Source organism: Xanthomonas sp. F1 (assembly GCF_014199855.1).
Genome location: NZ_JACHOK010000006.1, coordinates 170,636 through 228,306, shown reverse-complemented (window position 1 = coordinate 228,306; position 57,671 = coordinate 170,636). Strand labels below are relative to the sequence as shown.

The 57,671-nt window shown below is 69.5% G+C and carries 40 protein-coding genes and 2 pseudogenes (2 of these 42 running past the window's edge); 19 read left to right on the top strand and 23 right to left on the bottom strand.

What is annotated here, in order from left to right; all coding sequences use genetic code 11:
• A protein-coding gene (locus GGR71_RS14750; RefSeq protein ID WP_160957600.1) for an MATE family efflux transporter crosses the window boundary here: on the bottom strand, positions 1-436 show its start. Its footprint begins 935 nt before the window's first position; only the first 436 of its 1,371 coding nucleotides appear in the window; its start codon is at positions 434-436; its stop codon lies off the left edge, out of view.
• 658 nt (positions 437-1,094) lie between these two features.
• A pseudogene (locus tag GGR71_RS21130) lies at positions 1,095-2,051 on the bottom strand (hypothetical protein); the annotation flags it as partial.
• A gap of 483 nt (positions 2,052-2,534) precedes the next feature.
• Between GGR71_RS21130 and GGR71_RS14740 the strand changes: the two are divergent.
• Positions 2,535-4,724: a primosomal protein N' gene (locus tag GGR71_RS14740; RefSeq protein WP_160957601.1), complete on the top strand. Its 2,190-nt coding sequence runs from the start codon at positions 2,535-2,537 to the stop codon at positions 4,722-4,724.
• A 392-nt stretch (positions 4,725-5,116) separates the two neighbouring features.
• Here GGR71_RS14740 and GGR71_RS14735 read toward each other — a convergent pair whose 3' ends face one another.
• Positions 5,117-6,850: a VanW family protein gene (locus GGR71_RS14735; protein ID WP_202404763.1), complete on the bottom strand. Its 1,734-nt coding sequence runs from the start codon at positions 6,848-6,850 to the stop codon at positions 5,117-5,119.
• A gap of 195 nt (positions 6,851-7,045) precedes the next feature.
• On the opposite strand from GGR71_RS14735, the gene GGR71_RS14730 reads away from it, so the two are divergent.
• The gene (locus tag GGR71_RS14730) at positions 7,046-8,350 is read left to right on the top strand and encodes an NAD(P)/FAD-dependent oxidoreductase (RefSeq protein WP_184452074.1); all 1,305 of its coding nucleotides are present in this window, start codon (positions 7,046-7,048) and stop codon (positions 8,348-8,350) included.
• A gap of 57 nt (positions 8,351-8,407) precedes the next feature.
• Positions 8,408-9,025, top strand: a complete 618-nt coding sequence (locus tag GGR71_RS14725; protein WP_160957604.1) for a trimeric intracellular cation channel family protein — start codon at positions 8,408-8,410, stop codon at positions 9,023-9,025.
• A gap of 128 nt (positions 9,026-9,153) precedes the next feature.
• On the opposite strand, the gene rpoH is transcribed toward GGR71_RS14725, so the two are convergent.
• The 6 genes from rpoH to rhlB all read right to left on the bottom strand — a co-directional run bounded on the left by rpoH (position 9,154) and on the right by rhlB (position 15,324).
• Positions 9,154-10,032: an RNA polymerase sigma factor RpoH gene (gene rpoH / locus GGR71_RS14720; RefSeq protein ID WP_048490856.1), complete on the bottom strand. Its 879-nt coding sequence runs from the start codon at positions 10,030-10,032 to the stop codon at positions 9,154-9,156.
• 220 nt (positions 10,033-10,252) lie between these two features.
• Positions 10,253-10,981 carry a uracil-DNA glycosylase gene (gene ung / locus GGR71_RS14715; RefSeq protein ID WP_160957605.1) on the bottom strand — a complete coding sequence of 243 codons (729 nt, stop codon included), beginning with the start codon at positions 10,979-10,981 and terminating at the stop codon, positions 10,253-10,255.
• A gap of 28 nt (positions 10,982-11,009) precedes the next feature.
• Entirely contained in the window at positions 11,010-11,852 is an 843-nt protein-coding gene (locus tag GGR71_RS14710) for a response regulator (RefSeq protein WP_017909425.1), read from the bottom strand.
• Positions 11,853-11,859: 7 nt separating this feature from the next.
• Positions 11,860-12,804 (bottom strand): permease-like cell division protein FtsX, encoded by a 945-nt coding sequence (gene ftsX / locus GGR71_RS14705; RefSeq protein WP_160957606.1) that lies wholly within the window; start codon positions 12,802-12,804, stop codon positions 11,860-11,862.
• A complete protein-coding gene (gene ftsE / locus GGR71_RS14700) occupies positions 12,801-13,487 on the bottom strand; it encodes a cell division ATP-binding protein FtsE (protein WP_017909423.1) in 687 nt (228 codons plus the stop codon). Before ftsE ends, ftsX begins: the two co-directional genes overlap by 4 nt.
• 73 nt (positions 13,488-13,560) lie before the next feature.
• The gene (gene rhlB, locus GGR71_RS14695; protein ID WP_184452072.1) at positions 13,561-15,324 is read right to left on the bottom strand and encodes an ATP-dependent RNA helicase RhlB; all 1,764 of its coding nucleotides are present in this window, start codon (positions 15,322-15,324) and stop codon (positions 13,561-13,563) included.
• 202 nt (positions 15,325-15,526) lie between these two features.
• On the opposite strand from rhlB, the gene trxA reads away from it, so the two are divergent.
• The 3 genes from trxA (at position 15,527) to GGR71_RS14680 (ending at position 18,829) form a co-directional block, all read left to right on the top strand.
• Positions 15,527-15,868, top strand: a complete 342-nt coding sequence (gene trxA, locus GGR71_RS14690) for a thioredoxin TrxA (RefSeq protein ID WP_017908556.1) — start codon at positions 15,527-15,529, stop codon at positions 15,866-15,868.
• Positions 15,869-16,110: 242 nt separating this feature from the next.
• Entirely contained in the window at positions 16,111-17,901 is a 1,791-nt protein-coding gene (gene rho, locus GGR71_RS14685; RefSeq protein ID WP_160957608.1) for a transcription termination factor Rho, read from the top strand.
• Positions 17,902-18,028: 127 nt separating this feature from the next.
• Positions 18,029-18,829, top strand: coding sequence for a COG4705 family protein (locus tag GGR71_RS14680; protein WP_160957609.1), 801 nt, complete (start codon positions 18,029-18,031; stop codon positions 18,827-18,829).
• Positions 18,830-18,893: 64 nt separating this feature from the next.
• Here the strand turns inward: GGR71_RS14680 and GGR71_RS14675 are convergent, their stop codons facing one another.
• From GGR71_RS14675 to GGR71_RS14665, 3 genes are all read right to left on the bottom strand, one after another.
• Positions 18,894-19,787, bottom strand: a complete 894-nt coding sequence (locus GGR71_RS14675) for an energy transducer TonB (protein WP_237474246.1) — start codon at positions 19,785-19,787, stop codon at positions 18,894-18,896.
• A gap of 60 nt (positions 19,788-19,847) precedes the next feature.
• On the bottom strand, positions 19,848-21,587 hold the full coding sequence (gene aceK, locus GGR71_RS14670) for a bifunctional isocitrate dehydrogenase kinase/phosphatase (protein WP_160957610.1): 1,740 nt from the start codon (positions 21,585-21,587) through the stop codon (positions 19,848-19,850).
• 130 nt (positions 21,588-21,717) lie between these two features.
• A complete protein-coding gene (locus GGR71_RS14665; protein WP_160957611.1) occupies positions 21,718-23,949 on the bottom strand; it encodes an NADP-dependent isocitrate dehydrogenase in 2,232 nt (743 codons plus the stop codon).
• 185 nt (positions 23,950-24,134) lie between these two features.
• Between GGR71_RS14665 and GGR71_RS14660 the strand changes: the two genes are divergently transcribed.
• Positions 24,135-25,829 carry an SWIM zinc finger family protein gene (locus GGR71_RS14660; protein WP_160957612.1) on the top strand — a complete coding sequence of 565 codons (1,695 nt, stop codon included), beginning with the start codon at positions 24,135-24,137 and terminating at the stop codon, positions 25,827-25,829.
• 225 nt (positions 25,830-26,054) lie between these two features.
• Here GGR71_RS14660 and GGR71_RS14655 read toward each other — a convergent pair whose 3' ends face one another.
• From GGR71_RS14655 to GGR71_RS14640, 4 genes are all read right to left on the bottom strand, one after another.
• The gene (locus tag GGR71_RS14655) at positions 26,055-26,579 is read right to left on the bottom strand and encodes a hypothetical protein (RefSeq protein ID WP_160957613.1); all 525 of its coding nucleotides are present in this window, start codon (positions 26,577-26,579) and stop codon (positions 26,055-26,057) included.
• A gap of 45 nt (positions 26,580-26,624) precedes the next feature.
• Positions 26,625-26,918 carry a LysM peptidoglycan-binding domain-containing protein gene (locus GGR71_RS14650; protein ID WP_160957614.1) on the bottom strand — a complete coding sequence of 98 codons (294 nt, stop codon included), beginning with the start codon at positions 26,916-26,918 and terminating at the stop codon, positions 26,625-26,627.
• A gap of 420 nt (positions 26,919-27,338) precedes the next feature.
• Positions 27,339-28,157, bottom strand: coding sequence for an NADPH-dependent 7-cyano-7-deazaguanine reductase QueF (queF, locus tag GGR71_RS14645; protein ID WP_184452070.1), 819 nt, complete (start codon positions 28,155-28,157; stop codon positions 27,339-27,341).
• A gap of 537 nt (positions 28,158-28,694) precedes the next feature.
• Positions 28,695-29,999, bottom strand: a complete 1,305-nt coding sequence (locus tag GGR71_RS14640) for a M20 family metallopeptidase (RefSeq protein ID WP_160957616.1) — start codon at positions 29,997-29,999, stop codon at positions 28,695-28,697.
• A 285-nt stretch (positions 30,000-30,284) separates the two neighbouring features.
• On the opposite strand from GGR71_RS14640, the gene GGR71_RS14635 reads away from it, so the two are divergent.
• The 3 genes from GGR71_RS14635 to GGR71_RS14625 all read left to right on the top strand — a co-directional run bounded on the left by GGR71_RS14635 (position 30,285) and on the right by GGR71_RS14625 (position 38,243).
• Positions 30,285-31,529 (top strand): efflux RND transporter periplasmic adaptor subunit, encoded by a 1,245-nt coding sequence (locus tag GGR71_RS14635; protein ID WP_160957617.1) that lies wholly within the window; start codon positions 30,285-30,287, stop codon positions 31,527-31,529.
• Positions 31,530-31,723: 194 nt separating this feature from the next.
• Positions 31,724-34,951 (top strand): efflux RND transporter permease subunit, encoded by a 3,228-nt coding sequence (locus tag GGR71_RS14630; protein ID WP_160957618.1) that lies wholly within the window; start codon positions 31,724-31,726, stop codon positions 34,949-34,951.
• Positions 34,952-35,123: 172 nt separating this feature from the next.
• The gene (locus tag GGR71_RS14625) at positions 35,124-38,243 is read left to right on the top strand and encodes an efflux RND transporter permease subunit (protein WP_160957619.1); all 3,120 of its coding nucleotides are present in this window, start codon (positions 35,124-35,126) and stop codon (positions 38,241-38,243) included.
• 124 nt (positions 38,244-38,367) lie between these two features.
• On the opposite strand, the gene GGR71_RS14620 is transcribed toward GGR71_RS14625, so the two are convergent.
• A complete protein-coding gene (locus GGR71_RS14620) occupies positions 38,368-39,060 on the bottom strand; it encodes a lectin (protein ID WP_237474247.1) in 693 nt (230 codons plus the stop codon).
• Positions 39,061-39,291: 231 nt separating this feature from the next.
• Between GGR71_RS14620 and GGR71_RS14615 the strand changes: the two genes are divergently transcribed.
• Positions 39,292-39,798, top strand: a complete 507-nt coding sequence (locus GGR71_RS14615) for a hypothetical protein (protein WP_160957620.1) — start codon at positions 39,292-39,294, stop codon at positions 39,796-39,798.
• Positions 39,799-39,877: 79 nt separating this feature from the next.
• On the opposite strand, the gene hmgA is transcribed toward GGR71_RS14615, so the two are convergent.
• From hmgA to hppD, 3 genes and pseudogenes are all read right to left on the bottom strand, one after another.
• On the bottom strand, positions 39,878-41,179 hold the full coding sequence (hmgA, locus tag GGR71_RS14610) for a homogentisate 1,2-dioxygenase (RefSeq protein WP_160957895.1): 1,302 nt from the start codon (positions 41,177-41,179) through the stop codon (positions 39,878-39,880).
• Between the two features lie 127 nt (positions 41,180-41,306).
• Positions 41,307-41,521: pseudogene (locus GGR71_RS21125) on the bottom strand (endonuclease domain-containing protein); the annotation flags it as partial.
• A 212-nt stretch (positions 41,522-41,733) separates the two neighbouring features.
• A complete protein-coding gene (gene hppD / locus GGR71_RS14600) occupies positions 41,734-42,846 on the bottom strand; it encodes a 4-hydroxyphenylpyruvate dioxygenase (RefSeq protein WP_456362627.1) in 1,113 nt (370 codons plus the stop codon).
• Positions 42,847-42,982: 136 nt separating this feature from the next.
• Here hppD and GGR71_RS14595 point away from each other — a divergent pair, with 136 nt between their 5' ends.
• Complete coding sequence (locus tag GGR71_RS14595) at positions 42,983-43,465, top strand: MarR family winged helix-turn-helix transcriptional regulator (RefSeq protein ID WP_160957621.1); 483 nt, start codon at positions 42,983-42,985, stop codon at positions 43,463-43,465.
• Positions 43,466-43,590: 125 nt separating this feature from the next.
• Here GGR71_RS14595 and GGR71_RS14590 read toward each other — a convergent pair whose 3' ends face one another.
• From GGR71_RS14590 to GGR71_RS14580, 3 genes are all read right to left on the bottom strand, one after another.
• Entirely contained in the window at positions 43,591-44,193 is a 603-nt protein-coding gene (locus GGR71_RS14590) for a thioredoxin family protein (RefSeq protein WP_160957622.1), read from the bottom strand.
• Between the two features lie 15 nt (positions 44,194-44,208).
• A complete protein-coding gene (locus GGR71_RS14585; RefSeq protein WP_048489683.1) occupies positions 44,209-45,732 on the bottom strand; it encodes a peptide MFS transporter in 1,524 nt (507 codons plus the stop codon).
• Between the two features lie 292 nt (positions 45,733-46,024).
• Positions 46,025-46,936 (bottom strand): tryptophan 2,3-dioxygenase, encoded by a 912-nt coding sequence (locus tag GGR71_RS14580; RefSeq protein ID WP_160957623.1) that lies wholly within the window; start codon positions 46,934-46,936, stop codon positions 46,025-46,027.
• A 163-nt stretch (positions 46,937-47,099) separates the two neighbouring features.
• Between GGR71_RS14580 and GGR71_RS14575 the strand changes: the two genes are divergently transcribed.
• From GGR71_RS14575 to GGR71_RS14545, 7 genes are all read left to right on the top strand, one after another.
• Complete coding sequence (locus GGR71_RS14575; RefSeq protein WP_160957624.1) at positions 47,100-50,681, top strand: lamin tail domain-containing protein; 3,582 nt, start codon at positions 47,100-47,102, stop codon at positions 50,679-50,681.
• Between the two features lie 462 nt (positions 50,682-51,143).
• Entirely contained in the window at positions 51,144-52,232 is a 1,089-nt protein-coding gene (gene pdhA / locus GGR71_RS14570; protein ID WP_160957625.1) for a pyruvate dehydrogenase (acetyl-transferring) E1 component subunit alpha, read from the top strand.
• Positions 52,225-53,304: an alpha-ketoacid dehydrogenase subunit beta gene (locus GGR71_RS14565; protein ID WP_048489679.1), complete on the top strand. Its 1,080-nt coding sequence runs from the start codon at positions 52,225-52,227 to the stop codon at positions 53,302-53,304. Before pdhA ends, GGR71_RS14565 begins: the two co-directional genes overlap by 8 nt.
• A gap of 1 nt (position 53,305) precedes the next feature.
• On the top strand, positions 53,306-53,656 hold the full coding sequence (locus tag GGR71_RS14560) for an SH3 domain-containing protein (protein WP_160957626.1): 351 nt from the start codon (positions 53,306-53,308) through the stop codon (positions 53,654-53,656).
• Entirely contained in the window at positions 53,653-55,092 is a 1,440-nt protein-coding gene (locus tag GGR71_RS14555; RefSeq protein ID WP_160957627.1) for a dihydrolipoamide acetyltransferase family protein, read from the top strand. The genes GGR71_RS14560 and GGR71_RS14555 overlap by 4 nt, the downstream gene beginning before the upstream one ends.
• A 1,297-nt stretch (positions 55,093-56,389) precedes the next feature.
• A complete protein-coding gene (locus GGR71_RS14550; protein ID WP_160957628.1) occupies positions 56,390-56,566 on the top strand; it encodes a hypothetical protein in 177 nt (58 codons plus the stop codon).
• Positions 56,567-56,815: 249 nt separating this feature from the next.
• Positions 56,816-57,671, top strand: partial view of a M4 family metallopeptidase gene (locus tag GGR71_RS14545; protein WP_160957629.1) — the 5' portion only. Its footprint extends 716 nt past the window's final position; only the first 856 of its 1,572 coding nucleotides appear in the window; the start codon lies at positions 56,816-56,818; its stop codon lies off the right edge, out of view.

Below are 57,671 nucleotides of genomic sequence, written 5' to 3'. Positions count from 1 at the left end.
CCGGCACGCCCCAGCGGATCGCAAGCAGGAAGTCACGCGCGCCGGGCACGATCTCCGGGGCGATGCCCAGTTGCGGCAGCGCCATCGGCATCACGCTCAGGAACGCGAACATCAGCAGGCCCAGGCCCAGCGATAGCCACAGCGCCTGGCGGAACAGCGGCCCGATCTGCGCATGACGCTTGGCGCCGTCGAGCTGCGACACCGAGGCGGTCAGTGCGATCAGGGTGCCGATCGGGATCATCATCGGCAGCCACAGCAGCGCGGTGCCGACCGTCACCGAGGCCAGCGTGCGGGTGCCGTGGTGGCCGGCGATCACGTTGTCGACGAAGCTGATCAGGCCGGTGGAGACGTGCCCCAGGACCAGCGGCAGGGCGAGCCGCGCGGTGGTGCGCAGTTCGCGGCCCCGGACCGAGGCCGGGGTGGAAGACGAAAACATTGCAAGACTCTGGCGATCTCGCCGACTGCGGCCGCGCGGACAGCGCCTGACACCGGGTGGCGGAGGCCGCGCATTCTACCCGCTGCGGCGGATCACTGCAGGAGAGCCGGGACCCGGAGCCCGGGATTGGGGACCCGGAAAGTCAAAGTACCCAACGCGCCGCTCAGCGTGCGGCGCGCTGTTTCAACCAGGCGCCGCGGCTGTCGGCGCCCTGCGCCAGCAGGTCGCGGCGCAAGGCGGCACGGTCCTGCGGCGGGGTGCGTTGCGACAGCAACGCCAGATGCTCGCGCTGGTCCGCCGGCAAACTGCGCAGCAGGCCCAGCAGCGCCTGCCGCTGCGCCTCGGGCACGTAGCCCAGCAGCGGCTGCAGCGCCCAGAACTCGGCGCCCAGTTCCGGTCCGAGCAACCAGCCGTGACGCTCCAGCGCGTCCATCTCGGCGAATTGCGCGTGCAGGGTGTGCTGCTGCTCGATCGGCAGGCCGGCGAAGGCCGTGGCGACCTGGCGCAACCGCGCCTGCGCCGCCGCCGGCAACGCCTCCCAGGCCGTCTGGCGCGCGCGCAGCTGTGCCGGGGTCAGCGCCGGTGGCGTGGTCGTCGCCGCGGCAGGGGCGATGGCCGGGGCCACTGCGGCGGCAGGCGTCTCGGCCGCCTCGAGATCGGCGGCGCTGGGGGTACCGCGCTCGATCCGCGGCGGCGGCGCGCCGGCCGCGTACCACGCATAGAAGTCCAGGTCGTAGATCGCCGGCTCCGGCAGCGGCGCCGGCGGGTCGGCCGGCAGCGGCGGCGCGCTGGCGGTGTCCGACTCCGGCGGCAGCACTTCCACCTGCACCGGGCCGGTGTCGCCCAGCGCCAGGCTCGCGTCGCTGCCAACGGCCGCGGTGGCGGCACGGGACCGGTGCCACGGCAGGCGGTCCCAGAACACGGTGCCGATCAGGGCCAGGACCACGACCGCGATCACCGCCCCGGCCAGGCGCGTGCGCAAGGCCGGGCGCGCCCCGCCGCGGCGCGGGCGCGCAGGCGCCTTGTCGGGGGCGGGGAGCGTGGCCGCTGCCGGCGAGGCCGTGCTGCCGGCGATCGCCGCATCGCGCAGTTGCGCCAGGGCCTGCAGCCGCGCCGGCGGCAGGTCGCGCAGGCACTGTTGCGCCGCATCGGCCAGCGCGCGCCAGCCCGCCGCATCCGGCCGCCCGGCGGCGTCGCGCGGACAGGCCCGCGCCAGCGCCTGCTGGTAGTCCTCGGTGGACAGTTGCAGCACTTGCGCGGCCAGCGGCTCGTCCAGCCCGGCGACGATGCGCAGCAGCAGCGCCAGGCGATCGGCGGGCTGCAGGGTGCGCAGATGCGCCAGCGGCGCCGGCCAGGCGCCTTCGGCGGCATCGGCCTGGCGCAGGGTCGGCACCGCGCCGAGCAGCTTCCAGAAGCGCAGCGGCCAGTCGGCCATCGGCAGGGCCGCGGCGTGGCTGCGGAACGCCCGCATCGCCGCCGCCAGGGCCGGCATGCCGCGTTCGGCCCGGCCGCTCTGCAGGTCGGCCAGGACCGCGGCGCGGCGTTCGATCCCGCGCAGGAACGCGGCCAGGGCGGGCGGTGCGGCCACGCCGTCGGTGGGGGACGTGGCGGTCATCGGAACTCCATCATCGGCGCGATGATAGCGAGGCCGCCGCCGCGCCGCGCGCTTGACAGCGGCGCCCCGATCGGCTCATCCGCGGCCACCGTGACGACGGGTTGTGCACAGCGCCGGAAATTGGCCTGCGACTGGTCTTGTCAAGCCCCCGCGAAACCATGTTGCATCTGTGTTTCACGGCTAAGTTATTGTTATTGAAAGAATAAATGCGATTGGCGCTTTTTTGTCCAACTCGTTGCAGAGGCTTGTGAGTCCGTCTTCACGGCGTGGAGCATGCCGGTCATGCACAGCTTTATCCACAGCACGTGTGGATAAATTCGATTCTCCAAGCGGGGCGGCTATTTACGACCGGTTTATCAGTTTGCGGGCAGCAATCGCGCGCAACTCCTGGCGCTCGGGACCCGCTTGCCACGGCTGCTAGGGCGTGTCACCAATCCCCGAGCGGCATACTTGGGAATTGGTGACACGCCCTAGACTAGGCGGATGCCCTCCCCCGTCGCCACGCTGCGTGTCGCCCTGCCCGTGCCGCTGCCGCAGCTGTTCGACTACCTGCCGCCGCCCGGCGGCATGGTTGCCGACGGCGACGTGGGCCGCCGCGTGCAGGTGCCGTTCGGCAACCGCGAACTGAGCGGGGTGGTCGCGGCGATCGGCCAGGTCGAGGACACCGACGGCCTGCGCGCGGCGCAGGCGTGGCTGGACCCGTCACCGCTGCTGCACGGCGAGCTGGCCGAATCGCTGCGCTGGCTGGCGCGCTACAGCCATGCGCCGCTGGGCGAGGTGCTGGTCACCGCGCTGCCGGTGCCGCTACGCCGCGGCGAGCCGCTGCCCGACACCCACGCCTGGGCCTGGCGCCTGACCGAGGCCGGCGCCAGCCACCGCGCCCGGCCCGGCACCCGCCCGCACCGCTTCGCCGCGCTGCTGGCGGACGGGGCCATGGACGAGGACCGGCTGGACCAGGCGATGGACGACTGGCGCAGTGCCGCGCGTGCGCTGGCCAAGCGCGGCCACGCCGAGCGCATCGCGGTGCCGGCCAGCGCCGCGGCGCCGCAACCGCAGCCCGGGCCGGTGCCCAATGCAGAACAGCAGGACGCCATCGACGCGGTGGTCGCCGCCGCCGGGTTCGCGCCGTTCCTGCTCGACGGCGTCACCGGCAGCGGCAAGACCGAGGTCTACCTGCAGGCGATCGCCGCCTGTCTGGCGCGCGGGCGCCAGGCGCTGGTGCTGGTGCCGGAGATCGGCCTGACCCCGCAGACCCTGGCCCGCTTCCGCGCCCGCCTGGGGGTGCCGGTGCATGCACTGCATTCCGGGCTCAACGACAACGAACGCGCGCGGGTCTGGGCCGCCGCGTGGCGCGGCGAGGCGCAGGTGGTGGTCGGCACCCGCTCGGCGGTGTTCGTGCCACTGCCGCGGGCCGGGCTGATCGTGGTCGACGAGGAACACGACGGCAGCTACAAGCAGCAGGACGGCATCCGCTACCACGCCCGCGATTTCGCCTTGGTCCGCGGCAAGGCGCTGGACGTGCCGGTGCTGCTGGGCAGCGCCACGCCCTCGCTGGAGAGCCTGCACAACGCCGCCGGCGGCCGCTACGCGCACCTGCGCCTGACCCGCCGCGCCGGCGACGCCAGGCCGCCGACGGTGCGCGTGCTCGACGTGCGCAAGCGCCCGCTGCAGGACGGGCTGTCGCCCGAGGTGCTGGCGGGGATCGGGACTGCGCTGGCCGAAGGCGGCCAGGTGCTGGTGTTCAAGAACCGCCGCGGCTATGCGCCGGTACTGCTGTGCCACGACTGCGGCTGGACCGCGCCGTGCCAGCGCTGCAGCACCCCGCTGCACGCCACACCGATGACCGTGCACGCCGGCGGCCGGCGCCTGCAATGCCACCACTGTGGTGCGCGCCAACCGGCGCCGTTGGCCTGCCCGGACTGCGGCAGCCTGGCCCTGCAGCCACAGGGCATCGGCACCGAGCGCCTCGAAGAACGCCTGGTGCAGGCATTCCCCGACGTGCCGGTGCTGCGCATCGACCGCAGCACCACCCAGCGCCGCGATGCGCTGGAGACCCAACTGGCCACGCTCGGCACTGCGCCCGGCATCCTGGTCGGCACGCAGATCCTGGCCAAAGGCCACGACCTGCCACAGCTGAGCCGGGTGGTGGTGGTGGGTATCGACGAAGGCCTGTTCTCGGCCGATTTCCGCGCCAGCGAGAAGCTCGCGCAGCAGTTGATCCAGGTCGCCGGGCGCGCCGGCCGCGCCGCGCGTCCGGGCGAGGTCTGGCTGCAGACCCACCACCCCGCGCATCCGCTGCTGCAGACCCTGGTGCACGGCGGCTACCACGCCTTCGCCGCCGCGGAACTGGAGCAACGCGAGGCCGCCGGCTTCCCGCCGTTCGCGCACCTGGCGCTGCTGCGCGCCGAAGCCAAGCAGGTCGAACACGCCAACGCCTTCCTCGCCGCGGTGCGCGCGCTGCTGCCGGCGCAGGACGAAGTGCAGCGCTTCGGCCCGATGCCGGCGCCGATGCCGCGCCGTGCCGGTTTCCAGCGCACCCAGTTGCTGCTGTCGGCGAACACGCGGCGCGCGTTGCATGCCTTGCTGGACGCGGCGGTGCCGGCGATCCACGCGCTGCCGCAGGCGCGGCGCGTGCGCTGGTCGCTGGATGTGGATCCGCAGGATCTGTACTGAGGCGGCGGCGCATTCCTGCAAGACAGCTGCTAGAGCGAGTTGAAGAACAGCCAGCCGCATCCGATGGACAGCGCCAGCAACGGCAGGCTGACGCGCGTCGCCGAGCCGCTGATTCGCCGTCGTACATGGATGAAGCTGCAGATCGCCCCAATCCAATGCGCGATCCGACGCCGCGCGATCCGATTCCGTAGGAGCGGCTTCAGCCGCGACGGGCTTTCCCGGTAACGCCTCGTCGCGGCTGAAGCCGCTCCTACGGGGCAAAGGTGCGCATCGCCAGCCTGCGACAAGGAGATTGCTTCAAGATTGCCTGAAAGCCACTTAGAACGAACAACGCGTCGACGTGGCGAAGCAAACGGTGCCCTGCGGGCGACCGCAACACCCTCGGGTTTCGCTCAACCCGCCAGTCCCAATGCGTCGACCAACTGTTCGCGCAGCGCGGCGCTGTCGCCGGCCTCCACGCAGCGCCACGCGCCAGCGTCCGCGGACAGGCCGCAGGCGGCGGTGGCGATCACCGGCTTGCCCAGCGCCATGGCCAGCAACACGCCACGCGGCTGCTGTTCGATCCACGCCGGCAGCAGCACCAGGGAAGCAGCGCGTACGCCTTCGGCCATCGAAGCGACCCGCTGCACCGCGATGCCGTTCCAGAAGTCCGGCGTTTCCTGCGCGCCGGGCGGCAGCAGCAACACGAGCGGCAAACCACGCACCGCCTCGCGCAATTCGTAGGCACCTTTGCGTGCCAGCGCCGAGGCCGCCAACAGCACCCGCGGCGCGGCGTCCGCGGTGATGACCGCCTGCTCCGCCGCGCCCGCAGGCGGCGCCGGCCGTTGCCATTCCAGCGCAAGGCCACGCTTGCCGGCCAGCGCCAGCAGTTCACGGTGCGGGGTGATCCAGTGCCGCGCCTGCGCCAGCGCCGCGCGCTCGGCGGCGACCAACGCCGGATCGGCACGAAAGTCGCGCAAGGTGGGACTATGCGGATGCCGCTGCGCGGCCACGTCCAGGCGTGCCTGCAGCAGGTGCATCGGCAAGGCCGTCATGCACACGTCCCAGCGCCGTCCCTGCAACTCGCCGGCCAGCCACAGTTCCGGCAACAGGCTCTGCGGCACTACCAGGTCGACATCGTGCGCATCCAGCCGCCGCAACAGCGCTCGCAGGCGGATGCGCTGCGCATGCTGGCGCGCCTGCGGCAGCGGCATGCCGCGCCATAGCCACCAACGCCGCAACAACGCCGCACGCATTGCCGCGGCACTGCTGCGCGGCAATGCCAGCACCCGGTCGCCGGGCTGCTGCCGACGCCGGCGGTCCTCGGCGAACTCCGGCCAATCCTCGTCGACCAGCCAGGTGCGGTGCAGGCCATCGGGCACCATCGCCACGTGGCGATGGCAGGTACTGCGGCCGCAGCGGGTGCAGTCGTTGGCGGCATCGACGCCGGCCGGCGCGGTGCGTCGCTGCAGCGGCGGCAACGGCAACGCTGCCGGCGCCGCGGCACCGCCGCGGATGCGCACGTGCAGCGCCTCGCCATCCAGCCACACCTCCAGCCGCCACGGCGCAGCGGCGCGCAGGCGCAGGTCCACGTAGTTCCAGAACACCACCGCGTCGCGGTCGCGCTCGGCGAGGGATCCAGGGATCACCTGGGTGTGGCGATGCCGCTCGACGATCTCCAGGCCCTGCCGCAGCGCGGCGTCGTAGATCGCGTTGGACAACTGGCACAGGCCGCCACCGATCGAGGGCACCAGGCAGCCCTCGCGCAGTTCGCGGCCGGCGACGAAGCCGCGGCGGCGCGTGGCGCGGCCGAGCTGGCGCCAGAAACTGAAGGTCGCCCCGGCGGGCACCTCCACGCCATGCAGCGCACGCGCGGCCAGCCGCAGGTTGTGGATCTTGCCGGCCACCAACTGCGGCGCGGTTTCCTCGCTGGCGGGCCACAGCGCGGTAACCGATTCGGCGTAGGTGTCATCGGCGATCGTCAGGCCGCCCTCGCGGCGGTGCTTGCGTGGTCCGTCACGCAGATCGCGCAGCGCGCGGCGTCCTTGCAGCGCGCGGGTCTTGGCCCAGAACAACAGGCTGCGCCAGCGCGACGGCAGCGGCGCCTGCGGCGACGCCGACGCGCGCGGCTTCACTGTCGCCGACATGACCGTGCGTCCTCCGTGTCGCTGACCGCGCTTGGCATCGCGCTACTATACGAGCATGCAGGTCCGGCCCTCGACGATCGCGCAGCGCCCCACTGGCCGCGCGCGTTTCCGCGGATCGGTGCGCCGCGCAACTGCGCCGCGACCGTCGCGCCGACACCGGACGCCTCCTTTCCCCTCCCCCTCCTGGAGTCCTGCATGGACGACACGCGCGTGCCGAACCTGATCGTGGTCGGCGGCGGCTTCGCCGGCTTATGGGCCACCCGCGCCCTGGCCAAGACGCCGCTGCGCATCACCCTGATCGACCGCCGCAACCATCACCTGTTCCAGCCGTTGCTGTACCAGGTCGCCACCGCCGGCCTGTCGGCACCGGACATCGCCGCACCGCTGCGGCAGATCCTGCGCCACCAGGACAATGTCGAAGTCCGGCTGGGCGAAGTCGTCTACATCGACAAGCAGGCGCGGCAGGTGCGCCTGGCCGATGGGCAGACGCTGGACTACGACTACCTGCTGGTCGCCACCGGTGCCACCCACGCCTATTTCGGCCACGACGACTGGGCGGCGCACGCGCCGGGCCTGAAGACCCTGGACGACGCATTGCAACTGCGCCGGCACCTGCTGCTGGCGTTCGAGCGTGCCGAGGCGGAGACCGACCCCGCGGCGCGCGCGGCCTGGCTCAGCTTCGCCATCGTCGGCGGCGGCCCGACCGGCGTCGAGCTGGCCGGCACCCTGGCCGAGATCGCCCGGCACACGCTCAAGCACGAGTTCCGCCGCATCGACCCGGCCGAGGCACGGGTGCGGCTGATCGAAGCCGGACCGCGGGTGCTGTCCTCGTTCCCAGAACACCTCTCGGCCAAGGCGCAGAAGCAGTTGGAAAAGCTCGGCGTGGAAGTGCTGACCGGGGTGCCGGTCGCCGAGATCGACGCCCATGGCTACCGCCTCGGCAGCACCTTCGTGCCGGCGCGTACCGTGGTCTGGGCCGCCGGCGTGGCCGCCTCGCCGTTGGCCAAGACACTGCAGACGCCGCTGGACCGCAGCGGCCGCGTGCAGGTGCAGCCGGACCTGAGCGTGCCCGACCATCCGGAGCTGTTCGTGGCCGGCGACCTGGCCGCGGTGCAGCAGGCCGACGGCCGTCCGGTTCCCGGCGTGGCACCGGCGGCCAAGCAGATGGGCCGGCACGTCGCCGATACCCTGCGCCGACGGCTGCGCGGCGACACCGCCAGCGTGCCGTTCCGCTATGCCGACTACGGCAACCTGGCCACCATCGGGCGCATGGCGGCCATCGTGCACCTGGGCCGGCTGCAGCTCTCCGGCGTGCTGGCCTGGTGGTTCTGGCTGGCCGCGCACGTGTTCTTCCTGATCGGCTTCCGCAACCGCGTGGTGGTGCTGCTCAACTGGGCCTGGGCGTACTGGAGCTACCAGCGCGCCGCGCGGATCATCCTCGGCGATCCGCCCGCAGCGGAGGAAACGCAGGCGCAGGCCGCGCCGCCCGCGGACAGGTGACACTACACGGTCGGACTGCGATCCTAGCCGGCCTTTTGCTGCAGCGCAGTGCCCGTCTTGGCGACCTTCCTGTTCCTGCTCGACCTGCTGGGCACCTTCGTGTTCGCGATCAGCGGCGCCACCGTCGGCGTGCGCCATCGCCTGGACCTGTTCGGCGTGCTGGTGCTGTCGTGCGCGGCCGCGGTCTCCGGCGGCATCGCCCGCGACGTGCTGATCGGCGCCACCCCGCCGGCAGCACTGGCCGACGTGCGCTACCTCGGCGTCGCCTGCCTGGCCGGGCTGCTGGCCTTCTACCGTCACCACACGGTCGAGCGCCTGCGCAATCCGGTGCAGATCTTCGACGCGATGGGCCTGGCGCTGTTCGCGGTGTACGGCACCAGCAAGGCACTGGCGTTCGGCCTGGGCCCGCTCAGCGCGCCGCTGCTGGGCATGCTCAGCGGCATCGGCGGCGGCATCGTCCGCGACCTGCTGGTGGCGCGCACGCCGGTAGTGCTGCAGGCCGAGCTGTACGCGGTGGCGGCCCTGCTCGGCGGCGGCGTGGTCGCCGCGGCGCAGGTGCTGCACCTGCCGCAGCCCTGGGGCCTGGCGGTGGGCGCGGTGCTGTGCTTCGGTCTGCGCTTCATGGCGATCCGCTACGGCTGGCACCTGCCGGTGGCGCGTCCGCCGGAATCGTAGCGCACCGTCACTCACGCGGGCGCGCTTCCGCATTCGGCAGTCGTCGTTCCGCGATGTCGCCAAGAGGACAAAAGAAAGGCCCGGCAGTGCCGGGCCTTCGTGCGTTGCAAGCGATCGCCGCAGGCGACTCAGGCGACGAACAGCGCCTTCATCTTCTTCAGCGCGTTCGCCTCGATCTGGCGGATGCGCTCGGCCGACACGCCATACTCGTCGGCCAGCTCCTGCAGGGTGATCTTGCTGTCGGCATCCAGCCAGCGGCGCTTGATGATGTCGCGCGAACGCGCATCCAGTTCCGCCAGGCCTTCGCGCAGCAGCTGCAGCTGGTTGTCCTCGCTGTCGGCGCGCTCGTAGGCCTGCGAGGGATCTTCCTCGTTGGCCATCAGATACGCGGCCGGCGACGGCGGCGCGTGGTCGTCGTCCTCGTCGGACGGCGCATCGAAGCCGATATCGCGACCGGACAGGCGCGACTCCATCTCCATCACCTCGCGCTCGGACACGTTGAGGTCCTTGGCCACGGCGGTGACCTCGGCCGCGTTCATCCAGCCCAGACGGGTCTTGGACTTGCGCAGGTTGAAGAACAGCTTGCGCTGCGCCTTGGTCGTGGCGACCTTGACGATGCGCCAGTTCTTCAGGATGTACTCGTGCATCTCGGCACGGATCCAGTGCACCGCGAAGCTGACCAGGCGCACGCCCATGTCCGGGTCGAAGCGCTTGACCGCCTTCATCAGGCCGATGTTGCCTTCCTGGACCAGATCGCCCAGCGGCAGACCATAGCCGTTATAGCCACGCGCCACGTGCACCACGAAGCGCAGGTGGGAATGGACCAGTTCGCGGGCCGCGTCCAGGTCTTCCTGGTCGCGATAGCGAACCGCCAGTGCGCGTTCCTCGTCGGACGTCAGCACCGGGATCTGGTGCACGGCGCCGATATAGGCATCCAGCGAACCGAGCGGACTGGGGATCGGGAGGTTGTTGGGAACCAATGCGTTGGAAGTAAGAGTCTGGCTCATAGGGCTCATCTTAGCAGTCTACTAATTGGACTGCTGGGTACAGTAAAAAGTTCCTGTGTTCTGTTTATGCAACATATGAATCAGGAATGACACTGCATCACAAGCCGTTGCAACAATCGCGGGACGCATCGCCATCCCGTTCTCTGACCCCCAAAGTAGCAGCGGGTTCGCGAAAATGGCGTCCACGCCAGGCGACAGCGGCACCCCATCCAACCGCGGTTCAGGCGCCGCGCACCGCTTCCAGTTCCGCGCGCGGCGGCAGACTCCAGTCGATGGGGGCGGCGCCCCGGCGCTTCAAGTACTCATTGGCCGCGGAGAAATGCTTGCAGCCGAGGAAGCCGCGGTGCGCCGACAGCGGCGAGGGGTGCGGCGCCTTGAGCACGCGGTGACGGCGGGTGTCGATGACCTTGCCCTTGGCCTGGGCGTAGCTGCCCCAGAGCAGGAACACCAGCCCTTCGCGCTCGCGATTGAGGGTTTCCACGACATGGTCGGTGAAGCCCTCCCAGCCCTTGCCCTGGTGCGCACCGGCGCGGCCTTCCTCCACCGTCAGCACCGCATTGAGCAGCAGCACGCCGCGCTGCGCCCACGGCAGCAGGCAGCCGTGGTCGGGACGGCGGATGCCCAGGTCGTCCTCGATCTCCTTGTAGATGTTCAGCAGCGACGGCGGCACCGGCACCCCGGGCAGCACCGAGAAGCACAGCCCGTGCGCCTGGCCGTAGCCGTGGTAGGGGTCCTGGCCGAGGATCACCACCTCCACCCGCTCGAACGGGGTGGCATCGAAGGCGGCGAAGATCTGCCGCCCCGGCGGGAACACCCGCGCGCCGGCGGCCTTGCGCTGGCGCAGGAACGTGGCCAGTTCGCGCATCTCCGGGCGCAGCAGCCAGTCGCCGACCTGCGCCTTCCACGACGGCTCCAACTGGATCCGGCTTTCGTCTTCGTTGTTGCTCATTGCTTCCTGGCTCGGGACATCACATCGGTCAGAAGGTCACGGCGATCTCGTCGAGCCGGGCCAGGCGCAACTGGAACAGCACCTTGGTGACCAGCAGCCGCTCTTCGATCGGTTTCTGCACCAGGTCGTTGGCACCGGCGCGCAGCAGCTCGGACTGGGTGTGCGGGTTGCTGTCGCCGGTCATCACCAGCACCGGCATGCGCCGCTTACCGTAGGCGAAATCGACGCGGATGCGCTGGACCACGTCGCGGCCGTTGAGCTCGCCCTTCAGGGTGACGTCGGTCAGCACCAGGTCGATGCGGCGGGTGGTGCGGCCCAGCGACTCGGCGGTGAGCAGCGCGAACGCGTCCTCGGCACTGAGCACGTGCACCACGTGCAGCTGCTGGCGTTCGAGCATGCGCTTGGTGGCCTCGGCCACCACCCGGCTGTCCTCGACGTAGAGGACGGTGGCGCCGGCCACCGGCTGCGGCTGCACATAGCCACGGATGAAGGTGGCCAGCGCCTCATGGCCGAGCGCCTTGTCGAAATAGTCGGTGACGTACTCGGTGAAGCGGCGCTCGACCAGGTGCTGCTGGGCGTCGCCGGAGACCACGATCACCGGCACGTAGGCCTGGCCGGCGGCCTCGCGCACGCTGCGCGCCAGGGTCAGGCCGTCGCCGTCGGGCAGCCCCAGCGAGGTGGTGACCAGATCGACCGGACCGGCCTCCAGCGCGGCGCGCGCCTCGGCGATGCTGGCGCAGCCGACCACGGTCACGTCGGGCAGTTCGCGGTGCAGCACGTCGGCGATCAGCTTGCGCACCAGCTTGGAGCCATCGACCACCATCACCCGGGGGGCGGCGCTGATCAGATGCTTGAGCTCGTGCCCGGCCATGTGCGCCTCAGGTGTCGGTGGGCCGCGTCTGGCGCAGGAAGTGGCCTGTCACCAGCCAGGCGCCGAGCCAGCCCAGCAGCAGGGTGCCGAGCAGGACGAAGCCGGCATGCAGCGCGTCCAGCCCATGCAGCACGAAATGGCTGCCGTAGCTGTCGGCCAGCGCCGCCAGCGGCTGGCCCAGGGCCATCCCCGAGGCGGCGAGCAGGCCCAGCGCCAGCACCCCGGCGCCGAAACCGTACCAGGCGCCCAGGTACAGGAACGGGCGGCGGATGAAGCCGTCGCTGGCGCCGAGCAGCTGCAGCACGCCGATCTCCTCGCGCCGCGACTGGATGTCCAGGCGCACGGTGTTGCCGACCACCAGCACCGCGCCGGCGCCGAGCAGCAGCGACAGCACCTGCACCAGGCGTTCGCCGAAATGCAGCCAGCCGTCCAGGCGTTTGCGCCACAGCGCGTCGTGCTGGACCAGATCGGCCTGCGGCAGCGCAGTCAGCGCGGTCGCCAGCGGCGTGTCGTCGGCCGCGGCCGGGGTGACGATCAGCAGCGTCGGCAGCGGGTTGTCCTGCAGCGCGTCCAGCGCCTCGCCGAGGCCGGCGCTGTCGCGCAGCTCGGCCATGCCCTCGGCGGGCGTGCGCAGCTTGACCGCGGCCACGTCGGCGCGGCCGCGCAGGGTCTGCGCCAGCGTCTGCGCCGCGGCGGCGTCGACGTCGGTCTTCAGGAACACGTTGATGTCGCGCGACTGCTGCACGCTGCCGGCGAACTGCTTGAGGTTGTCCAGGGCGATCGACAGGCCCAGCGGCAGGGTCAGCGCCAGCGCCATCACCGCCATGGTCAGCAACGTGGCCCACGGCTTGCGCATGGCGCGGCCAAGGCTGTAGACGATGCTGTGCAGGTGGTGGTCCCACCACACGCCCAGCCGCGAGGGCGCCGCGGCGCCGGCGTTGCGTGCGCTCATTCGGCCAGGTCCTGCGGGGAGATGTCGTCGATCAGGCGGCCGTGGTCCAGGATCAGCACGCGCTTGCGCATCTGCTTGAGCAGCGCCAGATCATGGCTGACCACCAGCACGCTGGTGCCGCGCGCCGGCAGTTCGGCGAACAGTTGCATGATTTCCGCGGCCAGGGTCGGGTCGAGGTTGCCGGTGGGCTCGTCGGCGACCAGCAACCGCGGCTCGCCGACCATCGCCCGGGCGATGCCCACGCGCTGCTGCTCGCCGGCCGACAGCTGCGACGGCAGCGCCTTCTCGCGGTGGCCCAGGCCCATGCGCTCGAGCACCGAGCGCACGCGCTTGCCGATCTCGGCACGGCGGGTGCCGCGCAGGATCAGCGGCAGCGCCACGTTCTCGGCGATGCTGCGGTCGGTGAGCAGGCGGTGGTCCTGGTAGACCGCGCCGACCTCGCGCCGGTGCAGCGGCACGCGGCGGCCGCGCACCTTCAGCAGGTTGCGCTCGCCGAACAGCACGGCGCCGCGCGAGGGCCGCTCGCTCAGGTGGATCAGCTTGAGCAGGGTGCTCTTGCCCGCACCGGAATGGCCGGTGACGAACAGCATCTCGCCCTCCTCGACCTCGAAGCTGACGTCCACCAGCGCCGCGTGGCCGCCGGCGTACTGTTTGCTGACATTGTCGAACCGCAGAACGCTCATCCGGCGATTATGCCGGAGCGGCCCGGGTGTTCGTCCACCGCGCGCGTCGCACGCGGCGGACGGCCGGTCCGGATCAGGAGCTGGAGACCAGCGAGCGCAGCTTGCGGCCCAGGCGGGTCAGGAACGAATCGTTCTTCGCCGCCGCACCGCGATCGGCCTGGCGCGCAGCCTTGACCGGGGTGGCCACGACCTGCACCGGCTTGGCCGGGGCCGGGGCCGCGGTCGCCGGCGCAGCGCTGCCGTTGCCGGCCTGTGCGGCCTCGGCGCCTTCCAGCGGACGCCCGCCGCGACGGCGACGGCGCTTGCGCGGCGCACGCTCGCCCTCGACCGCCGGCACGGCGCCCTCGGCCAGCGCAGCACGCGGCGGCTTGGGAGCGGGCGCCGGCGCGGCGGCGGTCGGCGCGCTGCCGTCCGCGGCCGCGGTGCCGGCATCGGCCGGACGCGGCGTGCGCGGACGCCGCGGCTTGCCGTCGGCGCTGCGCGACTCGCCACGGCCGCCCGGGCCGCTGCGGCCGCCGCCGGGCTTGCCGCGCCCGCCGCCACGCCGCTGTTCGTCGGCCTCACGCTGGGCGCGGGCCTCACGGAAGATCTCGCCGATGCTCTCCTCGCCATCGGCCTCGGCGGCCTCGCCCTCCACCGGCGCGCGCGGGGTGCGCGGCAGCGCCACCAGCAGCTCGGCGGTGACCGGCTCGACCGGGATCTTCTGCTCGATGTAGGCCTCGATGTCCGGCAGGCTCATCGCGTAGCGCTCGCAGGCGAAGCTGATCGCGTCGCCCTCCTCGCCCAGCCGCGCGGTGCGGCCGATGCGATGCACGTAATCCTCGGCGTCGAACGGCAGGTCGTAGTTGTAGACGTACTTGACCCCGTCGATGTGCAGACCGCGCGCGGCCACGTCGGTGGCCACCAGGATCTCCAGCTGGCCCTTCTGGAAGCGGTTGAGCAGGGTCTCGCGCTTCTTCTGCGGCACGTCGCCGGACAGCACGCCGACCCGGTAGCCGTTGCGCTCCAGCGCGCGCGCCACGCGCTCGACGAACGCCTTGGTGTTGACGAACACCATGGTGCGCGCGCCCTCGCTGCGCGACAGCAGGCCCAGCAGCAGGGTCAGCTTCTCCTCGTCGGAGGGGAAGTAGATGCGCTGGCGCACCCGTGCGGCAGTGATGCTCTCGGTCTCGACCACGAGCTTTTCCGGCTCGTTCATGTGCTCGTAGGCCAGTTCCAGCACGCGGTGGCTGAGGGTGGCCGAGAACAGCAGGGTCTGGCGGGTGCCGCGCTCGGGCATGCGCCGCAGCAGGAAGCGGATGTCCTTGATGAAGCCCAGGTCGAACATGCGGTCGGCTTCGTCGAGCACGCAGATCTCGCAGGCGTGCAGCGACACCACCTTGTGCTGCTTGACGTAGTCGATCAGGCGGCCGGGGGTGGCGATGATCACGTCCACGCCCTGCTGCAGCAGTTCGCGTTGCTTGTCGTAGTCCACGCCGCCGTAGACCAGGGCGAAGCGCAGCCCCAGCTCGGAGCCGAACTTCACCGCGTCCTTGTGGATCTGGATCGCCAGTTCGCGGGTCGGGGCCAGGATCAGCGCGCGCGGATCCTCGGGCTTGCGATCGGCCAGCGCCGGGCGGCTGAGCAGGCGGTTCATCACCGCCACCAGGAACGCCAGGGTCTTGCCGGTGCCGGTCTGGGCCTGGCCGGCCACGTCGCGGCCCGGAAGGGCCACCGGCAGGGTCAGCGCCTGGATCGGGGTACAGCGGGTGAAGCCGGCGCTTTCGAGGCCTGCGAGCAGCGCGGGCTGCAGTTCGAACGCGGAAAAAGTCACATCGGTCAGCGGTTTGTCGCTCATCATTCCATCTTCGTGAGGCCACCCCGCCCGAAGCGTAAGGTCGCGGCTTGCATCGGTCCCGGCAGCGTCGCACACTGGCGTCTTCCATGCCGGGTCGCGCGACAGGGGGAATCCCTTGAGTTCGCCGCGCAATGCCCCAGTTTACCGCAATGCGGCGGCCACCCGGTCCGGCCAGTCGCATTGGCCCAGGAGAACCCCCAAAGTGAGCGACAAGGTCCTTTACGTCGGCGACGCCGATTTCGATGCCACGGTGCTGCAGTCCGACGAGCCGGTCCTGGTGGACTTCTGGGCCGAGTGGTGCGGCCCGTGCAAGATGATCGCGCCGGTGCTGGACGACCTCGCCGACGCCTACGACGGCCGCCTGAAGGTCGCCAAGGTCAACGTGGACGAGAACCGCGCCACCGCGATCAAGTACCACGTGCGCTCGATCCCGATGCTGCTGCTGTTCAAGAACGGCCAGATCCAGGCCACCCAGATCGGCGCGGTCGGCAAGGGCCAGCTGACCCAGATGATCGACAAGACCCTGGGCGGCAGCGCCGCCTGACGCCCGCTGCCGGCGTCCGCTCCGCAACCGGGGCGGCGCCGCGGCACCCAGGCCGGCGCTGCATCGCCGGCGGCTGAATCGCCCACGAACGCCTGCTTGCCGTGCTTGCGTGGCGGTGATAGTGTCGATGCATCCGGTGGCATTCGCACACCGCACCCCCTCTGGAAGATTCTCTCCCAGACCTCCTCCCAACCCCGTATGCCCCCACGCTGGGCGCTCGCACTCTTAGCGAGGAACACCACTTGTCCGATCACACCATGTCCGAACCCGGGAGCGCCGACGCCCCCGCCGAGAAGCGCGTGCGCAAGCCGCGCGTCAGCAAGGCCGCGAGCGGCGCGGAAGGCGCCGCCGAGCACGGCGCGCCGGCGCAGCCGAACTTGCCGCTGAATCCCGCGCCCGCCCAGGCCGAAGCGCCGCGCGCCGCAGCGCCGGAGTCGGCCCCGGCCCCGGCCGCGAGCGGCGGCCAGCCCCACGGCGGCGGCGACGCGCCGGCCCACCAGGGCGGCAGCGGCCAGGCGTCCGAAGGCGGCGAGCCGCGCGAAGGCCGTGAGCCGCGCGACGGCGGCAACAACAACCGCTTCAACAATCAGAACCAGAACAACCAGAACAACCAGCAGGGCAACCGCCGCGATCGCTTCCGCAATCGCCGCGACCGCGACCGCAACCAGCGCGGCGGCGACCGCTTCCAGGACAACGGCCTGCCCAGCGACAACGGCGGCAACGAACCGTTCGTGCCGCGCCCGCACGCCAGCGTGCCGGAAGGCTTCCCGATCTACTCGCTGAGCGACCTGAAGAAGATGCCGGCGCAGAAGCTGCTGGACATCGCCGAGCAGCTCAACATCCAGGACGGCGTGGCCCGCGCGCGCAAGCAGGACGTGATCTTCGCCCTGCTGAAGGTGCTGACCCGCCACGGCGAAGGCGTCGCCGCCGACGGCGTGCTGGAAATCCTGCCGGACGGCTTCGGCTTCCTGCGCGCGGCCGAAGCCAGCTACCTGGCCGGCCCGGACGATACCTACATCTCGCCCAGCCAGATCCGCCGCTTCAACCTGCGCACCGGCGACCACCTGTCCGGCCGCATCCGCTTCCCGAAGGACGGCGAGCGCTACTTCGCGCTGTCGATCGTCGACACCATCAACGGCGAGCCGCTGGAAGCGAGCAAGAACAAGGTCTTGTTCGAGAACCTGACCGCGCTGTTCCCGCGCAAGCGCTTCACCCTGGAGCGCGGCAACGGCTCCTCGGAAGACATCTCCGGCCGCATCCTCGACCTGATGGCGCCGCAGGGCAAGGGTCAGCGCGCGCTGATCGTGTCCCCGCCCAAGGCCGGCAAGACCATGCTGATGCAGCAGGTGGCCACGGCGATCACCACCAACCATCCGGACGTGCACCTGATCGTGCTGCTGATCGACGAGCGCCCGGAAGAAGTGACCGAAATGCAGCGCACCGTGCGCGGCGAGGTCATCTCCTCGACCTTCGACGAGCCGGCCGCGCGCCACGTGCAGGTCGCCGAAATGGTGATCGAGCGCGCCAAGCGCCTGGTCGAGCACAAGAAGGACGTGGTGATCCTGCTCGACTCGATCACCCGCCTGGCTCGCGCCTACAACAACGTGGTGCCGTCCTCCGGCAAGGTGCTCAGCGGCGGCGTCGACGCCAACGCCCTGCATCGCCCGAAGCGCTTCTTCGGCGCGGCGCGCAACGTCGAGGAAGGCGGCTCGCTGACCATCATCGCCACTGCGCTGGTGGAGACCGGCAGCAAGATGGACGAGGTGATCTACGAAGAGTTCAAGGGCACCGGCAACAGCGAAGTGCACCTGAACCGCCGTATCGCCGAGAAGCGCGTCTATCCGGCGATCGACATCAACCGCTCCGGCACCCGCCGCGAGGACCTGCTGATCGAGCCGGAACTGCTGCAGAAGATCTGGATCCTGCGCAAGCTGCTGCATCCGATGGACGAGATCGCGGCGATGGAGTTCCTGCTGGACAAGATGAAGAACACCAAGTCCAACGACGAGTTCTTCGGTTCGATGAAGCGCTGAGTCCAGGCGCTGATTCGACCGCAACGCCCCGCCTCGGCGGGGCGTTCGCGTTTGTGGCGGCGGCGCTGGGCTGCCTGCGCTTCACTGACACAGGGTCCGACGGTCTTTCGACGTGGGCGCGGGTGAGATGGGCGCCATTCGCTCCGCTGCGTCCGTCGCCATGCCAGCCAATGCCACTCCCGCCATCAGCAAGGTCGCCCCGGTCACCCTCGGCTTCTGGGTGATGAAGATCTGCGCCACCACCCTGGGCGAAACCGGCGGCGATCTGCTGTCGATGACCCTGGACGTCGGCTATGCGCTGAGCAGCGTGCTGCTGCTCGCGGTGTTCCTGGTTTCGCTGTGGGCGCAGCTGCGCGCGCGGCAGTTCCAGCCGTGGCGGTACTGGTGGGTGATCCTGACCACCAGCACCGCCGGCACCACGCTGTCGGACTACATGGACCGCAGCCTGGGCCTGGGCTACGCGCAGGGCGCGCTGCTGCTGGTCAGCCTGCTGGCCGCGGTGCTGTCGAGCTGGTGGCTGTGCGAACGCAGCCTGTCGGTCGAACGGATCGGCAGCGGCCGCGCCGAGGTCTTCTACTGGCTGGCGATCCTGGTCTCGAACACGCTGGGCACCGCGCTGGGCGATTACCTGGCCGACAGTTCGGGGCTGGGCTTCGCCGGCGGCGCGCTGCTGATCGCGGCGCTGCTGGCGGCGATCGCCCTGGCCTACGCATTCACGGGGGTCTCGCGCACGGCGCTGTTCTGGGCGGCGTTCGTGCTGACCCGACCGTTCGGCGCCACGCTCGGCGATCTGCTGAGCAAGCCGGCCGGCAAAGGCGGCCTGGATCTGGGCACCGTGGGCGCGTCGCTGCTGTTGGCCGGGCTGTTGCTGGCGGTGCTGGTCGCCTCGACCCGGCGCCGCAACGGCGATCGCCGCGCGGCGCGCTAGCGTCGGCCAGCCGCCGACGCGGGCACCCTGGCCGTCGCTGCGGTCAGGCGTACGCCTTCGAAGCTCAGCTGCCCTGCAGCGGCGTCAGCAGGCGCGGGCCGGCGCCGTCGGCCATGTACACGCCACCGGCCGGCAACAGGTCCGGCGAGAAGCCGGTCGCGTCCTCGCCGGTGATCCAGGGCGCGCGCTGGCGCGGGCCGGGCACGTAACTGGTCCAGCGGCCATAGGACGATGGCGCGCCCTGGGGAATATCGTCGCGCAGCGCGTAGTCCACCGGCACGCGCACGGTCCAGTAAGGCGCCTCCACGTCCTTGCCTTCGCTCGGCGTGCGGAAGGTCCATTTGCGGGCCGCGCCGAGCGCGCTCTTGCCCAGCACGTCGCGCAATTGCTGCATCTGCCGCTCGGACGCCACCACGCGCAGGTTGACCTGCTCCACCGCGGCATCGGCGACGCGGCCATCGCGGCCCACCTTGAGCACCAGGTACGCCGAGCCCGCGGCACCCACGCTGTAGGCCGCTTCCGGATAGGCCGGCGGCTTCATCTGAATCGAAGTGACCACGCTGCGATCCTTGGGATCGTAGTGGCTGAAATCGGCGCCGCGGATCTCGACCTGGTAGTCGTCGCCCTGCAGGCGCTTGGCGATCAGGCGCAGGGTCATCGGCGCGCGCGCCGGCACCGGCTTGCCATCGCGCATGCCCGGCGCGAACGTCCACTGCATCACGCTGCTGCGGACGAAGTCGACCACGCCCTTGGGCAGGCGCTCCTGCCGATCCAGCGCCAGCGCCGACACCTTGCCGCTGGGCTCGATGTCGATGGTGCCGCTCACCAGCATGCTGCTTTCGATCTGCTTGCGTACCGCGCCAGGTCCGACCCCGTCGGCAGCCACGGCGGCGAACGCCAGCAGCAGCGAGACCATGGCGCTCCAGCGCCACCACGAACGGAGGGATCGACGGTGCATCGCGCAGTCCTTGCTTGAGATGAGGCGCCGATTACAGCGCACTGTCGGCCGGGCGGCAACTCAGGCCAGGCGCAGCGCATCCGGGTAAGGCGGCGCGTCCGGATAGTCGTCCTCGCGCAGCCGCGTCTGCAGGTCGCGCCACCACTGCGGATCGAATAGCTCGCCGTGCGCGTGACGCACCGCCTCCAGCGAGGCGGCCGGCAGGCCCATGAACATCGCGAAGCGCGCCGGGAACACGTCGCGCGGGGCGACGTGGAACCAGGGTTCGGCGGACATCGCCTCTTCCTCGTTGCGCGGCTGCGGCCAGTCGCGGAAGGTGCAGTCGGTGACAAGACACAACTCGTCGTAGTCGTAGAACACCGCGCGGCCCTGTCGCGACACGCCGAAGTTCTTCAGCAGCATGTCGCCGGGGAAGATGTTGTTGCGGGCCATGTCCTTGATCGCCTGCGCGTAGTCCAGCGCGGCCTCGCGCGCGGCCTCGGCGCCCTGCTCGCGCAGGTACAGGTTCAGCGGGCGCAGGCGCCGCTGCACGTAGCACAGCTCGACGATCAGGTCGTCGCCGTCCTCGCGCAGGCTGCGCGCGCAGCCCTCCATCAGTTCCTGCAGCAGCGCCGGCGCAAAGCGCGCACGCGGGAAGCGCAGCGAGCGGTACGGCTGCGCGTCGAGCAGGCGACCGACGCGATCGAGGTTGAACACCAACGCGTACTTCTCTTCGACCTCCTCGCGGCTCATCGTCTTGGGATAGGCGAAGCGATCGCGGATCAGCTTGAACACCAGCGGATAGCTGGGCAGGGTGAACACCGCCATGACCATGCCCGGCGTGCCCTCGGCGTGCACCAGCTGTTCGTTGGGATGCGCCTGGAAATGCCGGAAGAAGGTGCGGAAGCGCTCGGTCTTGCCCTGCTTGGCGCGGCCGAGCATGGTGTACAGCTCGTCGATCGGCTTGTGCGGCAGCAGGCTGCGCAGGAACACCACGGCATCGCCGACGGTGGCCAGGTCGGCCTGGAAATAGCTGCGCGAGATGCCGAACAATTGCGCCACGTCGTTGCGCCTGGTCAGCACCGCTTCGGCGCGCAGGCCCTGCTCGTCGTTGACCAGGGCGATCACGCACGGCGAGAAGCGGTGCTCGCCGAACACACGACCGATCAGGTAGGCGCGGCGCTCGCGGTAGAACACCGTCTCCAGCAGTTCGATGCCGCGCACCGGGTTCTCGCCCCAGTGGGCCAGATCGTCCTGCAGCCGCACCGCGATGGCCGCCGCGCAGCGCGTGCGGTGCGCGTACGGCACGTCGAACCGGTAGTCGCCGAGCACGCGCACGAACGCATCCACCGGCCGTGCCTCGGACACCACGTAGTTGTGCCGCGCCACCGGATGGGTGATGGCGTCGGTGGGCTCGATGTCCAGCGCGACGAACTCGATCTGCGCATCCACGCCCTGGGTGCGGAAGAAGCGCCGGGTCAGGGTGTTGTAGAAGGTCTTGTACAGCTCCTGGTCGATCAGCGCGGCGATCAGTTCGGCATAGTGGTCGCGCGCACGGATCCACAGCGCGCGGTCGTGCGCCTGGCCGAGCAGCACCGCGCGCAGGCGCAGCATGCACTCGGCGATGCACTGGTCGTACAGGGCGATGCGCTCGATCGCATCCTCGCGCGCCGCGCTCCAGTCGCGCGCCTCGAAGCGCTGGCGCGCACGCGAAGAAATCTGCGCGAAGCGCGCGTGGTAGTCCTCGAACGCCTCGAAGACGATGCGGCCGATGACCTGGGCACGGCGTTCGGACGGCAGCGGCAGCGGCGTGGACGGCATGCCCGCAGTGTACCCAGGCCGGGCCGCCGCGCGCATCGACGACGCTGTCCGACCGAACGCGCATCCTCGCCGCCCAAACACAAAGGGCCGCCCCGAAGGGCGGCCCTTGCGTCACATCCAGTCCGAGCGATCAGGCATTCAACGTCGCCAGCGCGTCGTTGAGCGTCTTGCTCGGCCGCATCGCCTTGCCGATCAGCTCCAGGTTCGGGCGGTAATAGCCCTGGATGTCGACCGGCTGGCCCTGCACGCCGTTGAGCTCGGCGACGATGGTCGCTTCCTGTTCGGTCAGTTGCTTGGCCAGGGGGGCGAAGCGCGCCTTCAGCGTGGCGTCCTCGTCCTGCGCGGCCAGTGCCTGCGCCCAGTACAGGGCCAGGTAGAAGTGGCTGCCGCGGTTGTCCAGCCCGCCGACCTTGCGCGAGGGCGACTTGTCGTTGTCCAGGAACTGGCCGTTGGCTTGGTCCAGGGTGCGCGCCAGCACGCCGATGGCGGCGTTGTGGTGGCGCTGGCCCAGATGCTCCAGCGAGGCGGCCAGGGCCAGGAACTCGCCCAGCGAATCCCAGCGCAGGTAGTTCTCTTCGACGAACTGCTGCACGTGCTTGGGCGCCGAGCCGCCGGCGCCGGTCTCGAACAGGCCGCCGCCGGCCATTAGCGGCACGATCGACAGCATCTTGGCGCTGGTGCCCAGCTCCATGATCGGGAACAGGTCGGTGAGGTAGTCGCGCAGCACGTTGCCGGTGACCGAGATGGTGTCCTCGCCCTTGCGGATGCGCTGCAGCGAGAACGCGGTGGCCTCTACCGGCGGCAGGATGCGGATGTCCAGGCCGTTGAGGTCGTGATCCTGCAGGTAGCGCTCCACCTTCTGGATCATCAGTGCATCGTGGGCGCGCTGCGGATCCAGCCAGAACACCGCCGGGGTGGCGCTCAGGCGCGCGCGCTCGACCGCCAGCTTGACCCAGTCCTGGATCGGCGCGTCCTTGGTCTGGCACATGCGCCAGATGTCGCCGGCTTCCACCGCATGCTCCAGCAGCACCGTGCCGCCGGCATCGGTGACGCGCACGGTGCCGTCGGTGGCGATCTGGAAGGTCTTGTCGTGGGAACCGTATTCCTCGGCCTTCTGCGCCATGAGTCCGACGTTGGGCACGCTGCCCATGGTCGCCGGGTCGAACGCACCGTGCAGCTTGCAGTCCTCGATCACCGCCTGGTACACGCCGGCGTAGCAGCGGTCGGGGATCACCGCCTTGGTGTCCTGCAGCTTGCCCTCGGCGTTCCACATCTTGCCGGAGTCGCGGATCATCGCCGGCATCGACGCATCGACGATCACGTCGCTGGGCACGTGCAGGTTGGTGATGCCCTTGTCGGAATTGACCATCGCCAGCGCGGGACGCTGCGCGTACAGCGCCTGCAGGTCGGCCTCGATCGGCGCACGCTGCGCCTCCGGCAGGCTGGCAATGCGCGCGTACAGATCGCCGATGCCGTTGTTTGCATCGAAGCCCACCTGCTTGAGCGTGGCGGCATGCTTGTCCAGCACGTCGCGGTAGAACGCCTCGACCACCACGCCGAACATGATGGGGTCGGAGACCTTCATCATCGTCGCCTTCAGGTGCAGCGAGAACAGCACGCCCTGCTGCTTGGCATCGGCGATCTGCGCCTGCACGAAGGCGGCCAGCGCGCGCTTGCTCATCACCGCCGCGTCGATGATCTCGCCGGCCTGCACCGCGGTCCTCTCCTTCAGCACCGCCACCGTGCCGTCCTTGCCGACCAGCTCGATCTTGACGTTGCCGGCCTGCGCAATCAGCGCCGAGCGCTCGCTGCCGTAGAAATCACCGGCGTCCATGTGCGCCACATGCGACTTGGACTCGGCGCTCCACGCGCCCATGCGGTGCGGATGCTTGCGCGCGTAGTTCTTCACCGAGGCCGGGGCGCGGCGATCGGAATTGCCCTCGCGCAGCACCGGATTGACCGCGCTGCCCTTGACCTTGTCGTAGCGCGCCTTGGCGTCCTTTTCTTTTTCGTCCTTCGGCTCGTCCACGTAGTCCGGCAGCGCATAGCCCTGCTGCTGCAGTTCCTTGATCGCGGCCTTGAGCTGCGGCACCGAGGCGCTGATGTTGGGCAGCTTGATGATGTTGGCTTCGGGCGTGGTCGCCAGCTGGCCCAGCTCGGCCAGGTCGTCGGCAATGCGCTGGTCCTCGCGCAAGTACTCGGGGAACTGCGAGATCAGGCGGCCGGCCAGCGAAATGTCGCGGGTTTCCACGGCGATGCCGGCGGTGCCGGCGAATGCGGCGACGATCGGCAGCAGCGACTGCGTCGCCAGGTACGGGGCTTCATCGGTGAGCGTGTACAGGATCTTGGGCGTATTCGACATGACGCGACGGATGACCTCTGGCAGGGGAAATAGGCAGCACCGACAGTACGGCGGCGTATTGTTTCTTGTAGGTTTCGCGATGCCGCCAAACGGCGGGACATCGGCCGTCCATTGTCGCGTGTCTGCCGGCTGCGGGCAAAGCGCGGGGCGCATCATGCTCGGCGCAGCGGTTCTAAAATGCGCCGATGACCGCCTTCTCACCCGCACGGATCGATCGGCGCATGCTGCTGGCGATCACCGAAATCGGCCACTACCAACGCGGCCTCGCCTATGCCGAGGACGAGCGCGTGATCCTGCTCGCCGCGACCAGGCATACCGTGGAAGCCGATGTCGCCGGCAGCGAGGTCTACCGCGTGCGTCTTCAGTGGCGCGACGACACTCTGCACGGGGAATGCGACTGCCCGATCGGCATGCGGGGGGAGTTCTGCAAGCACCAGGTGGCGACTGCGCTGGTCTGGGCACGCAAGGCTACCGATGATTGCGCGCCGTCTGGCAACGGCGCAACGCCAATGCACGCCTCGGAACAGAGGCTGCGGCAATGGCTGTCCGAACAGACGCCACAGATGCTGCAAGCACTGCTGCTGGACGCCGCCGCATACGACCCGGCGTTGCACGAGCGGCTCCTGAGCCAGGCACAACTGGCCAGTGCGTCGCCCCAGGACTGGCGCAAGGCAGTGTCGTCGCTGATCGGGCGCAAGCGCTTCAGGCACGACTACGACAGCATCGACTACGCCAGACGCCTGCACCCACTCAACACCCTGCTCGAACAGGCCCGGCAACGCGACCCGGAGGCCGCCCTCGACCTGCACGAATACGCCTTCAACCGTCTGCTGGCGATCTACGCGGACAGCGACGATTCAAGCGGCCGCATCGGCGAGCGCCTGCGCGCGCTGGCGCAGTTGCATCCGCAGTTCGTGCGCAGCGCCAATCCGCGCAATCTGGCGAAGCGCCTGTTCGACCTGCGCATGCGCGATCAGTGGGGCCTGCTGCTGCCGCTGCGCGACTACGCCACGCTGCTGGGTCCTTCGGGTATCGCCTCCCTGGAACACCACACCCTGCATGCGCTGGGCGACGCCGATGCGCGTGACCACAGCGTGCGCGTGGCCGCCGAAGCGCTGCTCGAAGAGATCGCGCACTGCGGCGGCGACGTGCAGCGCATGCTGGACTGGTTCGCCCAGCGCTGCAGCAGCAGCTGGAGCTACCTGGAGATGGCGCGGCGCTGCGCCGAACACGGCCGCGCGCGGCAGGCCATCGAATGGCTCGAACGCGGCGTCAAGGCCCATCCTGACCAACCACATCTGCTCGCCGCGCTCGCGGACGCTTACATGCGCGAGGGTTTTCCCGAGGACGCACTGCAACTGCGCTGGAACGCCTACTTCCTGCAGCCGTTCGAGGAGACGTATCTGGCCCTGCGCGACGCGGCGCAAACGCTCGGGTGCTGGGAACAATGGCGCGAACGCGCCCTGCAGGCGCTGGATGGCGGCACCTCCCGCAACCCGGCCAACGCGCGCGACCTGCGCATCGTCCTGCTGCTCGCCGAAGGGCAGGCGCAACGCGCTCTGGATCTGGCGCGAGACCACCTGCACACCCTTGCCCACGGCACCCTCGACTGCCTGCTGCCGCAGGCCGAGCCGCTCGAGCCAGCCACAGCCTTGACCATCTGCGACAGCTTGATCGAAACCGCCATCACGCAGACCAACCCCCGGAGCTACCTGACGGCGATCGACCTGCTGCAGACGCGGCAGCGGCTGTGCCATACCCTGGGCGACGCGGCAGGTTTCGTCGCTTATTGCGACCGCCTGCGCCAGCGTTACCACCACAAATGCACCTTCCTCGAACTGCTGGACGCGCACCTGTCGCCGGCGGCCGGAAAGCGCTGAGCGAATTGAGAATCAAGGGATCTGTGTCCAAGCCCAAACCTCGCGATCAACCGTATCGCGTCGGGATTGAAGTCCCTCCCACAAGGAGCCAGTCCAACCACGACACAAGCGCTCGACCCCCATCAGAGCGCACAAAAAAGGCGCAGCCTCGCGGCTGCGCCAGCGTGTCGTACGTACCGGGAGAGAGGCGGCACGTACGACCCGTGACCGGGGCTCAGCCCTGGATCACTTCACCTCGAACGTCTGCGGCGTGCCCGCCGCCTGGCCGTTCACGGTGACCTCGGCCTTGTACTGGCCGGCCGGCCAGCCCTTGGGATTGGTGAACTCGAAATTGGTGGTGTCGGCGCCGCTGGTGTTGAGCGTTTCGGTGCGCTCGCCGGCGGTCTGACCATCCTGGAACACCAGCTTGGCGCCAACATTGGCATTGGTGGCCGAGCCCTCGGTCTTCACCGAGACGATGATCTTGTCCTTGCTGGCGAGCGTGGTCAGCGGTGCGACCGATTTGTCCGCCGCCGCGGTGTTGCCGACGGCCACGGCAGCGACGTTCACGGCATTGGCGCCGGCTGCCGCTGGCGCCTGCTGCTCCGCCGGTGCGGCAGCCGGACCCGGCATCTGCTCGGTCGGCGCGGACGACGTAGGATCGGGCGACACGGTCTGCTGCTGCTCCTGCTTCTTGCAGCCGGCCAGCGCGAGGGTGCCGACCAAGGCGATCAGCAACGGCGAGAACGAGGACATCGAGCGGGTTTTCATCGGGACGGGACTCCTGTCGAAATGGCGAGAGTGGCACTGGACGCGTCAGGCGCCGGCAGGCAGCTTGAGCGTCTGACCGGGGTAGATCTTGTCGGGGTCGACGAGCACATCGCGGTTGGCCTCGAAGATGCGCGTCCAGGCGTTGCCGTCGCCGTAATGCAACTTGGCGATCTTGGACAGCGAATCGCCGGGCTTGACTATGTACACCTGCTGGACCTGCTCGGCCGTGCTGTCGACCTTGCTCTGTACGGCAGAGAAATCCGCCTTTTGCACGACGTCGGCAGTGGTGTCCACCTTGGCGGTGACCGCCGAGAAATCGGCGCGCTTGTCGCTGTTCATCGCGTGGCTCCGTGCGTGATGGGACGCGACCACGGTGTCACAGGATTTGTTAAAAAAGGATCGCCCGGCCGTGAACTGCGCAACTGCGGTTCAGCGTGCCGCACGCATCGAACGCGGCGACATGGACATCGTTCGAACCGTCGGGACATGCGCGCGGCCCCGGCGTTTCGAGCACGCTGCAACCGCCGATCGCAGGCGAAGAACCACGCACGCTGACGGCACCGCACCATCGCGATATCGGCGCGCCTGTCTGGGCGACTACCGGGCGAGCCCCGGTCTCCCGTGCAGGTGTCGACGGCAGCGCTGCTCTTCGGGGTCGCTCCTTGTGGGAGGGACTTCGGTTCCGACCGCAGTGCGGTCGGACGCACCGACGATGCCGCGCGTCGCGGCTGATTTTGCAATCGAGGTTTTAGAGATTCCCTACTGGCGCAGATCGCGCAGGAAGCTCAGCGGCTCGGCCACGTCCGCGGTGGCGCGCCAGGGATTGATGTCCAGGCCGCCGCGGCGGGTGTAGCGCGCCTCCACCTGCAGCGACTGCGGGCGGCAGCGCGTCATCAGGTCGTGGAAGATGCGCTCGACGCACTGCTCGTGGAAACCAGCGTGCTCGCGGAAGCTGATCAGGTAGCGCAGCAGGCCTTCACGATCGATGCGGCCACCGCGGTAGCGCACGTGCAGCGAGGCCCAGTCCGGCTGGCCGGTGACCGGGCAGTTGGACTTGAGCAAGGCGCTGGTGAGGGTTTCCTCGACCACGTCGCCATCGGCGGCGGACAGGAAGTCCGGACGCGGCGGACCGTAGCAGTCGATGGCGATGTCCAGCGCATCCAGCGACTCGCCCTCGCCCACCGTATCCATCGGCGGCAGCCCGAATTCCATCGCCACGTCGGCACCGGCGCGCGCCGACAGGTCGGTGACGATGCAACTGCGCAGCGCCTCGGCGCTGTTGAAGCGCATCGCATTGAGCGAGTTGAGATAGAGCTTGAGCGACTTGGATTCGATCAGGTTGGGCGAGGCGCACGGCACCTGCAGGGTCGCGGTGGCGACACAGGGCTTGCCCTGCGCATCGAGCCAGCTCAGTTCGTAGGCATGCCAGCGGTCCAGGCCGAAGAACGGCAGCGCCGCGGGGTCGAGGCCGATCTCGGTACGCGCCGCGGCGCGCGGGATGGGAAACAGCAGCGCGGGATCGTACTGCGACGGGTAGGCGACCTCGCGGCCGAGGCTGGAATCCTGGGGGGTGTTCATGCCGTCAGTGTAGCGGCCGGGGTCTGGCTGGGAGGTGTATGGGGCGGGGAGTGGGGATTCGGGATTGGCAGAAGCAAAACGGGCTTGCTTGTGTCGAGGTGCTTGCGTCGGTTCGGTGCTTCGCGCGTCGCGACTGAAGCCGCTCCCACAGTGTGCGGTGCCCAGGCTGGCGCTTGTGGCTGCGGCTCTTGCTCTTCTTTCGGTCCGCCGAGGCTTCAATGGGAAAGGCCCGTCGCGGCTGAAGCCGCTCCTACAGCTGCAGGGCGCGCAGCAGGCGCGATGGGGGTGGGGAGGGATCGTCCCCAACCGCTGCCCAAGCAGCGCCTCAGGGTTGCATGCGTCGCGACTGAAGTCGCTCCTGCAAGGGCGATTGAGTGCGGCTGTTGTAGGAGTGGCTTCAGCCGCGACAGCCTTCCCGGTAAGGCCCGTCGTGGCTGAAACCGCTCCTACGGATGTCCATCCATGCCGGACCTATGAGCGATTCTGTCCAGGTCGATACAGCACCGCTCTGACGAATCCCCAATCCCTACTCCCCAATCACTGCTTCAAGTAGTCCAACGTCACCTCCAGCATCGCCCGCAGGCCGACATCCAGGGCGGTCTCGTCGAGCAGGAACTGCGGCGAGTGGTTGCTGGGCGCGGTCGCCGGGTCGATGCCGGGGGCGGTGGCGCCGACGAAGAAGAACATCGACGGCACCTGCTGCGCGTAGAACGAGAAATCCTCCGCGCCCATCTGCAGCGGCGGTTCGTAGACGTTGCCGGCGCCGACCACCGCCTGCAGGCTGGGCAGCATGCGCGCGGTCAGCGCCGGGTCGTTGATCGTGGCCGGGTTGCCGTCCTGGTCGGGCACGTGCGCTTCGGCCTTGGCGCCATGGGCGGCGGCGGTGTGTTCGGCCACGGTCCTGAGGTCGGCGAAGATCTGCTGGCGCATGCCCTCGTCGAAGGTGCGGATGGTGCCGACCATCTCCACGTCGTCGGGAATGATGTTGTAGCGGATGCCGCCCTTGATCGCGCCGAAGCTGAGCACCGCCGGCTGCTTGGACAGGTTGGCGCGGCGACTGATCACCGTCTGCGCGGCGCCGATCAGGTCGGCGCTGGTCACGATCGGGTCGATGCCGTTCCATGGTGCCGAGCCGTGGGTCTGGCGGCCGATCACCTTGATGCTGAAGCGGTCCGAGGCGGCCATCAGCGGGCCGCCGCGCACGGCGATCTTTCCGGCCTGGACGCTGGAGAACACGTGCAGGCCGAACATCGCCTGCGGCTTGAAGTCGCGGAACAGGCCTTCCTTGAGCATCAGCGAGGCACCGCCTTCCTCGTTGCCCGGCGCGCCCTCCTCCGAGGGCTGGAACACCAGCATGACCTCGCCCGGCAACTGCGCGCGCATCGCCACCAGGGCCTCGGCGACGCCGAGCAGGATCGCGGTGTGCGCGTCGTGGCCGCAGGCGTGCATCACCCCCACGGTTTCGCCGCGGTACTCGGCGGTGGCCTTGGAGGCGAACGGCAGGCCGGTCTGCTCGGTCACCGGCAGCGCGTCCATGTCCGCGCGCAGGGCGATCTTCGGTCCCGGCAGCGCGCCTTTGACGATCGCCACCACGCCGTGGTGGGCGATGCCGGTCTGCGGCTTCAGGCCCAGCGCGCGCAGCCGCTCGGCGACCTTGGCGGCGGTGCGCTCCTCGCGGTTGGACAGCTCCGGGTGCTGGTGGAAGTCGCGCCGCCACTCCACCACCTTGGCCTGCAGCTTGGCCGCGGCGGCGGTCACCTCCGGGCGCTCGGCGCTCTGCGCCCAGGCCAGGGCGGGGACGGCGAACAGCATCGCGGACAGCAGGCGGGACAGGCGCGGCATGGCAAGGCTCCAGGTCGGGACGCAACGGGCGTTCAGTCAATGTAGTGCATCGGCGGCCTGGCAGGGGACCCGGTGGATCCCGCTGCGGGGAAAAAACCCTTGCGAATCCGTGTCAACCGATGCGGCCCCGGTGCGTTGCGAGACCGTGTGATCGGCCCCGCACACGCGCGGCTCTGTCCCTTCAGTCATGGTCCAATCGCAACGCGCCGGCGATATGCTTCCTCGCTCGTCACCAGCCACTGCGGGAGGGCCCTCCACCCCGCCTCGCCACAGGAGTTTCCCCGGATGTCGCGTTTCTGGAAAATTGCGCTGCTGATCCTCGCAGCGGTGGCCGTGGTGGTGGTGGGCACGCGCTTCATGCGTGGCGGCGGGCATCACAAGGGCGGCGGTGCCGGCGACGGCATGGGCGAGGATGGCGACAACACGCCGGTGCCGGTGACGGTGGTCGCCGCGACCAGCCAGACGGTCCCGATCTATGCCACCGCCACCGGCACGGTGACCGCGCTGAGCACCGTCACCGTCAGCCCGCAGGTCGGCGGACAGCTGATGAGCCTGAACTTCCGCGAAGGCCAGGAAGTGAAGAAGGGCGAACTGCTGGCGCAGATCGACCCGCGTTCGCTGCAGGCCAGCTACGACCAGGCCGCGGCGAGCAAGCGCCAAAACCAGGCGCTGCTGGCCACCGCGCGCTCCACCTTCCAGCGCTCCGACTCGCCAGCCTACCGCCAGTACGTGGCCAAGACCGACCTGGACACCCAGCGCAACCAGGTGGCGCAGTACGAGGCGGCGGTCGCCGCCAACGACGCGCAGATGCGCGCGGCGCAGGTGCAACTGCAGTACACCCGCATCCTCGCCCCCAGCGACGGCATCGCCGGCATCCGCGGGGTGGACGTGGGCAACATCGTCAGCACCAGCAGCACCATCGTCACCATCACCCAGGTGCACCCGATCTACGTGACCTTCAACCTGCCCGAGATCCAGCTGCAGGACGTGCGCCAGGCGCAGGCCACGGCGCCGTTGCCGGTGGCCGCGCTGGACCGCACCGATGCGCATCCGATCGCCAGCGACGGCCAGGTCGACGTGATCGACAACCAGATCAGTGCCGACACCGGCACCTTCAAGGTCCGCGCGGTATTCCCGAACGACGACCGCGCGTTGTGGCCGGGCCAGTTCGTCAACGTACGCCTGACCCTGCGCACCGTGGCCGACGGCGTGGTGGTGCCGACCCAGGCGGTGCAGCGCGGCCCCAACGGCGACTACGTGTACGTGGTGCAGGCCGACAACACGGTCAAGATGCAGACGGTCAAGCAGGGCGCGGAAGTGGGCGACAGCCATGTGCAACTGACCGAAGGCCTGAAGGCCGGCGAGCGGGTGGTCACCGAAGGCCAGTTCCGGCTCAAGCCCGGCACCAAGGTGACCGCGCTGAAGCCGGGCGAGGCGCCGCCGGAGCCGACCGAGGCCGAGCTGAAGGCCGCCGAAGGCAAGCAGCAGCAGCGCAGCGGTGGGCGCCGCGGCGGCGGCGGGCCGCGCTGAGCGCGCTGCGCCAGCAGGCGACGGCGGCCGTGCAGCGCCCGTGTGGCCGGCACGCAGCCGGTCGCCTGCAGGCGGTGGCGTCCCGGCCCGCCCGCGTCGCGGTCGCGGTGCAGGACCACGGCCGCCGCTGATTCCGCCGTCTTTCCCGGCGCCGGCCTGGCCGCGCCGGACTCTCACCAGCAAGGATCTTCCCCGTGGGCTTTTCGACGATCTTCATCCGCCGCCCGATCGCCACCACCTTGCTGATGGCAGGCGTGCTGCTGCTCGGCATCCTCGGCTACCGGCAGTTGCCGGTGTCGGCGCTGCCGGAAATCGACGCGCCCAGCCTGGTGGTGACCACGCAGTACCCCGGCGCCAACGCCAGCACCATGGCCTCGCTGGTGACCACGCCGCTGGAACGGCAGCTCGGGCAGATCTCCGGGCTGCAAATGATGACCTCCGACTCGTCGGCGGGCCTGTCCACCATCGTGCTGCAGTTCGCGATGGACCGCGACATCGACATCGCCGCGCAGGACGTGCAGGCGGCGATCCGCCAGGCCACCCTGCCCTCGTCGCTGCCCTACCAGCCGGTCTACAACCGGGTGAACCCGGCCGACGCGGCGATCCTCACCCTCAAGCTCAGTTCCGACACGCTGCCGCTGCGCGACGTCAACAACTACGCCGACTCGATCCTGGCCCAGCGCCTGTCGCAGGTGCCGGGCGTGGGCCTGGTGTCGATCGCCGGCAACGTGCGCCCGGCGGTGCGCATCCAGGTCAATCCGGCGCAGCTGTCGAACATGGGCCTGACCATGGAGGCGCTGCGCAGCGCCCTCACCCAGACCAACGTCAACGCACCGAAGGGCTCGCTCAACGGCAAGACCCAGTCCTACAGCATCGGCACCAACGACCAGCTGTCCAGCGCGGCCGAGTACCGCGACACCGTGATCAGCTACAAGAACGGCGCGCCGGTGCGGCTGTCGGACGTGGCCAAGGTGGTGGACGGGGTGGAGAACGACCAGCTCGCCGCCTGGGCCGACGGCAAGCCGGCGGTGCTGCTGGAAGTGCGCCGCCAGCCCGGCGCCAACATCGTGCAGACGGTGGAGCAGATCCGCGCGATCCTGCCGCAGCTGCAGGGCGTGTTGCCGGCCGGCGTGCACCTGGACGTGTTCTCCGACCGCACCGAGACCATCCGCGCCTCGGTGCACGAGGTCAAGTTCACCCTGATCCTGACCATCGGCCTGGTGGTGGCGGTGATCTTCGTGTTCCTGCGCCGGCTGTGGGCCACGGTGATCCCGTCGGTGGCGGTGCCGCTGTCGCTGGCCGGCACCTTCGCGGTGATGGCCTTCGCCGGCATGTCGCTGGACAACCTGTCGCTGATGGCGCTGGTGGTGGCCACCGGCTTCGTGGTCGACGATGCGATCGTGATGATCGAGAACATCGTGCGCTACATCGAACAGGGCAAGAGCGGTCGCGAGGCGGCGGAGATCGGCGCACGCCAGATCGGCTTCACCGTGCTGTCGCTGACCGTGTCGCTGGTGGCGGTGTTCCTGCCGCTGATCCTGATGCCCGGCGTCACCGGCCGCCTGTTCCACGAGTTCGCCTGGGTGCTGAGCATCGCGGTGGTGATCTCGATGCTGGTGTCGCTGACGCTCACCCCGATGATGTGCGCCTACCTGCTCAAGCCCGACGCCCTGCCCGAGGGCGAGGACGCGCACGAACGCACCGCGGCGGCCGGCAAGACCACACTGTGGTCGCGCACCGTGGGCGTGTACGAGCGCAGCCTGGACTGGGTGCTGGGCCACCAGAAGCTGACCCTGCTGGTGGCGCTGGCGACCATGGTGCTGACCGTGCTGCTGTACGTGGTGATCCCCAAGGGCCTGCTGCCCGAGCAGGACACCGGGCTGATCACCGGCGTGGTCCAGGCCGACCAGAACGTGGCGTTCCCGCAGATGGAGCAGCGCACCCAGGCGGTGGCCGAGGCGCTGCGACGCGACCCGGCGGTGACCGGCGTGGCCGCCTTCATCGGCGCCGGCTCGATGAACCCCACCCTCAACCAGGGCCAGCTCAGCATCGTGCTGAAGGCGCGCAGCGACCGCGACAGCCTGGAAGAGGTGATGCCGCGGCTGCAGAAGGCGGTGGCCGGGCTGCCCGGCGTGGCGCTGTACCTGAAGCCGGTGCAGGACGTGACCCTGGACACCCGCGTGGCCGCCACCGAGTACCAGTACTCGCTCTCGGACGTGGATAGCGCCGAGCTGGCGACCCAGGCCACGCGCCTGACCGAGGCGCTGCGCCAGCGCCCGGAACTGGCCGACGTGGACAACAATCTGGCCAACCAGGGCCGTGCCCTGGAACTGCACGTGGACCGCGAGAAGGCCAGCACCCTCGGCGTGCCGATGCAGACCATCGACGACACGCTGTACGACGCCTTCGGCCAGCGCCAGATCTCCACCATCTTCACCCAGCTCAACCAGTACCGCGTGGTGCTGGAAGTGGCGCCGGAGTTCCGCACCAGCACCGCGCTGCTCAACCAGTTGGCGGTGGCCAGCAACGGCAGCGGCGCGCTGACCGCCAGCAACGCCACCAGCTTCGGCCAGACCACCTCCAGCAACTCCTCCACCGCCACCGGCATCGGCGCGCAGAACACCGGCATCACCGTCGGCAGCGGCGGCACCGTGCCGCTGGCGGCGGTGGCGGAGGCCAAGCAGTCGACCACGCCGCTGGTGGTCAGCCACCAGCAGCAGCTGCCGGCGGTGACCGTGTCGTTCAACCTGGCGCAGGGCTACTCGCTGTCGCAGGCGGTGGCGGCGATCGAGGAAACCCGCGCGCAGCTGCAACTGCCGCCGCAGCTGCATGCCGAGTTCATCGGCAAGGCCGCCGAGTTCACCGGCAGCCAGACCGACGTGGTGTGGCTGCTGCTGGCCTCGGTGGTGCTGATCTACATCGTGCTGGGCGTGCTATACGAGAGCTACATCCACCCGCTGACGATCATCTCCACGCTGCCGCCGGCCGGCGTCGGCGCGCTGCTGGCGCTGATGCTGTGCGGGCTGAGCCTGTCGGTGGACGGCATCGTCGGCATCGTGCTGCTGATCGGCATCGTCAAGAAGAACGCGATCATGATGATCGACTTCGCGATCGACGCGCGCCGCGAGGGCGCCAGTGCCCACGACGCGATCCGCCGCGCCTGCCTGCTGCGCTTCCGCCCGATCATGATGACCACCGCCGCGGCGATGCTCGGCGCGCTGCCGCTGGCGCTGGGCGACGGCATCGGCTCGGAGTTGCGCCGGCCGCTGGGCATCTCCATCGTCGGCGGCCTGCTGCTGTCGCAACTGGTCACCCTGTACACCACGCCGGTGATCTACCTGTACATGGAACGCGCTTCCGAGCGTGTGCGCAGCTGGCGCGAGCAGCGTGCGGCGCGGGTGTCGATGGAGCGGCCGGCATGAGGGGGTTGAGAAGCCGGGACTCGGGACCCGGGACCCGGGACCCGCAAAGCGGGCTCCGCGCCCGCCCGCAAAACAGCGATGCCTCCGCGCTTGCCACTGAACAACAAAGCGACCAATTCACACGGGCCCCGGGTCCCGAGTCCCGGGTCCCGGTTCTCCTGGTCCCGGCCCCATGAACATCTCCGCGCCCTTCATCCGCCGCCCCATCGGCACCGCGCTGCTGGCCATCGGCCTGTTCGTGATCGGCATGATGTGCTACCTGCGCCTGGGCGTGGCGGCGCTGCCGAACATCTCGATCCCGGTGATCTTCGTGCAGGCCAGCCAGGCCGGCGCCGATGCCTCGACCATGGCCGCCACGGTCACCGCGCCGCTGGAGCGGCACCTGGGCCAGGTGCCCGGCATCGACACCATGCGCTCCTCCAGCTCGGAGGGGAACAGCCAGGTGTTCATGGTGTTCCAGAGCAGCCGCAACATCGATTCGGCGGCGCAGGACGTGCAGACCGCGATCAATGCCGCGCAGGCCGACCTGCCCTCCGGCCTGGCCACGCCGCGCTACCAGAAGGCCAATCCCAACGACGACCCGGTCATCGCCATCGCCCTGACCTCGGACACGCAATCGGCCGACGAGCTGTACAACGTCGCCGATTCGCTGCTGGCGCAGCGCCTGCGCCAGATCACCGGCGTGGCCTCGGTGGACATCGGCGGCGCTTCCACGCCAGCGGTGCGGGTGGACGTGAACCTGCGTGCGCTCAACGCCATGGGCCTGACCCCGGACGACCTGCGCAATGCGGTGCGCGCGGCCAACGTCACCTCGCCCACCGGCTTCCTCAGCGACGGCGCCACCACCACCGCCATCGTCGCCAACGATGCGGTGGCCAAGGCCGCCGACTTCGGCCAGGTGGTGATCAGCCAGCAGCAGGGCCGCACGGTGCGCCTGCGCGACATCGCCAACGTCTACGACGGCCAGCAGGACGCCTACCAGGCGGCCTGGTTCGGCGGCAAGCCGGCAGTGGTGATGTACGTGTTCACCCGCGCCGGCGCCAACATCGTGGAGACCGTGGACCGGGTCAAGGCCGAGATCCCGATGCTGCGCACCTATCTGCAACCGGGCACCAGGATGACGGCGTACTTCGACCGTACCCCGACCATCCGCGCCTCGCTCAACGAGGTGCAGGCCACGCTGATGATCAGCCTGGCGATGGTGGTGCTGACCATGGCGCTGTTCCTGCGCCGGCTGGCGCCCACGCTGATCGCCGCGGCCACCGTGCCGCTGTCGCTGGCCGGCGCGGCGCTGGCGATGCACGTGATGGGCTTCACCCTCAACAACCTGAGCCTGCTGGCGCTGGTGATCGCGATCGGCTTCGTCGTCGACGATGCGATCGTGGTCATCGAGAACATCATGCGCCACCTCGACGAGGGCATGTCGCGGCTGGATGCGGCGCTGGCCGGCGCGCGCGAGATCGGCTTCACCATCGTCTCGATCACCGCCTCGCTGGTGGCGGTGTTCATTCCGATCCTGTTCGCCAGCGGCATGATCGGGGTGTTCTTCCGCGAGTTCACCGTCACCCTGGTCGCGGCGATCTGCGTCTCGGCGGTGGTCTCGCTCACGCTGACCCCGGCGCTGTGCAGCCGCTTCCTGTCCGCGCACGCCGAGCCGGAACGGCCCGGCCGCTTCGGCGCCTGGCTGGAGCGCATGCACGAACGCATGCTGCGCGTGTACACCGTGGCCCTGGATTTCTCCCTGCGCCACGCGCTGCTGCTGGCGCTGACCCCGCTGCTGCTGATCGCGGCGACGGTGTTCCTGGCCGGCGCGGTCAAGAAAGGTTCGTTCCCGGCGCAGGACACCGGCCTGATCTGGGGCCGCGCCACCTCCAGCGCCACCGTGTCCTTCGCCGACATGGTCAGCCGCCAGCGCCGCATCACCGACATGCTGATGTCCGACCCGGCGGTGAAGATCGTCGGCGCGCGCCTGGGCAGCAGCCGCCAGGGCTCCAGCGCCAGCTTCAACATCGAACTCAAGCGCCGCGACGAAGGCCGGACCGACACCACCGCGCAGGTGCTGGCGCGGCTCAGCGCCAAGGCCGACCGCTACCCGGACCTGCAGTTGCGCCTGCGCGCGATCCAGGACCTGCCCAGCGACGGCGGTGGCGGCACCAGCCAGGGCGCGCAGTACCGCGTCTCGCTGCAGGGCAACGACAACGCGCAGTTGCAGGAGTGGCTGCCCAAGCTGCAGGCCGCGCTGAAGCAGAACCCCAAGCTGCGCGATGTCGGCACCGACGTGGACAATGCCGGCCTGCGCCAGAACATCGTCATCGACCGCGCCCTGGCCGCGCGCCTGGGCGTGTCGGTCGGCGCCATCGACGGTGCGCTGTACGGCGCGTTCGGCCAGCGCCAGATCTCCACCATCTACTCCGACCTCAACCAGTACAGCGTGGTGGTCAACGCGCTGCCGGACCAGACCGCCACGCCGGCGGCACTGGACCGCATCTACGTGCCTACCCGCAACGGCACGATGATCCCGCTGACCGCGGTCGCCCATCAGGTACCGGGGTTGGCGCCGTCGCAGATCACCCACATGAACCAGTACACGACCATGGACCTGAGCTACAACCTGGCGCCAGGCGTGAGTACCGGCGAGGGCGATGCGATCATCGCCACCACGGTGGCCGGACTGCGCATGCCCGGCGATATCCGCATCGCCGACGGCGGCGGTTTCGGCGTGCAGTTGCAGCCGAACTCGATGCTGGTGCTGGTGCTGGCGGCGATCGTGGTGGTCTACATCGTGCTGGGCATGCTCTACGAGAGCCTGGTGCACCCGGTGACCATCCTCTCCACCCTGCCGGCCGCGGGCATGGGCGCGCTGCTGGCGCTGTGGGTCACCGGCACCGAGTTGTCGGTGATCTCGATGATCGCGCTGGTGCTGTTGATCGGCATCGTCAAGAAGAACGCGATCATGATGATCGACTTCGCCCTGGTCGCCGAGCGCGAGCATGGCAAGACCCCGCTGGAGGCCGCGCGCGAAGCCTGCATCGTGCGCTTCCGCCCGATCATGATGACCACCATGGTGGCGATCCTGGCCGCGGTGCCGCTGGCGGTGGGCCTGGGCGAAGGCTCGGAACTGCGCCGCCCGCTCGGCATCGCGATGATCGGCGGCCTGCTGATCTCGCAGAGCCTGACCCTGCTCAGCACCCCGGCCTTGTACGTGATCTTCTCCTGCCTGCGCGAACGCTGGTACGCCCGCCGCGCACGCCGGCGCGAGCGGCGGCAGCTTGCGGCGGGAATTCGGCATTAGGGATTGGGGATTCGCAAAAGCGGGCATCCGTACGGCGTTAGGACTGGCGTGATCCGCTGTGCCTCAAGCGCTCGATAGAGCCGCTTTTACCAATCCCCAATCCCGACTCCCCAATCCCCGCGCCTCAGCCACAGCCCTCCACGTAATCCACCTGCGGCGGCAGGCCCACGCGCCAGGCGACGGCCTTGCCGGCCGCGTCGGTCTCGAACACCAGCACGCCAGGCTGGCCGGACTCTCCGCGCACGCGCAGCATCTTGGCGCCTTCGACGTACTTGTGCGGTTGCTCTTCCACGCGGCCGGCGTACAGCGCGCGCAGGTGCGCCAGGTCCATGCCGACCTTGCCGCCGCCGGGCGCGGTCTCCTTGGCGGTGCGCACGTCGTAGCGCACCAGCTTGTCGTCTTCGACCATCAGGCCGAACTGCTGGTTGCCCTTGGCCCAGCGCGGACGCAGCACGTAGCAGCTGCTGCCGGCGCTGGGCTGGCCGTCGAGTTCCCCGCCCCAGGCCGCACGCGCCTGCGCCGCGGACATGCCAAGGCGCAGATCGCCGTAGCCGTCGATGCGCGCCAGTTGCCGATCGCCCGCGGCCAGTTCCGGTGGCAGCGCCGAGGCCGGCGCCTGCGCCGGCGGCACGTCGCCGTCGGGCTGGTCGATCTCCGGCGGCGGCAAGCCGCCGTCGTCGGCCGCGGTGGGCGCCGGAGCCGGCGCCGGAGCCGGCACGGACGGTGTGGGAGGCGCGGCCGGCGGCGCGGCCGGCTGCCGGTCGCAGGCGGCGAGCGCGAGCAGCAACACCGCCACGCCTGGTTGAATCGGCTTCATCGCACTTCCTCGCTGGACCAGCGCATAGGCTAGCGTGCATGCCCTCGCCCTGCACGGCACGGCAGCGGCGACGCGCTGCCGAGCAGGCGCGGCTCAGCACAGCGCCCCGGACCAGGCATTCGACCAAGCCGAGGGCAAGGCGGCTGGCGGCACCGACACGCCAGCGCATCGCACCTGTCATCGGCATTTCACCGCGCTGCGCCACGCTGCGCGCCTACCGACCCCGCCGCCATGCATCCGCGCAAGACCGCCCTCGCCCTTGCGGCACTGCAATCGCACGATGCGCCGCTGGACATGCGCCAGCGACGCGTGCTGATCCTGGCCGACGGCCAGCGCAGCATCGAGGAGCTGGCCACGCTGGGCGGCCGCGGTGCCGATGCGATCGTGCAGGGGCTGCTGGAGCAGGGCTACCTGGACGACGGCCGCAGCGTCGCCGCCGCAACGGTGGCCGCGAGCGCGCCACCACCGCCGGCCGACCCGCGGCGCGCCCTGCTCAATGCACGCATGTACCTGCTGGACCTGCTGCAACTGCAGCGGCATCCGGCCTCGCCGGCGCTGCAGCTGCAGCTGCGTGCCGCGCGCGAAGAGCAGGACACCCTGCGCGCGATCGCGCTGGCGCTGCGGACCATGCCGGAGATGACCTCCGAGCGCTACGCGCAGCGCATCCACGAGCGCGTGCTGGAGATCCTGCCGGCATCGCTGCACGGCGCGCTGGCGGTCGCGGCGGAGGCCGCCTGAGCGGCAGCGCCGTCGTCCGTGGCAGCGGCAGCGGCAGCCCCTGCACCAGCCCGAACGACGCGGCCGCGCCGGCGCCCGCTCAGGGAGCTCGGAAATGCCGGCGCAGGCCCTGCCAGCACTGCTGGTAGTCGCGCTGGCGATGCGCGGCGTCCAGCGCCTGCGCGGTCGGGCGCAGCACCGCGCGCGTCTCGAACATGAAGGCCATGGTGTCGGCGATGACGTCCGGCCGCGACAGATCGGCCTGCGAGGCCTTGTCGAAGGTGGCCGCATCCGGGCCGTGCCCGCTCATGCAGTTGTGCAGCGACGCACCGCCCGGGGCGAAACCGTCGGCCTTGGCGTCGTAGACGCCATGCACCAGGCCCATGAATTCGCTGGCCACGTTGCGGTGGAACCACGGCGGCCGGAAGGTGTGCTGCGCCACCAGCCAGCGCGGCGGGAAGATCGCGAAATCCATGTTGGCGGTGCCGGGCGTGTCGCTGGGCGCGGTCAGCACGGTGAAGATGCTCGGATCGGGATGGTCGAAACTGATCGAGCCAATGGTGTTGAAGCGGCGCAGGTCGTACTTGTACGGCGCGTAGTTGCCGTGCCAGGCGACCACGTCCAGCGGCGAATGCCCGATCGGCGCGCGCCACAGATGGCCCTGGAACTTGGCGATCAGCTCGAAGTCGCCCTCGTCCTCCTCGTAGGCGGCCACCGGGGTCAGGAAGTCGCGCGGGTTGGCCAGGCCGTTGGCGCCGATCGGCCCCAGGTCCGGCAGCCGCAGCAGGCCGCCGAAGTTCTCGCACACGTAGCCGCGCGCGGGGCCGTCGGGCAGTTCCACGCGGAAGCGCACGCCGCGCGGGATCACCGCGATCTCCTGCGGTGCGACCTCCAGCGTGCCCAGTTCGGTGCACAGGCGCAGTTGGCCGAGCTGCGGGACCAACAGCAGTTCCGCATCGGCGTCGTAGAAGAAGCGGCCCTGCATCGAGGCGTTGGCTGCATACAGGTGCACCGCCACGCCATGCTGCGCCTCGGCCGAGCCGTTGCCGGCCATGGCGTACAGGCCATCGACGAAGTCCACCGGCGTCTCCGGCAGCGGCAGCGGGCTCCAGCGCAACTGGTCCGGCGGCACCGGGCCACGCTGGAAGTCGTTGTGGAACGCGCCGGCGCGGTCGTAGGCGGCGAAGCCGCCGTGCATCACCGCCGGGCGGATGCGGTACAGCCAGCTGCGGCGGTTGACGCCGCGCGGCGCGGTGAACGCGGTGCCCGACAACTGCTCGGCGTACAGCCCGTGGGCCACGCGCTGCGGCGAGTTCTGCCCGACCGGCAACGCACCGGGCACCGCCTCGGTGGCGAATTCGTTGCCGAAGCCGGACATGTAGCCGTTGGGTTGGATGTTCATGAAGAGGGCTCTTCTGAAAGCCCCTCTCCCATCGGGAGAGGGGTTGGGGTGAGGTACGGGCACCGACGAAGTACAGAATCGTCTCCAGGACCGCATCAGCTTGCAGCATCACATCGTTGTTCCAGAAACGCAGTACGTGCATTCCCTGCGACTGCAGGTAACGCGTTCGCTCGGCGTCGGCCGCTTCCAAATGTTGCGAGCCATCCAGTTCAACGACAAGCTTCAACGCTTCGCAATAAAAATGACGACGTAAGGCGGCATTGGATGCTGCCTGCGGAATTTCAGGCCAAGCAGGCCTCCGTTTCGCAGGTGGCGCCAGAGTTTTCTTTCCGCATCGGTCATGTCACGGCGCAAACCGCGGGCGTTTCTCAATGTGGTTGTGGGCAATGGCGGCCTGAGTTCCATGACCCCACCGTACCCTCACCCCAACCCCTCTCCCGGTGGGAGAGGGGCTACACCGGCTGTCGGAAGTCTCCGCGATGCCCTGTCAGCGTCTGCTGGCTTTGAGCATCTATTAGCTACCAGCCTCCGCTTGTCGCCAACGCATTCCGCCCTCAGAGCACCCCGCGCTTCATCTGGTCGCGCTCGATGCTCTCGAACAGCGCCTGGAAGTTGCCTTCGCCGAAGCCTTCGTTGCCCTTGCGCTGGATGATCTCGAAGAAGATCGGGCCGATGCAGTTCTGCGTGAAGATCTGCAGCAGCTTGCGCTGCTTGGTCTCCAGGTCGGCGTCGATCAGGATCTTGTTGCGCGCCAGCCGCGCCACGTCCTCGCCGTGATTGGGGATGCGCTGGTCGATCACGTCGAAATACGTGTCCGGGGTGTCCAGAAATTCGACGCCGGCCGCGCGCATGCGCTCGACCGTCTCGTAGATATCGTCGGTGAAGCAGGCGATGTGCTGGATGCCTTCGCCGCGATAGGCGTCCAGGTATTCGTTGATCTGGCTCTTGGGATCCGACGATTCGTTGAGCGGGATGCGCACCACGCCGTCCGGCGCGGTCATCGCCTTGGACACCAGCCCGGTCTTGGCGCCCTTGATGTCGAAGTAGCGAATCTCGCGGAAGTTGAACAGGCGCTCGTAGTAATCCGACCAGCGCTGCATGTTGCCGAAGTACAGGTTGTGGGTCAGGTGGTCGATGAAGGTCAGGCCGAAGCCGGCCGGGTGCTGCTCGGCGCCGGGCACCGGCTCGAACTCGGTGTACACCGAGCCCTTCTCGCCGTACTGGTCGACCAGATACAGCATGCAGTCGCCGATGCCCTTGACCACCGGTGCCGGCACCGCGCGGGTGTCGGCCTTGTCGGCGATGGCTTCGCCGCCGTTCTCCAGCACCTTGGCGAAGACCTCGTCAGCCGGGTGCCGGAAGCGGATCGCGAAGCCGCAGGCGCAGGGACCATGCGCGGCAGCGAAATCGGCAGCGAAGGAATCCGGTTCCTCGTTGACCAGGAAGTTGACCCCACCCTGGCGGTACACGGTGATCGCACGCTGGCGATGGCGCAGCACCGCGGTGAAGCCCATGCTGCGGAAGTACGCATGCAGTTGCTCGCCCTGCCCGGCCGGCGCGGCGAATTCCACGAACTCGAACCCGTCGATGCCCATCGGGTTCTCGAAGGTGGTGACCTGCATGCCGAGGTTGGCCGGCTGCGACGGATGTTGCGGTTGTGCACTCATGACGCGTCTCCTGGAGGACGGGGTCGCGGCGGCCGGGCCGAAATTTCGGGTGCGGACGGACGCCAGACTCGCGAGAATGGCCGTAGTATCCTCCGTTGTAGTTACAAGTGAAACCACCAGCAAGGTGCAATGCAGCATGACGATCGCCACGCCCGCTTCCACGCCCGACTCGCCCTCACTGGATCTGGAACGGTTCCTGCCGTACCGGATCAGCGTGCTGTCCAACCGGATCAGCAGCAACATCGCCCGCGTCTACGGCGAGCGCTATGGCATGGCGGTGACCGAGTGGCGGGTGATGGCGGTGCTGGCGCTGTATCCGGGGCTGTCGGCCGGCGAGGTCTCCGAACGCACCGCAATGGACAAGGTGGCGGTGAGCCGGGCGGTGGCGCGGCAGCTGGAGCGCGGCTTCATCCAGCGCGAGACCCATGGCGACGACCGCCGCCGCTCGGTGCTGCACCTGACCCCGGCCGGGGTCGAGGTGTACCAGGTGGTGGCGCCGATGGTGCTGGAGTGCGAACGGCGCCTGCTGGCGCCCTTCAACGAGGACGAGCAGCGGCTGCTGAACCGGCTGATCGACCGCCTGGCGGCCGAGGGCCTGCCGAGCATGACCGGGCGCTGAGGCCCGGGGCCCGCACACCGCGGGCCTTTGACGTCGTAGGAGCGGCTTCAGCCGCGACCGGGCGTTCCCAGTAACGCTCCGTCGCGGCTGAAGCCGCTCCTACGAGAATCGCGCTTCGCCGCCGCTCAGGGCTTGGGCGGCGCCCATTCCTTGAGGAAGTCCGAGAACTTCTTGCGGTCGTAGTCCTTGCCCTTCTGCAGGTCGCCGAGCACCTGCGAGTGCAGCAGTTTGCCGTCGGCGTCGAGCACCAGCAGGTGCGGGAAGTCGACGATCTTCGGGTACTGCGCCATGAACGCCTCGTTCTTGTTGGCGTCGCTGACGTTGACCTTGACCCACACGAAGTTGGCGTCGCGGAAGCTGCGCAGTTCCGCATCGCCCTCGATGAAGGTGTCCAGGGTGTGGCACCAGTCGCAGGCCTCGTTGCCCACGTCGAGCAGGATGCGCTTGCCGCCGCGCTTGGCCTCGACCATGGCGGTCTCCAGGTCGTCGGCCGGGTTGCGCTGCGGATCGAACTGCGCACCCAGCGCCTTGGCCGCGGCGATGTCGGCGGCCGCCGGGGTATTGCCCGAAGCCACCGGCTGGTTGGGGTCGGCCACCGGCGGCTTCTGCACCGACGTGTCCAGCGGCTTGGCCGGCGCCTGCGCGTCGGGCGGCGCCGCGGTCTGCCCGCACGCGCTCAGCGCCAGCATCGCCGCCAGCGCGGCGCAGATCGTCTTGTTCATCGCCATTACCTCGTCCTCAGCTTACTTCACACCATGCATCAGCTTGCTGATCAACGGCGCGATCAGGAACAGCACCACGCCGGCGCCCAGCAGCGCCCAGAACCCGAAGGTATACCCGCCCAGCGCGGAAGACACGGTCATGCCGCCTTCGCCGCTGACATGGCTGGCGAAGATGCCGGACAGGTTGTTGCCGATGCCGGTGGACAGGAACCAGCCGCCCATGCCGAAGCCGACCAGCCGCAGCGGCGCCAGCTTGGTCACCATCGACAGCCCGATCGGCGACAGGCACAGCTCGCCCACCGACTGGATGACGTAGACCATGAACAGCGTCCAGAACGGGATCTTGCCGGCGTCGTTGACCAGGCTCGACAGCGCGAACATCAGCAGCAGGAAGGCCAGGCCGTTGAACATCAGGCCGAGCGCGAACTTGCGCGAGATCGACGGATTGAAGCGGCCGGCCTTGACCCAGATCCAGGCGATGATCGGCGCCAGGGTGATGATCGCCAGCGAGTTGACCGACTGGAACCACGCCGTCGGGAAGGTCCAGTCGCCGAACTGGCGGTTGACGATCTCGTCGGCGAGGAAGGTGAAGGAGCTGCCGGCCTGCTCGAAGAACATCCAGAACAGCACGTTGAAGGCGAAGATGATCAGCATCGCGATGACCTTGTCGCGCGCCACCTTGCCGTTGCGGATGCCTTCCACCAGCAGCATGATCGCCAGGGCCACGAACATGGTGCTGAGGATCCACTGCAGCACTTCGGCGCCGGCGGCCAGCGCCAGATACACCGCCGGGATCGCCACCAGCATGCCCAGCAGCACGTAGACCACGCGCATGCCGCCGGCACCGCCCGGCAACGGCGCACCGATGCCCTTGAGCTGGCGGCGGCCGAACCAGAACCACACCAGGCTGATCAGCATGCCGATGCCCGAGGCGATGAACACCATCTTGTAGGACGGCATCGCTTCGGTACCGAACACCTTCTCGGCCAGCTGCTGGGTGAGCCACGGCGCGATCATCGCGCCCAGGTTGATGCCCATGTAGAAGATGGTGAAGCCGCTGTCGCGGCGCGGATCGGCGGCGCTGTACAGCTTGCCGACCATGGTCGAGATGTTGGGCTTGAACAGGCCGTTGCCGACCACCACGGTGGCCAGGCCCAGTTCGAAGATCTGCGGGTTGGGCACGGAGATCAGGAACAGGCCGGTGGACATGACCGCGGCGCCGACCAGGATCGAGCGCTGGTAGCCGAGCACCCGGTCGGCGATGTAGCCGCCGAAGATCGCCGCCGCGTACACCAGCGCCAGGTACGCGCCATAGGTGGCGCTGGCCGAGGCCTGGCCCGTGCCCTGGCCGCCATGGAACTGCGCCACGATGTACAGCACCAGCGCCCAGCGAATGCCGTAGAACGCGAAGCGCTCCCAGAACTCGGTCATGAACAGCATCCACAGGGGACGCGGATGCCCCAGCAGGGTCTTGAATTCGGGCGGTTGCGCTGACGGCGGCTGCGGTGAGGCGGGGTGGTTCGACGCGACGACGTCAACGCTCATGCGGTGTTCCCTTGCGTATTCAGGATGGGCTGGGGCGGTGCGTCCGGCCAGGCCGGGCAACGGGCGAGGATCACCGAGCGACGGCGTGGCGTCAAATGCGTGGAGGGGCCGGGACTCGGGACCCGGGGCCCGGGACCCGGAAAAGCGGCCGCACGAGGACGGATGGATCGCGGCGATAGAGCGCCACACCAGCAACCGCTGCACGCCGGCATCTGCGTGGCGCACGGCAACGGCAACAGCGGTAATACGACGCAGCGCAGCAATGCAAAGCGGCGCCTTCCCTCTCGCTCCACTACGGAACTTGCGACGACGCCCCCGGGTCCCGGGTCCCGAGTCCCGAGTCCCGGCTCTCCAGCCCCACCGACGTCCGCACCTCGAACAACTCCGGAAAGAAGGTCAGCGCCAGCGCCTGCTGCAGGAAGCCGACGCCGCTGGAGCCGCCAGTGCCGCGCTTGAAGCCGATGACCCGCATCACCGTGCGCATGTGGCGGAAGCGCCACAGCTGGAACTGGGTCTCCAGGTCCACCAGGTCCTCGCACAGGGAGTACTCGCGCCAGTAGCGGTCGGTGTTCTCGTAGATGCGCTCGAACACCGGGCGCAGCAGCGGGTCGCTGACATGCGGCTGGCGCCAGTCGCGGGCGTGGTACGGCGCCGGCACCGCATGGCCGAAGCGGGCCAGATAGCGCAGGAATTCCTCGTACAGGCTGGGCGCCTCCAGCACCGCCTGCAGCGCCGCCTGGCCCTGCGGGTCGTGGTCGAACACCGGCAGCATCTGCGCGTTCTTGTTGCCGAGCATGAATTCGATGGTGCGGTACTGCAGCGACTGGAACCCGGAGGACGGGCCCAGCACGTCGCGGAACCCCATGTACTCGGACGGAGTCAGGGTCTCCAGCACCGACCACTGCTCGGTCAGCAGGCGCAGCACCTGCTTGCTGCGCGCCAGCACCTTGCGGCACTGCCACACCTGATCGCGCTGCAGGTGCGCGATCGCCGCGCCCAGCTCGTGCGCCAGCAGCTTCAGCCACAGCTCCGAGGTCTGGTGCTGGACGATGAACAGCAGTTCGTCGTGATGCGGCGGGTTCGACAGCGGCTGCTGCGCCGACAGCAGCCGGTCCAGGCGCAGGTAGCCGCCATAGGTCAGGCGGCCTTCCAGGTCGGTATGGATGCCGGCTTCGAGCGGGCGCTGGTTCTGTTCGACGGGCATGGGCGGCGTGGGCGTTGCGGGCCGGCAAGGGTACCGCAGCAACGAATGTCACACATTGGTCAGCACCCGTTGTCAAACTCCGGCACAATCGTCGGCGGCGCTGGGGGCGCCGTCGGTTCATCTGCGTTAGTCCACGTCTTCAAGGATTGGGGAGATCTTGTTCATGCGAACCATGCTGCTTCGAGCTGCAGTGTTGTCGTGCGCGTTGGGGTGTGCCGGGTACGCCCAGGCACAGGTGGTCATCAGCCAGGTCTATGGCGGTGGCGGCAACAGCGGCGCCACCTACAAGAGCGATTTCGTCGAATTGCACAATAACGGCAGCGAGGCGGTGAGCCTGGCCGGCTGGTCGGTGCAGTACGCCTCGGCCGCCGGCAGCAGTTGGCAGGTCACCACGCTGAGCGGCAGCATCGCGCCGGGCGGCTACTACCTGGTCAAGCAGGCCGACGGCAGCGGCGGCAGCACCGCGCTGCCCGCGCCCGACGCCACCGGCACCATCGCCATGAGCGGCAGCGCCGGCAAGATCGCGCTGAGCAAGAGCAGCGCCGCGCTGAGCGGCGCCTGCCCGGCCGGCAACGCCGACTTCGTCGGCTACGGCAGCAGCGCCAGCTGCGCCGAAGGCAGCGCCCCGACCGCCGCGCCCAGCAACACCCTGGCGGTGCTGCGCGGCAACGGCGGCTGCACCGACAGCGACAACAACAACGCCGACTTCGCCACCGGCGCGCCGACCCCGCGCAACAGCGCCGCGCCGGTCAGCCTGTGCGGCGGCGGCAACCTGCCGGTGGCCAGCGTGGCCAACGTCAGCCGCGCCGAGGGCGACAGCGGCAGCACCGCGTTCGTGTTCACCGTGACCCTGAGCCAGCCGGCCGGCAGCGCCGGCGTGAGCTTCACCGTCGCCACCCGCGACGGCACCGCCACTGCCGGCAGCGACTACCAGGCACTGGCCGCGACCCAGGTGACCATCCCGGCCGGCGAAAGCAGCGCCGAGGTGCGCGTGCTGGTCAACGGCGACACCAGCAACGAACCGGACGAGACCTTCTACCTCGACATCAGCGGGGTCAGCGGCGCGCTGCCGTCCACGCTGACCGCCAGCGGGGTGATCCTCAACGACGACTTCAACCTGGTGCCGATCCACAGCATCCAGGGCAGCGGCGCGCGCTCGCCGCTGGTCGGCCAGGTGGTCGCCACCAGCGGCATCGTCACCGCGCGGCGCAGCGCCGGCTTCTTCCTGCAGACGCCCGACGCCCAGGCCGACGCCGACCCGCTCACCTCCGAGGGCATCTACGTCTACACCGGCAGCGCGCCGCCGGCCGAGGCCGCGGTGGGCAATGCGGTGCGGGTGCAGGCCACGGTGGTCGAATACGTGCCCAGCACCGACCCCAGCCAGCCGCCGCTGACCGAACTGACCTCGCCGACGGTGCTGCTGCAGTCCACCGGCAATCCGCTGCCGGCCGCCATCGAGCTGACCACCCGCTTCCCCGACCCGAACGGCGCCTACGACCAGCTCGAGCGCCTGGAAGGCATGCGCGTCACCGTGCCCAGCCTGACCGTCAACACGCCGACCCTGGGCAACGTCAACGAGACCAACGCCAGCGCCACCAGCAATGGCGTGTTCCATGCGGTGGTCACCGGCCTGCCGCGCGCCTGGCGCACCGCCGGCGTGCAGCAGCCCGACGCGCTGCCGGCCGGCTCGCCGAGCGACGTGCCGCGCTGGAACACCAGTCCGCAGGTGATCGCGGTCGGCAGCGCCGGCCTCGGCGGCGAGCGCATCGACGTGGCCGCCGGCTGCACCGTGCTCGGCGTCAGCGGTCCGCTGGACTACAGCTTCCGCCGCTACACGATCTACCCGGAAACCGCGCCCACCGTGCAGTGCAACGGTGCCGACCAGCCCAAGGCCGCCCCCGCGCCGCAGGCCGACGACGTCAACATCGCCACCTACAACATGGAGCGCTTCTTCGACGACCAGAACGATCCGGCGATCGGCGAACCGGTGCTGACCGCGGCCGCCTACCAGGCGCGCCTCAACAAGGCCTCGCTGGCGATCCGCAACTACCTCAACACCCCCGACATCCTCGGCACGGTGGAGATCGAGAATCTGAGCGTGCTGCAGACCCTGGCCGACCGCGTCAACCGCGACGCGGTGGCCGCCGGCCAGCCCGATCCGCAGTACGTGGCCTACCTGCAGGAAGGCAACGACGTGGGCGGCATCGACGTCGGCTTCCTGGTCAAGACCGCGCAAGTCGGCGCCGGCATCGCCCGCGTCGAGGTGGTCTCGGTGAACCAGGAAGGCAAGGCCGCCACCTGGACCGAGCCCAGCGGCACCGTCAGCCTGCTCAACGACCGCCCGCCGCTGCTGCTGAAGGCGGTGGTGCATTTCGCCGACGGCCGTGCGCTGCCGCTGACCGTGGTCGAGGTGCACCAGCGTTCGCTCAACGGCGCCGAGACCGACGATGCCAGCGGCCAGCGCATCCGCGCCAAGCGCCAGGCGCAGGCGGTGTTCCTGGCCAACCTGCTGCAGGCGCGGCAAGCCGCCGATCCGACCGAGCAGGTGCTGGTGATGGGCGACTTCAACGCCTTCGAGTTCAACGACGGCTACGTCGATGCGATGGGCACCATCACCGGCCTGCCGGCGCCCGACGCGCAGACCGTGGTCGCCGGCGATGGCGCCACCCTGGTCGATCCGGCGCTGTACAACCTCACCCTGCTGTCGACGCCGGACCAGAGCTACTCCTACGCCTACGACGGCAACGTGCAGTCGCTGGACCACATCCTGGCCAACCGCGCGCTGATGCGCTCGGCGCAGATCGCCGGCCTCAGCGAAGCCCATGCGCGGCTCAACGCCGACTTCCCGGCCGTGGCCCGCAACGACGCCAACTCGCCGGCACGGCTGTCCGACCACGACCCGGCGGTGGTGCTGATCAAGCTCAAGCCGCTGGAGCGCGCCGACCTGAGCCTGCGCGTGAGCGCCGCCAACGCGTCGGTCTACGCCGGCGACACCATCCGCTACAGCATCACCCTGGCCAACGCCGGCCCGGATGCGGCGCGGGCCGCGGCGGTCGCCTTCGCCCTGGACGCGGCGGTGGCCCCGAGCGTCACCGCGGCCCCGGGCTGGGACTGCGCGGCGCCGGAGGTGGCCGCGCAGACCGTGGTCACCTGCAGCACCGCGCAGTTCGCCGCCGGCGCCACGCCGCGCTTCGATGTGGCAGTGCCGGCCGGCACCGCCCTGGTCGGGCGCAGCCTGAGCCTGGCCGCGTCGGTGGCCTCGCAGACTGAGGACCCCAACCCCGGCGACAACGGCGGCAGCGCCACGGTGGCGGTGCAGGCGCGCCCGGCCGGCGACCTGGCGGTGTCGATCGACGGCCCGGCCACGCTGCCGTTCTTCGCCTTCTTCGCCGACTACCGCATCGACGTGCGCAACCACGGCAATGCGCCGGTGCAGGGCGCCAGCGTGGAGATCGACGGCAGCACCCTGTCCGCCCTGACTGCGCTGGTGCCGCCGCGCGGCTGGCAGTGCGTGCGGCAGAGCCACGGCCTGCGCAGCGCGCGCTTCCAGTGCCGCAGCGGCGCCGATCTGGCACCGGGCGCCAGCGCCGCGTTCCGCCTGAGCCTGGCGACGCGGCCGCTGCCGGCCGACCGCCAGATCGTGATCGGCGCCAGCGCCGGCTCGACTTCGGCCGATGCCGATCCCAGCGACAACAGCGCGCGCTTCAGCACCCGCGTGGAGGGGCTGCGCCTGTTCGGCCGCTGATCGCGGCGACCGCGGCAACCGGAAGGGCGTGGCCTCGCGGCCACGCCCTTTTTTGTTTTGTTGCAGGAGCGGCTTCCGCCGCGACGGCGTTCCCGGTAACGCCCGTCGCGGCGGAAGCCGCTCCTACGAGATGACGGCGTAAAAGCGATGGAAGGTGCCCTCGCGCCGCGCGTACACGTGTGCGCCTTCCGTGCTTGCCCGATGATCTCCTCGCCGACGCGCGCAGCGCACCGCGGGCGTTGACCATCGCCACCGGTGGACATCCACGCGCACATGAACGGCATGCATCGCACTGCAACATCGTCGATACCCAACGCCATCAATCCGCAACGCGGCGCGACCAGGCTTTTCTTGTGCGCTACGGCATCGCCACGTGCTGCGGTGCACGACGGCTTTTGTGCACGGCTTCCTTAACATGCCGACTCATATCATTTGAAACTTGTTGTCGAGAGCGCCATCGCCATGAGCATCGCCGCCCAGTTCGAAATTGAGTTCCTGCAGTACCTCGACGCGGGCGGCCAGCCGGTCCGCGACGCGCTTCCGGCCGACTCGGCCAACCCACAGACGCTGCTGGCGCTGTTCAAGCAGATGCTGTACGTGCGCACCTTCGACAGCAAGGCGGTGGCCCTGCAGCGCACCGGCAAGCTGGGCACCTACGCCTCCTGCCTGGGCCACGAGGCCACCCACGTCGGCATCGGTGCGTCGATGCGCCGCGGCGACGTGCTGGCGCCCAGCTATCGCGAGTACGGCGCCATGTTCATGCGCGGCGTGCGCCCGCGCGAAGTGCTGCTGTACTGGGGCGGCGACGAGCGCGGCAGCGACTTCCAGCGCGATTCCGACGCCGCCCGCGACTTCCCGATCTGCGTGCCGATCTCCACCCAGTGCCTGCACGCCGCCGGCGCCGCGCTGGCCTTCAAGCTGCGCGGCGAGCCACAGGTGGCCGTGGCCACCTGCGGCGATGGCGGCTCGTCCAAGACCGACTTCTATGCCGCGCTCAACTCCGCAGGCGCTTACCAATTGCCGTTGATCCTGTGCGTGATCAACAACGGCTGGGCGATCTCGGTGCCGCGCAACGCGCAGACCGGTGCGCAGACGCTGGCGCAGAAGGGCCTGGCCGGCGGCCTGCATTGCCTGCAGGTGGACGGCAACGACCTGATCGCGGTACTGGAGGCGATGCGTCAGGCGCGCGAGCGTGCGCTGGCCGGCCAGGGCGGCACGGTGATCGAGTTCATGACCTACCGCCTGTCCGACCACACCACTGCCGACGACGCGCGCCGCTACCGCGACGACGCCGAGGTCAAGCAGGCCTGGGAACGCGAACCGCTGCTGCGCCTGCGCGCCTGGCTGAGCGCGCAGGGCCTGTGGAGCGAAGAAGAAGAGGCGGCGTGGAAGCAGGAATGCGCGCGCCTGGCCGACATCGAACTCAACGCCTACCTGGAAACCCCGGTGCAGCCGGTGGAAGCCATGTTCGACTACCTGTACGCCGATCCCCCACCGGACCTGCTCGCGCAGCGCGCCGAGGCCATCGCCCTGGAGCAGCGCCATGGATGAGTTGAGCCCTCGCCTCGCCGACACGTCCGCCGCGTCTGCGGCCGGCACCGCCCACAGCGCCGCCACCGCGCGCGGAGACAGCCCGATGACCAGCACGCCCATTACCTTGATCGAAGCGGTGACCCAGGCGTTGGCCTGGGAACTGCAGCACGACCCGTCGGTGCTGGTGCTGGGCGAGGACGTGGGCGTCAACGGCGGCGTGTTCCGCGCCACCGCCGGCCTGCAGCAGCGCTTCGGCGCGCAGCGCGTGCTCGACACCCCGCTGGACGAGACCACCATCGCCGGGCTCAGCGTCGGCCTTGCCGCGCAGGGCATGAAGCCGGTGGCCGAGGCGCAGTTCGACGGCTTCGTCTACCCGATGGTCGATCACCTGATCTGCCACGCCGCGCGCCTGCGCACCCGCACCCGCGGCCGCCTGCACTGCCCGATGGTGCTGCGCGTGCCGTGGGGCGGCGGCATCCGCGCGCCGGAACACCACAGCGAAGCCAACGAATCCATCTTCACCAACGTACCGGGCCTGCGCGTGGTGCTGCCGTCCTCGCCGCAGCGCGCCTACGGCCTGCTGCTGGCGGCGATCCGCGAGCCGGATCCGGTGATCTACATGGAGCCCAAGCGCATCTACCGGCAGTACAAGGAAGTGGTCGCCGACGACGGCGAGGCGCTGCCGCTGGACGTGTGCTTCGTGCTGCGCGACGGCACCGACGTGACCCTGGTCGCCTGGGGCGCGCAGGTCAAGGAAGCGCTGGAGGCGGCCGACCGGCTCGCCGCCGACGGCATCAGCGCCGAAGTGATCGACGTGGCCACGCTGCGCCCGCTGGACTTCGACACCATCGCCGAATCGGTGGCGCGCACCGGCCGCTGCGTGATCGTGCAGGAAGCCCCGCGCAGCGCCGGCTTCGGCGCCGAGATCGCCGCGCGCCTGGCCGAGCAGTCGATGTACGACCTGGTCGCGCCGGTGCAGCGCGTGACCGGCTACGACACCCACATCCCGCTGTTCCGGCTGGAAATGAAGTACCTGCCGAGCACCGACAAGATCGTCGCCGCGGCCAAGCGGGCGATGGCCGCGGGTTGATATGCAGGCACGTTTGATCAGCGATTACCGCGCCGCCTATCCGCATCCGATCCGCATCGCCGCCGGCGAGCGGGTCGCGCTGGGCGTGCGCGACGAGGAGTGGCCGGCGTTCGTCTGGATCACCGGCGCCACCGGCAGCGCCGGCTGGGCGCCGCTGGCCTGGCTGCAGCCGACCGGCGACGGCCATGCCGTGGCGCTGCGCGACTACGACGCGCGCGAACTCGATGCCGCGCAGGGCGACACCGTCGTCCTGCATCACGAATACGGCGACTGGTGGTGGGCCGAGCGCGCCGATGGCGTGCAGGGCTGGCTGCCGGCACGCGACCTGGAACTGCTGGAAGAGACCACATGAGCCAAACCAAGAATTTCAATCTGCCCGACCTGGGCGAAGGCCTGCCCGACGCCACCATCGTCGAGTGGTTCGTCAAGGAAGGCGACACCATCCGGCTGGACGAGCCGCTGGTGTCGATGGAAACCGCCAAGGCGGTGGTGGAAGTGCCCTCGCCGGTCTCCGGCAAGGTGCTGAAGCTGGCCGGCGCACCGGGCGACATCGTCGTCACCGGCAGCATGCTGGCGCAGTTCGCGCCCGACCCGAACCTGCCGCAGCGCGCCGAAGGCCAGGACACCGGCCATCACCACGGCGGCACGGCGCAGGCCACGTCCGGCAAGGGCGCCGGCGCGGACACTGCCGCGGCCGACGATCGCGTGGTCGCCTCCGACGACGGCGGCGAACTGCACGACGCCGACAACACGCAGGCCGCAGGCGAGCGCGACGATGCCGGCACCGTGGTCGGTGCGATGCAGAGCTCCAACACCGTGCACAGCGAGCAGGCCGTGTCGGTCGGCGGCGTGCGCGCGATGCCGGCGGTGCGCGCCCTGGCCAAGAAGCTGGGCGTGGACCTGGGCCGGGTGCGCGCCAGCGGCGCCGACGGCGCGGTCACCCTGGCCGACGTCAAGCAGGCCGCGGCCGATGGCTCGGCGAAAGCCGGCGCCGTTGCAGGAGCGGCTTCCGCCGCGACTCCACGCAGTCCTGCCGTCGCGGCGGAAGCCGCTCCTACGACAGCCCGCACACCCCAGGCCGCACCTGCGCGCACCCCGCTCTCCGCCGCCGGCAAGCCGATGCGCACGCAGCCGCCCGGCGTGGCCGTGCAGGGCCAGCCCGAGCCGCTGAAGGGCGTGCGCCGCAACATGGCGCGGGTGATGGCCGAGGCGCAGCGCCAGGTGGTGCTGACCACGCTCAACGACGATGCCGACCTGCACGCGTGGACGCCGGGCAACGACACCACCGGGCGCCTGGTGCGCGCGATCGTCGCCGCCTGCCAGGCGGTGCCGGCGCTCAATGCATGGTTCGACGGCGAGGCGCTGACCCGCACCCTGCACGTGCACGTGGACATCGGCATCGCCGTGGACACCGACGACGGGTTGTTCGTGCCGGCCCTGCGCAATGCCGACATGCTCGATGCACGCGGCGTGCGCGAAGGCATCAACCGTCTGCGCCAGCAGGTGGAGGCGCGCAGCATTCCGGCCTCGGAACTGAGCGGCTATACCATCTCGCTGTCCAACTTCGGCATGTTCGCCGGCCGCTACGCCACGCCGATCGTGGTGCCGCCATGCGTGGCCATCGTCGCCGCCGGCCGCGCCCGCCATCAGCTGGTGCCGGTGATGGGCGGCGTGGAAACGCACAAGATCCTGCCGCTGTCGCTGAGCTTCGACCACCGCGCCTGCACCGGCGGCGAAGCGGCGCGCTTCCTGCGCGCGATGATCGACGACCTGGCGCTACCGGGCTGAGCGACCGTCACCTTGCAGAGCAGCCGACGTGCCTGACGCAAAGCGGTGCATCTGCTGCGCCTGCCGCAGCAGATGCACCCCAATGATGGGATGCACCACCATTGTGGGAGGGGCTTCAGCCCCGACCCGACGAACAAAAAGATGGCGGGACTCAAGCTCTTCTACAGCGGATGGCTCAGAGGCCACCTAGAGGCGCATGTTTCCCGCGGTCTTCTGCACCTCGTGGGGTGATAGCCGATGAGCAACCCCAGCACAGCGCGTCGGGGCTGAAGCCCCTCCCACAGTGCAATGGCCAGCGCTAAGTGAATGACCAGCGCCATGTTGCTGTTTGGGATCGGCGCTGCCGATCGCTCCGGCGTGCGTTCGGCGCACATCAGCCGACTTGCTGATGCCAAGCCGTGCATCTGCTACGCCGGACGCAGCGGATGCAGCATTGTGGGAGGGACTTCAGTCCCGACGCGACGAACAAAAATCGCCGGGGCTCACGCCCTTCTGCAACGAACGCCTCGGAAGCGACACAGAGAGACGCGTTTTCTGCGCTCTTCTACACGTCGCCGAGCGATAGCGGATGAGCAACCCCAGCACAGCGCGTCGGGGCTGAAGCCCCTCCCACAGTGCAATGACCAGCGCTACGTGAATGACCAACGCCATGTGACCGTTGGGATCGGCGCTGGGCGACCGCTTCGACGCGCGTTCGGCACATACCAGCCGACTTGCTGACGCCAAGCCGTGCATATGCTGCGTCAGACGCAGCGGACGCAGCATTGTGGGAGGGACTTCAGTCCCGACGCGACGAACAAAATCGCCGGGGCTCAAGCCCTTCTGCAACGAACGCCTCGGAAGCGACACAGAGAGACGCGTTTTCTGCGCTCTTCTACACGTCGCCGAGCGATAGCGGATGAGCAACTCCAGCACAGCGCGTCGGGGCTGAAGCCCCTCCCACAGTGCAATGACCAGCGCTACGTAAATGACCAGCGCCATGTGGCTGTTTGGGATCGGCGCTGGTGATCGCTTCGGCGTGCGTCGGTGCACATCAGCCGACTTGCTGACGCCAAGCCGTGCATCTGCTACGCCGGACGCAGCGGATGCAGCATTGTGGGAGGGACTTCAGTCCCGACGCGACGAACAAAAATCGCCGGGGCTCACGCTCTTCTGCAACGAATGCCTCGGAAGCGACACAGAGAGACGCGTTTTCTGCGCTCTTCTGCACGTCGCCGAGCGATAGCGGATGAGCAACTCCAGCACAGCGCGTCGGGGCTGAAGCCCCTCCCACAGCACAATCACCTGCGTTACGTGCATGACCAGCGCCATGTGGCTGTTTGAGATCGGCGCTGGTGATCGCTTCCGCCTGCGTCGGTGCACATCAGCCGACTTGCTGACACCAAGCGTGCATCTGCTGCGTCAGGCACAGCGGATGCACCATTGTGGGAGGAACCTCGGTCCCGACGCGACGAACGAACGCATCACGCTGTGATGACGCACCAAACGTCCTCGACTGCACATCACATGTCGGGAACCGACGCACGCATCCTCTGGACGTCAAAAAAATCCTGAACAAAACCTGTCTACCACGCGCCGCAGCAGCACCGTTATGGTCGCTGCACAGGGGGAGGCACTGCGCCGATCGGCCGCACTGCCCGGTCGTCATGCCACGTCACCGCGCACGGCCGCTCCGCTGCCGCGTCGGCGTGTCCTTCCTTCTCGCGTTACGAGGATTCCGCTCATGACTCTGCCAAGTCGTCATCGTCCGTCGGTGCTGCTGCCCTCCCTGCTGCTCGCGCTCGCCGCCTCCTCCGCCAGCGCCGCGCAGCGCGTGGATCTGCATGCCAAGAATCCGGACACGCTCGGTGCCCAGTACCGCAGCGCCGCCGCGCGCGTCGGCGGCATTCCGGCCGCAGCCGCGGTGCGCCATGCCGAACTGATCGGGCTGGACGCCGAATCCGCGCTCACCCTGCTCGGCAGCAGCGAAGATGCCGACGGCACCGTGCATCGCCGCTACCAGCAGACCTTCCGCGGCATTCCGGTGTGGGGCGAACAGGTGATCGTCAGCGAGCGCGCTGACGGCAGCGTGCGCAGCCTGTTCGGCCGCTCGGTGGCCGGGCTGGCCAGCGAGTTGCCGGCTACTGCCGCCAATACGCCCAACGCCACGCTGACCGCAGACCGCGCGTTGCTGCTGGCGCAGCGCGTCGCGCTGGGTACGACCCAGGCCGAGCGCCGTATCGAACGCGCGCAGGCGCCGCAGATGATCTATCTCGACGACAGCGACCGCGCGCACCTGGCCTACGTGGTGTCGTTCTTCGCCGATGCGCCGAACGGCGGCGCGCCGAGCCGGCCGTTCGTGATCGTGGACGCGCGCAATGGCACCATCCTGAAGCAGTGGGAGGGCCTGACCACCCGCGATGCCACCGGCCCCGGCGGCAACGCCAAGACCGGCCAGTACGAGTACGGCAGCGACAGCATCCACGGTTTCCTGGAGGTGGACGACAACTGCCGCATGCAGAACAGCAACGTCAAGTCGGTGAACCTCAACGGCGGCAGCTCCGGCGCCACCGCGTACCAGTTCACCTGCCCACGCAACA

What these genes read in the sequence shown, in the direction of transcription:
- GGR71_RS14740 (WP_160957601.1), top strand. Translation starts at nt 2,535, where the DNA reads ATGCCCTCCCCCGTCGCCACGCTGCGTGTCGCCCTGCCCGTGCCGCTG.
- GGR71_RS14735 (WP_202404763.1), bottom strand. Translation starts at nt 6,850, where the DNA reads ATGTCGGCGACAGTGAAGCCGCGCGCGTCGGCGTCGCCGCAGGCGCCG.
- GGR71_RS14730 (WP_184452074.1), top strand. Translation starts at nt 7,046, where the DNA reads ATGGACGACACGCGCGTGCCGAACCTGATCGTGGTCGGCGGCGGCTTC.
- rpoH (WP_048490856.1), bottom strand. Translation starts at nt 10,032, where the DNA reads ATGAGCCAGACTCTTACTTCCAACGCATTGGTTCCCAACAACCTCCCG.
- ung (WP_160957605.1), bottom strand. Translation starts at nt 10,981, where the DNA reads ATGAGCAACAACGAAGACGAAAGCCGGATCCAGTTGGAGCCGTCGTGG.
- GGR71_RS14710 (WP_017909425.1), bottom strand. Translation starts at nt 11,852, where the DNA reads ATGGCCGGGCACGAGCTCAAGCATCTGATCAGCGCCGCCCCCCGGGTG.
- ftsX (WP_160957606.1), bottom strand. Translation starts at nt 12,804, where the DNA reads ATGAGCGCACGCAACGCCGGCGCCGCGGCGCCCTCGCGGCTGGGCGTG.
- ftsE (WP_017909423.1), bottom strand. Translation starts at nt 13,487, where the DNA reads ATGAGCGTTCTGCGGTTCGACAATGTCAGCAAACAGTACGCCGGCGGC.
- rhlB (WP_184452072.1), bottom strand. Translation starts at nt 15,324, where the DNA reads ATGAGCGACAAACCGCTGACCGATGTGACTTTTTCCGCGTTCGAACTG.
- GGR71_RS14680 (WP_160957609.1), top strand. Translation starts at nt 18,029, where the DNA reads ATGGGCGCCATTCGCTCCGCTGCGTCCGTCGCCATGCCAGCCAATGCC.
- GGR71_RS14675 (WP_237474246.1), bottom strand. Translation starts at nt 19,787, where the DNA reads ATGCACCGTCGATCCCTCCGTTCGTGGTGGCGCTGGAGCGCCATGGTC.
- aceK (WP_160957610.1), bottom strand. Translation starts at nt 21,587, where the DNA reads ATGCCGTCCACGCCGCTGCCGCTGCCGTCCGAACGCCGTGCCCAGGTC.
- GGR71_RS14665 (WP_160957611.1), bottom strand. Translation starts at nt 23,949, where the DNA reads ATGTCGAATACGCCCAAGATCCTGTACACGCTCACCGATGAAGCCCCG.
- GGR71_RS14660 (WP_160957612.1), top strand. Translation starts at nt 24,135, where the DNA reads ATGACCGCCTTCTCACCCGCACGGATCGATCGGCGCATGCTGCTGGCG.
- GGR71_RS14655 (WP_160957613.1), bottom strand. Translation starts at nt 26,579, where the DNA reads ATGAAAACCCGCTCGATGTCCTCGTTCTCGCCGTTGCTGATCGCCTTG.
- GGR71_RS14650 (WP_160957614.1), bottom strand. Translation starts at nt 26,918, where the DNA reads ATGAACAGCGACAAGCGCGCCGATTTCTCGGCGGTCACCGCCAAGGTG.
- queF (WP_184452070.1), bottom strand. Translation starts at nt 28,157, where the DNA reads ATGAACACCCCCCAGGATTCCAGCCTCGGCCGCGAGGTCGCCTACCCG.
- GGR71_RS14640 (WP_160957616.1), bottom strand. Translation starts at nt 29,999, where the DNA reads ATGCCGCGCCTGTCCCGCCTGCTGTCCGCGATGCTGTTCGCCGTCCCC.
- GGR71_RS14635 (WP_160957617.1), top strand. Translation starts at nt 30,285, where the DNA reads ATGTCGCGTTTCTGGAAAATTGCGCTGCTGATCCTCGCAGCGGTGGCC.
- GGR71_RS14625 (WP_160957619.1), top strand. Translation starts at nt 35,124, where the DNA reads ATGAACATCTCCGCGCCCTTCATCCGCCGCCCCATCGGCACCGCGCTG.
- GGR71_RS14620 (WP_237474247.1), bottom strand. Translation starts at nt 39,060, where the DNA reads ATGAAGCCGATTCAACCAGGCGTGGCGGTGTTGCTGCTCGCGCTCGCC.
- GGR71_RS14615 (WP_160957620.1), top strand. Translation starts at nt 39,292, where the DNA reads ATGCATCCGCGCAAGACCGCCCTCGCCCTTGCGGCACTGCAATCGCAC.
- hmgA (WP_160957895.1), bottom strand. Translation starts at nt 41,179, where the DNA reads ATGAACATCCAACCCAACGGCTACATGTCCGGCTTCGGCAACGAATTC.
- hppD (WP_456362627.1), bottom strand. Translation starts at nt 42,846, where the DNA reads ATGAGTGCACAACCGCAACATCCGTCGCAGCCGGCCAACCTCGGCATG.
- GGR71_RS14595 (WP_160957621.1), top strand. Translation starts at nt 42,983, where the DNA reads ATGACGATCGCCACGCCCGCTTCCACGCCCGACTCGCCCTCACTGGAT.
- GGR71_RS14590 (WP_160957622.1), bottom strand. Translation starts at nt 44,193, where the DNA reads ATGGCGATGAACAAGACGATCTGCGCCGCGCTGGCGGCGATGCTGGCG.
- GGR71_RS14585 (WP_048489683.1), bottom strand. Translation starts at nt 45,732, where the DNA reads ATGAGCGTTGACGTCGTCGCGTCGAACCACCCCGCCTCACCGCAGCCG.
- GGR71_RS14580 (WP_160957623.1), bottom strand. Translation starts at nt 46,936, where the DNA reads ATGCCCGTCGAACAGAACCAGCGCCCGCTCGAAGCCGGCATCCATACC.
- GGR71_RS14575 (WP_160957624.1), top strand. Translation starts at nt 47,100, where the DNA reads ATGCGAACCATGCTGCTTCGAGCTGCAGTGTTGTCGTGCGCGTTGGGG.
- pdhA (WP_160957625.1), top strand. Translation starts at nt 51,144, where the DNA reads ATGAGCATCGCCGCCCAGTTCGAAATTGAGTTCCTGCAGTACCTCGAC.
- GGR71_RS14565 (WP_048489679.1), top strand. Translation starts at nt 52,225, where the DNA reads ATGGATGAGTTGAGCCCTCGCCTCGCCGACACGTCCGCCGCGTCTGCG.
- GGR71_RS14560 (WP_160957626.1), top strand. Translation starts at nt 53,306, where the DNA reads ATGCAGGCACGTTTGATCAGCGATTACCGCGCCGCCTATCCGCATCCG.
- GGR71_RS14555 (WP_160957627.1), top strand. Translation starts at nt 53,653, where the DNA reads ATGAGCCAAACCAAGAATTTCAATCTGCCCGACCTGGGCGAAGGCCTG.
- GGR71_RS14550 (WP_160957628.1), top strand. Translation starts at nt 56,390, where the DNA reads ATGACCAGCGCCATGTGGCTGTTTGAGATCGGCGCTGGTGATCGCTTC.